This window comes from Streptacidiphilus jeojiensis, from assembly GCF_042510965.1.
GTDB classification, from domain to species: Bacteria; Actinomycetota; Actinomycetes; order Streptomycetales; family Streptomycetaceae; genus Streptacidiphilus; species Streptacidiphilus jeojiensis.
The window spans coordinates 1-57671 of sequence record NZ_JBEUKS010000024.1 but is presented as its reverse complement, the minus strand read 5'-3'; the positions used below and the strand labels follow the sequence as shown (position 1 = coordinate 57671).

44 protein-coding genes (1 of these 44 running past the window's edge) are annotated in these 57671 nt (G+C 71.3%); 17 read left to right on the top strand and 27 right to left on the bottom strand.

Features of this window, described 5'->3' with window-relative positions; translation table 11 throughout:
* Nucleotides 1-4968, top strand: the 3' portion of a protein-coding gene (gene pulA, locus ABUW04_RS39280; RefSeq protein WP_380569082.1) for a pullulanase-type alpha-1,6-glucosidase. 573 nt of this gene lie to the left of the window's left edge; the window shows 4968 of its 5541 coding nt (coding positions 574-5541); its start codon lies beyond the left edge, outside the window; it ends in the stop codon at nt 4966-4968.
* A gap of 79 nt (nt 4969-5047) precedes the next feature.
* Here pulA and ABUW04_RS39275 read toward each other — a convergent pair whose 3' ends face one another.
* The 4 genes from ABUW04_RS39275 to ABUW04_RS39260 form a co-directional block, all read right to left on the bottom strand.
* Nucleotides 5048-7291 carry an ArnT family glycosyltransferase gene (locus ABUW04_RS39275; protein WP_380569080.1) on the bottom strand — a complete coding sequence of 748 codons (2244 nt, stop codon included), beginning with the start codon at nt 7289-7291 and terminating at the stop codon, nt 5048-5050.
* Nucleotides 7288-8577, bottom strand: coding sequence for a glycosyltransferase (locus ABUW04_RS39270; protein WP_380569078.1), 1290 nt, complete (start codon nt 8575-8577; stop codon nt 7288-7290). The genes ABUW04_RS39275 and ABUW04_RS39270 overlap by 4 nt, the downstream gene beginning before the upstream one ends.
* Nucleotides 8578-8750: 173 nt before the next feature.
* Nucleotides 8751-10463: an MFS transporter gene (locus ABUW04_RS39265; protein WP_380569076.1), complete on the bottom strand. Its 1713-nt coding sequence runs from the start codon at nt 10461-10463 to the stop codon at nt 8751-8753.
* Nucleotides 10464-10683: 220 nt separating this feature from the next.
* The gene (locus tag ABUW04_RS39260; protein WP_030248622.1) at nt 10684-11313 is read right to left on the bottom strand and encodes an acetate uptake transporter; all 630 of its coding nucleotides are present in this window, start codon (nt 11311-11313) and stop codon (nt 10684-10686) included.
* A 181-nt stretch (nt 11314-11494) separates the two neighbouring features.
* Between ABUW04_RS39260 and ABUW04_RS39255 the strand changes: the two genes are divergently transcribed.
* Nucleotides 11495-12721, top strand: a complete 1227-nt coding sequence (locus ABUW04_RS39255; protein WP_380569074.1) for a cytochrome P450 — start codon at nt 11495-11497, stop codon at nt 12719-12721.
* A gap of 40 nt (nt 12722-12761) precedes the next feature.
* Here ABUW04_RS39255 and ABUW04_RS39250 read toward each other — a convergent pair whose 3' ends face one another.
* Nucleotides 12762-13571 (bottom strand): MBL fold metallo-hydrolase, encoded by an 810-nt coding sequence (locus tag ABUW04_RS39250; RefSeq protein WP_380569072.1) that lies wholly within the window; start codon nt 13569-13571, stop codon nt 12762-12764.
* Between the two features lie 128 nt (nt 13572-13699).
* Here ABUW04_RS39250 and ABUW04_RS39245 point away from each other — a divergent pair, with 128 nt between their 5' ends.
* Entirely contained in the window at nt 13700-14821 is a 1122-nt protein-coding gene (locus ABUW04_RS39245) for a tetratricopeptide repeat protein (protein WP_030248618.1), read from the top strand.
* 73 nt (nt 14822-14894) lie between these two features.
* Here the strand turns inward: ABUW04_RS39245 and ABUW04_RS39240 are convergent, their stop codons facing one another.
* Nucleotides 14895-15296 (bottom strand): hypothetical protein, encoded by a 402-nt coding sequence (locus ABUW04_RS39240; RefSeq protein WP_380569070.1) that lies wholly within the window; start codon nt 15294-15296, stop codon nt 14895-14897.
* A 146-nt stretch (nt 15297-15442) separates the two neighbouring features.
* Here ABUW04_RS39240 and ABUW04_RS39235 point away from each other — a divergent pair, with 146 nt between their 5' ends.
* Nucleotides 15443-16618, top strand: a complete 1176-nt coding sequence (locus ABUW04_RS39235; RefSeq protein ID WP_380569067.1) for a methyltransferase — start codon at nt 15443-15445, stop codon at nt 16616-16618.
* Nucleotides 16619-16631: 13 nt separating this feature from the next.
* Here the strand turns inward: ABUW04_RS39235 and ABUW04_RS39230 are convergent, their stop codons facing one another.
* On the bottom strand, nt 16632-17498 hold the full coding sequence (locus ABUW04_RS39230) for an Fpg/Nei family DNA glycosylase (protein ID WP_380569065.1): 867 nt from the start codon (nt 17496-17498) through the stop codon (nt 16632-16634).
* Between the two features lie 182 nt (nt 17499-17680).
* Here ABUW04_RS39230 and ABUW04_RS39225 point away from each other — a divergent pair, with 182 nt between their 5' ends.
* The gene (locus ABUW04_RS39225) at nt 17681-19738 is read left to right on the top strand and encodes a GTP-binding protein (RefSeq protein WP_380569062.1); all 2058 of its coding nucleotides are present in this window, start codon (nt 17681-17683) and stop codon (nt 19736-19738) included.
* 44 nt (nt 19739-19782) lie between these two features.
* Nucleotides 19783-20454, top strand: a complete 672-nt coding sequence (locus tag ABUW04_RS39220; RefSeq protein WP_380569060.1) for an enoyl-CoA hydratase-related protein — start codon at nt 19783-19785, stop codon at nt 20452-20454.
* A gap of 103 nt (nt 20455-20557) precedes the next feature.
* Here ABUW04_RS39220 and ABUW04_RS39215 read toward each other — a convergent pair whose 3' ends face one another.
* Nucleotides 20558-21418 (bottom strand): aldo/keto reductase, encoded by an 861-nt coding sequence (locus tag ABUW04_RS39215; RefSeq protein WP_380569058.1) that lies wholly within the window; start codon nt 21416-21418, stop codon nt 20558-20560.
* A gap of 126 nt (nt 21419-21544) precedes the next feature.
* Here ABUW04_RS39215 and ABUW04_RS39210 point away from each other — a divergent pair, with 126 nt between their 5' ends.
* Complete coding sequence (locus tag ABUW04_RS39210) at nt 21545-22432, top strand: LysR family transcriptional regulator (protein WP_380569055.1); 888 nt, start codon at nt 21545-21547, stop codon at nt 22430-22432.
* Between the two features lie 83 nt (nt 22433-22515).
* Here ABUW04_RS39210 and ABUW04_RS39205 read toward each other — a convergent pair whose 3' ends face one another.
* Nucleotides 22516-24009: an arabinofuranosidase catalytic domain-containing protein gene (locus tag ABUW04_RS39205; protein ID WP_380569053.1), complete on the bottom strand. Its 1494-nt coding sequence runs from the start codon at nt 24007-24009 to the stop codon at nt 22516-22518.
* 365 nt (nt 24010-24374) lie between these two features.
* Nucleotides 24375-26297 carry a carbohydrate binding domain-containing protein gene (locus tag ABUW04_RS39200; protein ID WP_380569051.1) on the bottom strand — a complete coding sequence of 641 codons (1923 nt, stop codon included), beginning with the start codon at nt 26295-26297 and terminating at the stop codon, nt 24375-24377.
* Between the two features lie 411 nt (nt 26298-26708).
* Between ABUW04_RS39200 and ABUW04_RS39195 the strand changes: the two genes are divergently transcribed.
* Nucleotides 26709-27089 carry a DUF7144 family membrane protein gene (locus ABUW04_RS39195; RefSeq protein ID WP_380569048.1) on the top strand — a complete coding sequence of 127 codons (381 nt, stop codon included), beginning with the start codon at nt 26709-26711 and terminating at the stop codon, nt 27087-27089.
* A 13-nt stretch (nt 27090-27102) separates the two neighbouring features.
* Here the strand turns inward: ABUW04_RS39195 and ABUW04_RS39190 are convergent, their stop codons facing one another.
* From ABUW04_RS39190 to ABUW04_RS39180, 3 genes are all read right to left on the bottom strand, one after another.
* Entirely contained in the window at nt 27103-27921 is an 819-nt protein-coding gene (locus ABUW04_RS39190) for a carbohydrate ABC transporter permease (protein ID WP_380569046.1), read from the bottom strand.
* The gene (locus ABUW04_RS39185) at nt 27918-28898 is read right to left on the bottom strand and encodes a carbohydrate ABC transporter permease (protein WP_380569044.1); all 981 of its coding nucleotides are present in this window, start codon (nt 28896-28898) and stop codon (nt 27918-27920) included. Before ABUW04_RS39185 ends, ABUW04_RS39190 begins: the two co-directional genes overlap by 4 nt.
* Before the next feature lie 64 nt (nt 28899-28962).
* Nucleotides 28963-30225 carry a sugar ABC transporter substrate-binding protein gene (locus tag ABUW04_RS39180; RefSeq protein WP_380569043.1) on the bottom strand — a complete coding sequence of 421 codons (1263 nt, stop codon included), beginning with the start codon at nt 30223-30225 and terminating at the stop codon, nt 28963-28965.
* A 271-nt stretch (nt 30226-30496) separates the two neighbouring features.
* Here ABUW04_RS39180 and ABUW04_RS39175 point away from each other — a divergent pair, with 271 nt between their 5' ends.
* The gene (locus tag ABUW04_RS39175) at nt 30497-32572 is read left to right on the top strand and encodes a glycoside hydrolase family 31 protein (RefSeq protein ID WP_380569042.1); all 2076 of its coding nucleotides are present in this window, start codon (nt 30497-30499) and stop codon (nt 32570-32572) included.
* Between the two features lie 48 nt (nt 32573-32620).
* Nucleotides 32621-33634 carry a LacI family DNA-binding transcriptional regulator gene (locus tag ABUW04_RS39170; RefSeq protein ID WP_380569041.1) on the top strand — a complete coding sequence of 338 codons (1014 nt, stop codon included), beginning with the start codon at nt 32621-32623 and terminating at the stop codon, nt 33632-33634.
* A 69-nt stretch (nt 33635-33703) separates the two neighbouring features.
* On the opposite strand, the gene ABUW04_RS39165 is transcribed toward ABUW04_RS39170, so the two are convergent.
* Nucleotides 33704-35923 carry a hypothetical protein gene (locus ABUW04_RS39165; protein ID WP_380569040.1) on the bottom strand — a complete coding sequence of 740 codons (2220 nt, stop codon included), beginning with the start codon at nt 35921-35923 and terminating at the stop codon, nt 33704-33706.
* A gap of 258 nt (nt 35924-36181) precedes the next feature.
* Here ABUW04_RS39165 and ABUW04_RS39160 point away from each other — a divergent pair, with 258 nt between their 5' ends.
* A complete protein-coding gene (locus ABUW04_RS39160; RefSeq protein ID WP_380569038.1) occupies nt 36182-37243 on the top strand; it encodes an ATP-dependent DNA ligase in 1062 nt (353 codons plus the stop codon).
* Between the two features lie 17 nt (nt 37244-37260).
* Here the strand turns inward: ABUW04_RS39160 and ligD are convergent, their stop codons facing one another.
* Both ligD and ABUW04_RS39150 read right to left on the bottom strand, forming a co-directional pair.
* Nucleotides 37261-38286 carry a non-homologous end-joining DNA ligase gene (ligD, locus tag ABUW04_RS39155; protein ID WP_380569037.1) on the bottom strand — a complete coding sequence of 342 codons (1026 nt, stop codon included), beginning with the start codon at nt 38284-38286 and terminating at the stop codon, nt 37261-37263.
* 135 nt (nt 38287-38421) lie between these two features.
* Nucleotides 38422-39036: a TetR/AcrR family transcriptional regulator gene (locus tag ABUW04_RS39150; protein WP_380569036.1), complete on the bottom strand. Its 615-nt coding sequence runs from the start codon at nt 39034-39036 to the stop codon at nt 38422-38424.
* A gap of 96 nt (nt 39037-39132) precedes the next feature.
* On the opposite strand from ABUW04_RS39150, the gene ABUW04_RS39145 reads away from it, so the two are divergent.
* Nucleotides 39133-40215, top strand: a complete 1083-nt coding sequence (locus ABUW04_RS39145; RefSeq protein ID WP_380569035.1) for an LLM class flavin-dependent oxidoreductase — start codon at nt 39133-39135, stop codon at nt 40213-40215.
* A gap of 163 nt (nt 40216-40378) precedes the next feature.
* Entirely contained in the window at nt 40379-41623 is a 1245-nt protein-coding gene (locus ABUW04_RS39140; protein WP_380569034.1) for an MFS transporter, read from the top strand.
* Nucleotides 41624-41690: 67 nt separating this feature from the next.
* On the opposite strand, the gene ABUW04_RS39135 is transcribed toward ABUW04_RS39140, so the two are convergent.
* The 3 genes from ABUW04_RS39135 to glnA form a co-directional block, all read right to left on the bottom strand.
* Nucleotides 41691-42515: an SDR family oxidoreductase gene (locus tag ABUW04_RS39135; protein WP_380569033.1), complete on the bottom strand. Its 825-nt coding sequence runs from the start codon at nt 42513-42515 to the stop codon at nt 41691-41693.
* Between the two features lie 149 nt (nt 42516-42664).
* Nucleotides 42665-43801: a Fic family protein gene (locus ABUW04_RS39130; protein WP_380569031.1), complete on the bottom strand. Its 1137-nt coding sequence runs from the start codon at nt 43799-43801 to the stop codon at nt 42665-42667.
* 195 nt (nt 43802-43996) lie between these two features.
* Nucleotides 43997-45412 (bottom strand): type I glutamate--ammonia ligase, encoded by a 1416-nt coding sequence (gene glnA, locus ABUW04_RS39125; protein ID WP_380569030.1) that lies wholly within the window; start codon nt 45410-45412, stop codon nt 43997-43999.
* Nucleotides 45413-45725: 313 nt separating this feature from the next.
* Here glnA and ABUW04_RS39120 point away from each other — a divergent pair, with 313 nt between their 5' ends.
* Nucleotides 45726-46196, top strand: coding sequence for an RDD family protein (locus tag ABUW04_RS39120; RefSeq protein ID WP_037593963.1), 471 nt, complete (start codon nt 45726-45728; stop codon nt 46194-46196).
* A 176-nt stretch (nt 46197-46372) separates the two neighbouring features.
* Here the strand turns inward: ABUW04_RS39120 and ABUW04_RS39115 are convergent, their stop codons facing one another.
* The 4 genes from ABUW04_RS39115 to lipB form a co-directional block, all read right to left on the bottom strand.
* Nucleotides 46373-47065, bottom strand: a complete 693-nt coding sequence (locus ABUW04_RS39115; RefSeq protein WP_380569029.1) for a DUF4191 domain-containing protein — start codon at nt 47063-47065, stop codon at nt 46373-46375.
* Between the two features lie 135 nt (nt 47066-47200).
* Nucleotides 47201-47434 (bottom strand): hypothetical protein, encoded by a 234-nt coding sequence (locus ABUW04_RS39110; RefSeq protein WP_051724756.1) that lies wholly within the window; start codon nt 47432-47434, stop codon nt 47201-47203.
* 218 nt (nt 47435-47652) lie between these two features.
* Nucleotides 47653-48603 carry a lipoyl synthase gene (gene lipA, locus ABUW04_RS39105; protein ID WP_030248576.1) on the bottom strand — a complete coding sequence of 317 codons (951 nt, stop codon included), beginning with the start codon at nt 48601-48603 and terminating at the stop codon, nt 47653-47655.
* 119 nt (nt 48604-48722) lie between these two features.
* Complete coding sequence (gene lipB, locus ABUW04_RS39100) at nt 48723-49535, bottom strand: lipoyl(octanoyl) transferase LipB (RefSeq protein WP_037593961.1); 813 nt, start codon at nt 49533-49535, stop codon at nt 48723-48725.
* Nucleotides 49536-49683: 148 nt separating this feature from the next.
* Here lipB and ABUW04_RS39095 point away from each other — a divergent pair, with 148 nt between their 5' ends.
* From ABUW04_RS39095 to ABUW04_RS39085, 3 genes are all read left to right on the top strand, one after another.
* Nucleotides 49684-50685, top strand: a complete 1002-nt coding sequence (locus tag ABUW04_RS39095) for an aldo/keto reductase (RefSeq protein WP_380569028.1) — start codon at nt 49684-49686, stop codon at nt 50683-50685.
* A gap of 16 nt (nt 50686-50701) precedes the next feature.
* The gene (locus ABUW04_RS39090; RefSeq protein WP_030248571.1) at nt 50702-51289 is read left to right on the top strand and encodes a TetR family transcriptional regulator; all 588 of its coding nucleotides are present in this window, start codon (nt 50702-50704) and stop codon (nt 51287-51289) included.
* 352 nt (nt 51290-51641) lie between these two features.
* Nucleotides 51642-53246: a regulator gene (locus ABUW04_RS39085; protein ID WP_232241973.1), complete on the top strand. Its 1605-nt coding sequence runs from the start codon at nt 51642-51644 to the stop codon at nt 53244-53246.
* Between the two features lie 102 nt (nt 53247-53348).
* On the opposite strand, the gene ABUW04_RS39080 is transcribed toward ABUW04_RS39085, so the two are convergent.
* The 4 genes from ABUW04_RS39080 to sucB all read right to left on the bottom strand — a co-directional run.
* Nucleotides 53349-54635, bottom strand: a complete 1287-nt coding sequence (locus ABUW04_RS39080; RefSeq protein ID WP_380569098.1) for an NAD(P)/FAD-dependent oxidoreductase — start codon at nt 54633-54635, stop codon at nt 53349-53351.
* Nucleotides 54636-54955: 320 nt separating this feature from the next.
* Nucleotides 54956-55873 (bottom strand): TIGR01777 family oxidoreductase, encoded by a 918-nt coding sequence (locus ABUW04_RS39075; RefSeq protein WP_030248566.1) that lies wholly within the window; start codon nt 55871-55873, stop codon nt 54956-54958.
* A gap of 155 nt (nt 55874-56028) precedes the next feature.
* Entirely contained in the window at nt 56029-56547 is a 519-nt protein-coding gene (locus ABUW04_RS39070; RefSeq protein WP_030248564.1) for a DUF4240 domain-containing protein, read from the bottom strand.
* Nucleotides 56548-56628: 81 nt separating this feature from the next.
* The coding region (sucB, locus tag ABUW04_RS39065) for a 2-oxoglutarate dehydrogenase, E2 component, dihydrolipoamide succinyltransferase (RefSeq protein WP_380569026.1) at nt 56629-57671 on the bottom strand (1043 nt) is incomplete at its 5' end.

The following is a 57671-nucleotide window of genomic DNA, read 5'->3' as shown; positions in this document are numbered from 1 at the left end:
GCGATGGGCATGAAGGTCTTCTTCGACGTCATCACCAACCACACCGCCGACGTCGTCGACTACGCGGAGAAGACCTACGACTACCGCTCCACCGGTGCCTACCCCACCCTGGACTCCAGCGGCCGTCCGGTCGACACCACGGCGCTGGCCGACGCCAACGCGCTGAACGGCACCTCGCTCTACCCCAAGCTCACCACCAGCGCCTTCCCGTACACCCCGATCTTCGACTCACCGGCCGACGCCAACGCCAAGTCGCCGTCCTGGCTGAACGACCCGACGCTCTACCACAACCGGGGCAACTCGACCTTCACCGGCGAGTCCGGTACCGAGGGTGACTTCTCCGGCCTCGACGACCTCGACACCCAGGACCCGAAGGTGGTCCAGGGCATGGAGAAGATCTACGAGGACTGGGTGAAGAACACCGGCGTCGACGGCTTCCGCATCGACACCGTCAAGAACGTCGACATGGCGTTCTGGCAGCAGTGGGCTCCGGCGCTGAAGAAGTACGCCGCCGCGCAGGGCGACAAGAACTTCTTCATGTTCGGCGAGGTCTACGACAGCGACACCTCCACCACCTCGTCCTACGTCACCCAGGGCAAGCTGCAGGCGACCCTGGACTTCCCGTTCCAGTCGGCCGCGCAGACCTACGTCGCCAACGGCGGCTCGGCCAAGGCGCTCTCCGCCGTCTACGGGAACGACTACAAGTACACGACGGCCGACACCAACGCCTACGAGCTGCCGACCTTCCTCGGCAACCACGACATGGGCCGGATCGGCTACTTCCTGCAGTCGGCCAACCCCGGCGACAGCAACGCCCAGCTGCTGAAGAAGGACCAGCTGGCCCAGCAGCTCCAGTTCCTGACCCGCGGCCAGCCGGTCGTCTACTACGGCGACGAGCAGGGCTTCACCGGCTCCGGGGGCGACAAGGCGGCCCGCCAGGACATGTTCGCCTCGCAGACCGCCTCCTACAACAGCGACACCGTCATCGGCGGCAGCTCCGGCTCGGCCGCCCGCTACAGCACCAGCACCCCGCTGTACTCGACCATCTCCACCCTCGCCGCGCTGCGCAAGGCCAACCCGGCGCTGGAGGACGGCGCCCAGGTCGAGCGCTACGCCGCGGACGGCCCCGGGGTCTACGCCTTCTCCAGGATCGACGAGAAGCAGCAGGTGGAGTACCTGGTCGCGGTGAACAACGCGACCACCGCGCAGAGCGTCAGCGTCCCCACCTACTCGGCCGGGATGACCTTCGACCCGATCTACGGCGGCTCCACCGGAGCCTCGCCGCTCGGCGCGGTCACCACCGGCAGCGACAGCAAGCTGGCCGTCACCGTCCCGGCCCAGTCCGCCGTCGTCTACAAGGCGACCAAGCGACTCGCCGCGCCGACCGCCGCCCCCGCGATCACCCTCACCGCCCCCGCTGCGGGCTCGACCGGCACCGTCACCGTCGCCGCGACCGTCCCCGGCAGCGGCTTCGACCGGGTCACCTTCGCGGCCGCCGTCGGCGACGGCAAGTGGCAGACCCTGGGCACCGCCGACCACGCTCCGTACCAGGTCACCGAGAACCTGGCGAACGTCGCCGACGGCACCACGGTCCGCTACAAGGCCGTGGTGGAGGACAGCGCCGGACACCTGGCCGACGCCACCGGGAGCACCACCGTGGGCACCGTCCCGCCGGTGACCAAGCCCAGCGCCACCTCGCGCACCTACGCGGTGGTCCACTACCACCGCGCCGACGGCGACTACAGCGGCTGGAACCTCTACGCCTGGGGGGACATCGCCGACGGCGAGGGGACCACCTGGCCGGCCGGGCACCCCTTCATCGGACGGGACGCCTTCGGCGCCTTCGCCTACGTCAAGCTGAAGGCCGGCGCCGCCAACGTCGGCTTCATCGTGGAGGACAACGGCACCAAGGACGGCGACGCCGACCGGTCGATCGACCTCTCGTCGACCGGAGAGGTCTGGGTCAATTCCGGCGACACCACCACCTACACCACCAACCCGGGTGCGACCTCGACCGTCCCGGCCGACACCGCGGTCATCCACTACCACCGCACCGACGGCAACTACACCGGCTGGGGCCTGCACGACTGGACCGGCGCGGCCACCCCCACCGACTGGACCAGCCCGCTCCAGCCCTCCAGCACGGATGCCTTCGGTGACGTCTTCACCGTGCCGCTGGCGTCGGGGGCGACCGTCCTCGACTACATCATCCACAACGGCGACACCAAGGACCTGCCGGACAACCAGGAGCTCAACTTCGCGGTGAACGGCCGCGAGGTGTGGATCACCGACTCCACTCCCGGCTACATCCTGCCGCAGTCCACGGCCTCGGCCGCGGACCTCGACCTGACCCAGTCCAAGGCGCAGTGGATCGACGGCACCACCGTCGCCGTCCCGGCGGCCTGGGGCTTCGGCCAGAACCTGGCGGCGGGCGCGTCGGCGGAGATGGTCTACTCACCCACCGGCGCCCTCGCGGTCAAGGACGGCGACCTGACCGACCCCGGCTACTGGCTCCGGCTGCTGCCCGTCAGCACCGGTCTGACGGCGGCCCAACTCGCCGCCCACCCCGAGCTCAAGGGCTACGCAGCCTTCACGGTCGACCCGCGCGACCGGAACCGGATCACCACCGCACTGCGCGGCCAGCTGATCATGACGGAGCGTGAGGCCAACGGCGCACTGCTGGCCGCCACCGGGGTGCAGATCCCGGGCGTCCTGGACGCCGTCTACGCGACCAAGGCGGTCAACGCCACCCTGGGCCCGGTGGTCTCGCACAACTCGGCCGAGCTGTCGGTCTGGGCCCCCACCGCGCAGTCGGTCAGCCTGGAGCTCTACGACGGCCCCGCCGGCGGCACCGCCCGCACCGTCGCCATGCACCGGGACGACTCCACCGGAGTGTGGTCGGTGACCGGGCCCGCCTCCTGGAAGGGGAAGTACTACCTCTACCAGGTGCAGGTCTGGGCGCCGAGCGTGCAGAAGGTGGTCACCAACCACGTCACCGACCCCTACTCGCTGGCCCTGTCCGCCGACTCCAAGCGCAGCGAGATCGTCGACCTGGACGACCCGTCGACCGCGCCCGAGGGCTGGAGCGGTGACCGGTCGCCCAAGGCGCTGACCTCCACCCAGCAGGAGATCCAGGAGCTGCACGTCAGCGACTTCTCCTCGGCCGACACCACCGTCCCGGCCGCCGACCGCGGCACCTACCTGGCCTTCAACGACCTGGACTCGGACGGCATGAAGCACCTCGCCGCCCTGGCCAAGTCCGGGGTCACCACCGTCCACCTGCTGCCGACCTTCGACTTCTCCTCCGTCCCGGAGACCAAGTCCGAGCAGACCACCCCGGCCTGCGACCTGGCCTCCTACGCCCCCGACTCGCAGTCCCAGCAGGCCTGCGTCAGCGCCTCGGCGGCCACCGACGACTACAACTGGGGCTACGACCCCTACCACTTCACCGTCCCCGAGGGCTCCTACGCCACCGACGCCGACGGCACCGCACGCACCGAGCAGTTCCGGCAGATGGTCGCCGCGCTGCACAGGATCGGCCTGCGGGTGGTCATGGACGTGGTCTACAACCACACCGCAGCCTCCGGCGAGGCGGCGGCCTCGGTCCTGGACCAGATCGTCCCGGGCTACTACCAGCGCCTGAGCGCCACCGGCGCGGTGACCACCGACAGCTGCTGCGCCGACACCGCGCCCGAGCACACCATGATGAACAAGCTGGTGGTGGACTCCACCCGGACCTGGGCCGCCGAGTACCACGTCGACGGCTTCCGCTTCGACCTGATGGGTCTGGACCCCAAGCAGACCATGCTGGACGTCCAGGCCTCGCTGAAGAAGACCGGGCGCTCCGAGTTCCTCTACGGCGAGGGCTGGAACTTCGGCGTCGTCGCCAACGACGCCCGCTTCGTCCAGGCCACCCAGACCAACATGGCCGGCACCGGCATCGCCACCTTCAACGACCGCCAGCGCGACGCGGTCCGCGGCGGCGGCCCGTTCGACACCGACCCGCGGATCCAGGGCTTCGCCTCCGGCCTCTACACCGATCCCAACGGCGCCGCCGTCAACGGCACGGCGGCTCAGCAGAAGGCGAACCTGCTGCACGCCATGGACCAGCTGAAAGTCGGCCTCACCGGCGACCTGGCCTCCTACTCCTTCACCGACAGCAGCGGAAAGACCGTCAAGGGCTCGGAGGTCGACTACAACGGCTCGCCGACCGGCTACACCGACGCCCCCGGGGAGGCCATCACCTATGTGGACGCCCACGACAACCTGGACCTCTACGACGCGCTGATCTACAAGCTGCCGACCGGCACCTCGATGGCGGACCGGGCCCGGATGCAGTCGCTCGCGCTCGCCACCACGGCCCTCTCCCAGGGTCCCGGATTCGCGGTGGCCGGCAGCGACCTGCTGCGCTCCAAGTCGCTCGACGCCAACTCCTACGACAGCGGTGACTGGTTCAACGCGATCCACTGGAACTGCACCCAGGGCAACGGCTTCGGCCACGGCCTGCCGCTGGCGGCGGCCAACCAGTCCTCCTGGACCTTCGCCCAGCCGCTGCTGGCCCGGACCGACCTGGTCCCCGGCTGCGCCGCCGAGCAGTCGGCCTCGGCCCAGTACCAGCAGTTCCTGCAGATCAAGAAGTCCACCCCGCTGTTCTCACTGACCACCGCCGCCGCCGTGCAGCAGCGCCTCAGCTACCCGCTCTCGGGCACCTCCGGCGAGACCCCGGGCGTGATCACGCTGCACCTCGACGGCACCGGCCTGAACACCTACAAGTCCGTCACGGTCGTCTTCAACGCGACCCCGACCAGCCAGCAGCAGACCGTCACCGGTCTGGCCGGCACCAGCCAGAAGCTCCACCCGGCCCAGGCCGGCGGCTCGGACCCGGTGGTCCGCAGCTCCGCCTTCGACCCCACCACGGGCACCTTCACGGTCCCCGCGCGGACCGTGGCGGTCTTCGTCCAGCAGTAGCAGCTCGGGCGCAGAGCCCGGACGCCCGGCCCCGGATCGCAGTGATCCGGGGCCGGGCGTCCGTCTGCTGCGACCGGCGTCAGCCGGAGGTGGTCGCCGCGGTCAGGTCGTAGACGGTGGTGCCGTCCACGGTGGTGGCCTTGTAGTGGGCCTTCACCCAGGCGGTGATCTGGGAGGCGGAGCCGGTGCTGCCGCCCTGGCCCCCGGTGGAGGCGGCGATGAAGTAGTGGATCTTCCCTTCCTTGACGTACTGCTCGAACTGGGCCAGCGTCGGCGAGTTGTCGGTGCCGTTGAAGCCGCCGATCGGCATCACCGACTGCTGGGTGGCCAGCTGGTAGCTGGCCGCGTTCTGGGAGCCGATGGTCGCGGCGACCCAGGTGTAGCTGGAGGCGTTCTTCTCCAGCAGGGTGGTCATCGCGGAGCTGACGGTGGCTCCGTTGAGCAGGCCGCTGGCGCCTCCGCCACCCATGGAGCCCTGCTCGGTGCCGGACGGTGCGGTACCGGTCCTACCGGTTCCGCCGGTCGTGCCGCCGGTGGTCCCACCCGGCATGCCGGCCTGCGAGCTGCTGCCGCCCGCGGCGCCCGCACCGGCCGCGGCACCCGCGCCGCCGCCGGCGCCGGTCGGGGGCGTTCCGCCGCCACCCGTGCCGCCGCCGAAGCCGCCGGTCTTGCCACCGGCGCCGCCGGGCATCCCGCCGCCCATGCCGCCCATTCCGGTGCTCGGACCGGCGGTCGGGATGGAACCGGTATGACCGGTGGACGCGGTGTCCGCCGCATAGGCGGCCTGGCCGGCCAGCATCGAGATCAGCGCGGCGACCCCGGCGGCCACCATCAGGCGCTTGATCCCGGAAGCGGCCGGGACGAAGGCGTTGGCCAGGAACAGCGCCGCCGCGGCCAGCCCCAGCAGCAGCACCAGCCAGCGCACCGCCGGGTAGAAGTCCGCGCTGCGGTTCAGCAGGACGAAGGCCCAGATCGCCGAGACGGCGATGGTGGCCGCGCCGACCGTGGCCACACCCGGACGCCTGCGCCCGCGCCAGACGGCCTCGGCGCCCATGCCGACCAGGGCGGCGATGGAGGGGGCCAGCGCCACGGTGTAGTAGGCGTGGAAGATGCCGCTCATGTAACTGAAGGTGAGCGCGGTGAAGAGGAACGAGCCGCCCCAGAGCAGGAAAGCCGCCCGCGCGGTGTCGGCCCGCTTGGCCCGACGGGTGACCCAGACGCCGAGGGCGAGCAGGATCACCGCCGCCGGGATCAGCCAGGAGATCTGACCGCCGATGTCCGAGCTGAACAGCCGGGTGATGCCGGTGGCACCCCACTGGCCGGTGGAGCCGGTACCGCCGCCGCCCACGCTGCCGGTCTCATCGCCCGTCAGCCGCCCGAAGCCGTTGTAGCCGAAGGTCAGCGACAGGAAGGAGTTGTCGGTGGAGCCGCCGATGTAGGGACGGTCGGCCGCCGGGACCAGCTGGACGATGGCGACCCACCAGCCGCCGGCGAGCAGCATCGCCAGGGTGCCCCAGGCCAGCTGGCCGACCCGCTTCCGCAGCCGGTGCGGGCCGAAGGCCAGGTAGACGGCGGCGAAGGCCGGCAGCACCAGGAAGGCCTGCAGGGTCTTGGTCAGGAAGGCGAAGCCGATCAGCGCTCCGGCCAGCACCACCCAGCGGGTGCGGCCGTCCTCGTGGGCCCGCAGCATCGCGTAGGTGGCCAGCGTGAGCAGCAGCGCCAGCAGCGCGTCCGGGTTGTTGAAGCGGAACATCAGCACCGCGACCGGGGTCAGCGCCAGTACCGCGCCGGCGATCAGCCCGGCGTGGGCGCTGAAGCGGCGGCGCACCGCCGCGTAGACGGTACCGACGGTGGCGACGCCCATCAGCGCCTGCGGGACCAGGATCGACCAGGAGCTGAGGCCGAAGACCCGCACCGACAGGCCCATCACCCACAGCGCCGCCGGGGGCTTGTCGACGGTGATGGAGTTGCCGGCGTCCGAGGAGCCGAAGAAGAACGCCTCCCAGTTCTTGGAGCCGGCCTGCGCCGCCGCCGAGTAGAAGGAGTTGGCGTAGCCGGAGGCGCTGAGGTTCCACAGGTAGAGCACGGCCGTGGCGAACAGCAGGCCGAGCAGGGCCGGGCGGACCCAGCGGGGGTCCTCGGGCCGGCCGCGCCAGACCCGGCCGGGGAGGGTGCGGACCCGCTCGCCGAGCGGCAGCCGGGGTTTCTGCGGCGGCGGATCCCAGGTCGGGAAGAGCGGCTCGGGCCTGGCCCGGCCGTGGGACCGGGGTGCGGGCGGCTGCTCGCTGAGCGGGGTGTCGGTCTCGGGGGCGTGGATGGTCATGCGGAGTTCCTCTGCTGGTGCCGGTGCTGGCTGCTGTGCTTGCGGAAGACCCAGGTGCGCAGCAGGACGAAGCGCACCAGGGTGGCGGCGAGGTTCGCCGCGACGAGTACGGCCAGCTCCGTCGCATGGCCCGGGTCGGGGGAGAGGGCGTGCAGCAGGGCGAGCGAGCCGCTGGTGAGCACCAGGCTCAGCAGGAACACGGCCAGGCCCTGGGCCTGGTGCCGTCCGGCGCCCGACCCCCGCACGCCGAAGGTGAGCCGGCGGTTGGCCGCGGTGTTGGCGATCGCGCTGAGCAACAGTGCTGTGGCGTTCGCCAGTTGAGTGCCCATCAGGGTGCCGGCGAGGCTGAACAGCACCAGGTAGAGCAGGGTGCTGGCGGCGCCGACCGCGCCGAAGCGCAGCAGCTGTCCGCCGAGACCGTGCGGGACGCCGGGGAGTTCCGGCTGCTCGGGCTCGGGCCGCCGGAGTTCGGCCAGCGAGATGCTGCCGGTGGCCAGGCCCCGGCCGACCCGCCAGCAGCCCTTGAGGTCGGCCTTGGCGGTGGCCACGATGTCCACGCTGCTGTTGGGGTCGTCGACCCAGTCGACCGGCACCTCGTGGATGCGCAGTCCGGCGCGTTCGGCCAGCACCAGCAGTTCGGTGTCGAAGAACCAGCCGGTGTCCTCGACCATCGGCAGCAGCCGTTCGGCGACGTCGGCCCGGATCGCCTTGAACCCGCACTGGGCGTCGCTGAAGCGCACCGACAGGGTCCGGCGCAGGATCTGGTTGTAGGCGCGGGAGATGAACTCGCGCTTGGGCCCGCGCACCACCTGCGAGCCGCGGGCCAGCCGGGAGCCGATGGCGATGTCGGAGTGGCCCGAGATCAGCGGGGCGACAAGCGGCAGCAGCGCGCTGAGGTCGGTGGAGAGGTCGACGTCCATGTAGGCGAGCACGGGTGCGTCGGAGGCGGCCCAGACGTTGTTCAGCGCCCGGCCGCGCCCCTTGAGCGGGAGCCTGCGGACGCACACCGCGGGCAGTTCGCGGGCCAGTTGCTCGGCCACCACCGGGGTGCCGTCGGTGCTGGCGTTGTCGGCGATGGTGATCCGGAAGCCGTACGGGAAGGCGCGGTCGAGGTAGGCGTGCAGGCGGTGCACGCTGGGGCCGAGGTCGTGCTCCTCGTTGTACACGGGGACCACGACGTCGAGCATGGGCGTTTCCAGCTCGGCGGGCAGCGGGTCACGGCGCGGCAGCGGCCGTACCGTGACCCCCTGGGCCGGCGTCGAGGGTGCTGCGATGGTTGTGGACATGGAGCAACCGTCGCGGCCGGGTCTGAGAGGCCGCTGAGCCGCCGTTGAGATCGGCCTTCAGATCACGGACCCGTAACGGCCCGAACATGAAGGGCCCTTCACCCGCGCCCCGAAAGGGGCGCGGGGAACTGCGCAACCCCGGCTGAGACGGCGGACCAGCCGGGCGCCGAGGCTCAGCCGCTCTCGCCGTCGCCTTCCTGGCCGCCGCCGGCCATCGCGGCCATCTCCAGGTCCACCAGCCGCTGGTGCTCCTCTGCGTCCTCGCGCGCCTTCTTCGGGCTCCAGCGCCCCGCCATCACGAACAGGAACGGCAGGAACAGCACCTGGCCGGCCAGGCAGACGAACCACCAGGTGCGCCAGTTGCCGGGGTTGTCCTTGGCGGCCTTCTGCACCGTGGTGCCGTACTGCTGCAGCACCGCGAGCTGGGGCTGGGCCTTCTGCACCGTCTGCAGGCCGGGCAGGCCCACCTGCTGCACCGCCTGGGCCTGCAGCGCGGGCGGGATCGCGGTCGGCGGGTACTTCTGCAGCTCGGCGAAGAGCTGCGGATGGGCGTTGACGATGGCCAGCGCCGGACCGGCCTGGGCCTCCGCGGTCGCCACCGCCGCGCCGTGCTCCACCAGCGGGGTCGCCGTGGTCACCACCACCGGGACGAACGCGGCGGACACCGCGACCACGATCCGGATGATCCAGCCCCACACCGCGAGGCCGGTCGCCGTGGCGGCCGGGTTGTGCTTCTCCACGGTCTCGGTGAAGCTCGCCATCCACGGCGCGTAGGTCAGCCCGCTGAGCACGCCGATGCCGATGAACATCCAGGCGAAGGTGTAGTAGCCGGTCTTGGCGTGGGTCGCGCTGAGCGCGAAGATCAGCGTCACCACGATGCTGCCGACGGCGCCCACCAGCATGAACGGCTTGCGCACCTTCAGCCGGTCCGAGGCCAGCCCGGCGACCACCAGGGCGATGGCGTTGGCTGCCCAGTACCAGTTGGCCAGGGCGTTGACCCGCTGCTCCGAGTAGCCGAATACGGTCGAGAAGTAGACCACGAAGTTGCCGACCGCGGCGAAGTACAGCAGCAGGAAGATGCTGATGGCGACGGCCGAGCCGACCACGTCCAGGCGCATCATCTGGCGCCAGTGGCTGCCGGACTCGACCTCGCCGAGGTCCATGCCCTTGGCCCGGGCCTCGACCAGGGCCCGGTCGCGCAGGGTCACCATGATCTGGTCGCGCAGCCGGGGGGACAGCTCGCGCAGCGCGACCAGCGACAGCAGGAACACGATCAGCGTGGAGATCCCGGCGTAGCGCAGCTCGTCCTGCCAGCTGGAGGAGTTCAGGGTGCTGCTGGTCACCGTGGTGACCACCAGGCTGCCCAGCACCGGGCCCATGGTCCAGTAGCCCATGGCCGTGGCCCGGCCCAGCTGTGGTGAGAAGTCCCTGATCAGGGCCGGTGTCGCCACCAGCACGATGCCTTCGACGAAGCCGACCAGGGCGAACAGGATCAGGTAGGACAGCTCGCCGGAGGCGTTCGGCAGGCCGAACAGCACCAGCAGTCCGGTGACCAGCAGCCCGTACACCACCATGTTGGCCCGGCCCCAGCGGTCGGCCAGGCCCGCGATCAGCGAGGCGAAGGCGCCGACGGCGTTGCCGACCACGGAGACCCAGATGAAGTAGCGGTAGGTCATGTGGAAGTGGGTGATGATCGAGGTCGCCACCGCGTACTGGATGTACAGGGCGTAGTACAGAACGATCGTGGTCAGCACCACGATGGCCAGGTAGGCGTAGCGGCGGCCGGTGTCCGGGTAGTGGGCCAGGTCGCGCTGCCAGAGCCGGGTGAGTGCGCCGGGCGCGGGTCTGGAGGCCGGCGCGTCTGCGTTGAAGGGAGTGGTGGTCATGCTGCTCCTCGGGGCACCGGTGCGTACGGGATGCGGACGGACGGGACGGCGCGCGATCGTGCCGGGACGCACGCCCGCAAGGGCACGGGCCTCGGCGGCGAGGGCGTGAACGGAGGTTAGTACCGACTGGTCGGTACGGACCAGATGCGTGCATGCACCAGTTGCGTGGAAGGCGGCCCCGGGGATCCCGGGGCCGCCTCCGGCGGTACCTGTCGGTGCGTCAGACGCTTCTGCTGGGAAGCGTCACCGGGAGCAGTTGGCGGTTGAAGGTGCTGCTGACCACCCCGGCGAAGGAGGTGTACCAGGCCAGCAGTCCGGTGATCAGGCCGAGCCAGCCGCCGGCCTTGGTGATGTTGCCGGTCCCGGAGAACTCGCCGACGGCCAGCACCACGAAGGTGAGGGTCAGCGCGACGAAGACGGCGAGCACGGCGTGGTTGACCCGGACCGCGGCCACGGTCATGTAGAGCGTGAAGATGCCCCAGACCAGCAGGAACAGGCCGAGGGCGTTGTGGAAGTCGACCGAACTGGCGATGGCCGGCGCGACGTCCTTGACCAGGGCGTAGTAGGCCAGCCAGAACGCCCCGAAGGAACTGAAGGCGGTGGCGCCGAAGGTGTTGCCACGGCGGAACTCCCACATGCCGGCCAGGAGTTGGCCGAGACCGCCGTAGAACAGGGCGAGCGGGAGCACCACGGCCTCTGCGGTGGCGTTGAAGAATCCGGCGTTGAAGCAGCTGAGGACCAGGGTGGTCATGGCGAACCCGGCCAGGCCCAGCGGGGCGGGGTCGGCGATCGCGGATGCGGTTGCGGGGAGCGGGGTTGCCCGTTCTGTCTGCGGCTCGACTTCGGACATGAGGATGTGCCCCTTCCGACAAGAAGCTGACGCTGTCCATTATGTGACGGCTCAGCAGATAGAGCGCCGGGCCGGAACGGGTAGAAAATGTCATGTCTGCGAAAAGACGGGAACGCCTCCGCTTCCCCGCGAGTTCTCCGGTCCAGGAGCAGTTCGGCAACCGGCAGGGGGAGGCCCGGACATGGACGCGGCAGAGATCATCGGCCAACTGGCCCGCGCGGAGGGCCGGGTGGACCCGTACCCGCTGTACGCGCAGGCCCACCGGCTGGGCCCGGTGACCAGTTTCGCCGAGGACTGGGTGCTGGCCTGCGGCTACGACTCGGTCAACCGGGTGCTGCGCAATCCGGCCTTCGGCGTCGACAGCGACGAGCTGCGCCGGGCCCGCTTCGGCGACGAGCCGATCCCGGACTCGCTGTCGCTGCTGGGCGCCTCCATGCTGCAGAGCAATCCGCCGGTGCACACCCGGATGCGCGCGCCCATCGCCTCGGTGTTCACGCCCCGGCGGGTCGCCGCGCTGGAACCCGCCGTGGTCGGCGTGGTGGAGCGGCTGCTGGACGGGCTGGGCGGCCGTGACTCCGGGGACGGCCGCGGTGTGGACTTCATGGAGGAGTTCGCCTACCAGCTGCCGGTCAGCGTGATCTCCGAGCTGCTGGGCGTCCCGGAGCAGGACCGGCGGCCGTTCCGGTCGCAGATCCACGACCTCAGCAGGGTCCTGGAGTTCATGTCCGACGACAGCGATCTGACCGCGGCGGACGCCGCCGCCCGCGAACTCGGCGGCTACTTCGCGACCCTGGCCGAGCTGCGCCGCGCCGAGCCGCGCGACGACCTGGTCACCGCGCTGGTCCAGCTGGTGGACGCCGAGGATGCCCGGCTCGACACCGCCGAACTGCTCGGGAACCTGGCGCTGCTGCTGCTCGCCGGCTTCGAGACCACCACCAATCTGCTCGGCAACGGCCTGGCGCTGCTCTTCGACCACACCTCGGTGCGCGCGGCCCTGCTCCAGGGCGCCCTGCCGGTCGGCGACTTCGTCGAGGAGGTGCTGCGCTTCGACTCGCCGGTCCAGCTCACCTCCAGGACCGCCCTGTTCCGCGGGCTCGACGTCGACGGCGTGCCGCTGCCCCAGTACGGCGAGGTGGTGCTGCTGATCGGCGCGGCCAACCGCGACCCGGCCCGCTTCCACGACCCGGACCGCTTCGACCCCTGGCGGGCCGACAACCAGCCGCTGAGCTTCGGCGCCGGTATGCACTACTGCCTGGGGGCGATGCTGGCCCGGCTGGAGGCACGGACCGCCTTCACCGCCCTGCTGCGGCGCTTCCCGGCGATCGCCCCGGCGCAGGGCGCGCAGCCGGTGCGGCGGGACCGGCTGCTGCTGCGGGGGTACGCGACCCTGCCGGTGGACCTGGGCTGACGCGGACCCCCTGCTGACCTGGACCCGGGCTGACGCCGGGCTACCCCAGCTGGGCGTAGCCGCAGGCCACGGCGGACTCCAACTCGCTCGCGGGGTACGGCCAGCCGTCCTCCGCCAGGGCGTCCCGGAGCGGCACCCCGGCCCGGTGCAGGGCCCTGATGCGCTCGGCGAGCAGGCCGAGGGCGTCGCGCTGGGCCCGGACGAAGGCCGGGTCCACCGGGGCGCCGTGGCCGGGGACGACGACGGTGTCCGGCGTGGTCCGGGTCAGCAGGGTGTCCAGGGTGCCGGCCCAGTCCAGCGGGTGGCTGTCCGGGCCGAGCGCGGGCGGGCCGGACTCCTCGACCAGGTCGCCGGCCAGCAGTACGTCCGCGTCGGGGACCAGCACCACCAGGTCGCCGTCGGTGTGGCCGCGGCCCGGGTGGAACAGCTCGACGGTGCGGTCGCCCAGGTCCAGGCTGCTGCTGCGGTCCACCAGCCGCTCCGGGACCACCCGGGGCGGCAGCCGGTACCCGGCCCGGGTCCAGTCCGCGTCGGTCTCCCCGGCGCCCAGCGCGGCGGCCATCGCCCGGTGGCCCCACAGCTCGGCCGGCGGCAGCTGCCGCGGCGCCACGAACTCGGCGTTGCCGCCGACGTGGTCGAAGTGCACATGGGTGTTGACCACCCAGCGCACCGGCGCGGGGGAGAGCTGCCGTAGGTGCTCCCGCAGCTCCGCGGCCTCGGCCAGGTCGGTGCGGGTGTCCACCACCGCCAGCCCGTCGGCGCCGGCGATCACCGCGACGGTGACGTCGTAGGGGTCGTAGCGGCGCTGGAAGACGCGGTCGGCGACCTCGCGCCAGCTGGAGTCGGGCATGCGGTGATCATGCCAGCCGCCGGCGCCCCCGCGCACGCCGTCCGGGCGACCCGCGTCCGGGCTGGTGAGCGGTCGGGCCCCGGGGACGGCGATACTGGTGCACGTCGGATCCGAGGAAGGAAGCCACCATGCCCGAAGAGGTTCTCGTGCAGCGCGCGGACCAGGAGGCGGCCCAGGGCCGCCACGCCGCCGCACTGGAGTTGTACGCGAGGGCGTGGGAGAGCCGGCACGACGAGACCGCCGACAAGCTGCTCGACCTGGTCGAGGACTGGGGCGACGTCGAGGCGTCCCTGGAGGTGCTGCGGAGCACCGCGGAGAGCGGGGTGTCCGGGGCCTACGAGGCGCTCGCCGCGCTGCTCATCGAGGTCGAGGAGCCGGAGGAGGCGCTGGAGGCGCTGGCCCTGGCGCATGCGGCCGGCCGCGAGGTCACCCTGTGGACCGCCGCGGTGTACGCGGACGAGCTGGGCGAGCGCGAGCGCGCCGAGGAGTGGTACCGCAAGGCCATCGGCGCGGAGGAGCCCGGGGCGCTCAACGACTTCGGCGTGTTCCTCAGCGACGACCAGGACCGGCTGGTCGAGGCCGAGGAGGTGCTGACGCTGGCGGTGGAGCGCGGCGACCCGATGGCGCTGGGGAACCTGGGCCGGATGCACCTGGAGGCCGAGCGGGTGGACCAGGCGCTGGAGTGGCTGGGCCGCGGCCTGGACGCCGGGGTGCGCTCGGTGCTGGTGCCGATGGCCGAGGCCGAGCAGCAGCTCGGCCGCTACGACGAGGCCAGGGCCCACCTCACCGCGGCGCTGGACGAGGAGATCGAGGGCGCCCAGCTGGCCTGGGCCAACTTCTGCGCCGAGCACGGCACCGCCGAGGAGAAGGCGTCCGCCGAGGGCGAGTACCTGACGGCGCTTCAGCAGCAGGAGTACGGGGCGCACTTCGACTACGCCATCTTCCTGGCCGAGCAGGACCGGATGGACGAGGCGGTCAAGCAGTACGAGGCCGCGGCCGCCGAGGGCGAGTCCAACGCCTGGCTCAACCTGGCCCTGATCTACGAGGACCGCAAGGACCGCCGCACCGCCGAGGACTGCTACCGCAGCGGCATCGAGGCCGGCGACCTCCAGGCCCTGCTCGCCTACGCGGAGTTCCTGCGCCAGTGGGGCCGCCAGAAGGACATCCCCGACCTCTACCCCACCGCCGAGGCCCTCGGCGCCGACGAATCCGAAACAGCCCAACTCCACACCCTGGCCGGCACCGCCTGACCGACCCGTGCGGACGCAGGACGGGCCGGCGCGGAACCCTCCGCGTCGGCCCGTCCCGTGTGTGCGGCCGGGATCAGGCCTGCGGCGTCACCGGGGCGCCCGTCCCGGCCGGCGCCGCCGCCTGCTCCTGCGCGGCCTGCGCCCGGGCCGCCAGGATCTGCTGGGCCTGCACCTGCTGGGCCCGCACCGCCGCCTCGGTGGCCTGGCGGCGCGCCGCGATCGACTTGATCCCATTGGCGATCAGCAGCACCGGCAGGATGAACGCCTTGAACATGATGAAGTAGGTGCCGCCCTCGAAGATGAAGGCGAGGTAGATCGCGTAGCCCAGGAAGGCGACGCCGACCAGGGCGTTGAACACCCGCATGCCGGTGCTGCCGGACCTGGCCGCGGCCAGGGCGACCATCGCGACACCGCTGACGGCGAGCAGCACGACGTACCAGGAGAACAGCGGCTGCGCGCTGAAGTCGAGATTCACAGGGATCCCCCGAGAGATAAAGATCAGATAAGGAACGCGCAGACGCTAGCTGATGCCAGCTACCGACGTCGCCTCAGATTCGCCGCCGAAACCACACCGTGACGCAAATCCCGCAGATGGCGGGCAGCGGCTAGGTTGGGGGGACGATGAATCGACTGATCGCCGCACAAGGCTCGTACGACCTCGCCCGTTTTCCGGCCGACCCGCGTGACACGCTCCGGGCGTGGGACGCCTCCGACGAGTACCTGCTGCGGCAGCTCGACGGGAGCGCCGCCCTGGACGGGACGAGCGCTCCGCCGGTCGACCTCTCCGGTGAGGTCGTGGTGCTGGGGGACCGCTGGGGGGCGCTGGCCACCGCGCTGGCCGGGCAGCGGCCGGTGCAGATCAGCGACTCCTACCTGGCCCAGCAGGCCACCCGGGCCAACCTGGCCCGCAACGGCATCGACGCGGGGGCCGTCCGGCTGCTGTCCACCCAGGACGAGCCGCCGGCCCGGATCGACGTGCTGCTGGTCCGCGTCCCCAAGAGTCTCGCCCTGCTGGAGGACCAGCTGCACCGGCTCGCCCCGGCCGTGCACGCGGACACGGTCGTCATCGGCACCGGGATGACCACCGAGATCCACACCTCGACGCTCAAGCTCTTCGAGCGGATCATCGGCCCGACCCGCACCTCGCTGGCCGTCCGCAAGGCCCGGCTGATCCACTGCACCCCGGACCCGGCGCTGAAGCCCACCCCCAGCCCCTGGCCGCACGGCTACGACCTGCCCGCGGACGTCGGCGCCGGAGCCGCCGGGCTGACCGTCACCAACCACGCCGGGGTCTTCTCGGCCGAACGGCTCGACATCGGCACCCGGCTGCTGCTGCAGCACCTCCCGCAGCTCTCGGGCCCGACCCGGGTGGTGGACCTGGGCTGCGGCAACGGCGTGGTCGGCACGGCGGTCGCGGCGCGGTCCGCCGAGGCCGCGATCGTCTTCGTGGACGAGTCGCACCAGGCCATCGCCTCCGCCCGGGCCACCTTCGCGGCCAACGCCGGTCCCGCCGCGGCGGCCGAGTTCCTGCTCGGCGACGGCCTGTCCGACGTCCCGCCGGGCTCGGTGGACCTGGTGCTCAACAACCCGCCGTTCCACTCGCACCAGGCCACCACCGACGCCGTCGCCCGCCGGATGTTCGCCGGCGCCCGCGCCGCGCTGCGCCCCGGCGGCGAGCTCCGCGTGGTGGGCAACCGCCACCTCGGCTACCACGTCACGCTGCGCCGGATCTTCGGCAACTGCACGACCGTGGCGAGCAACCCCAAGTTCGTGGTCCTGAGCGCGATCAGGCCCTAGGACCCGGGGCCGGCTACTTCAGCAGCCGGGACAGCCGGCGGTCGGCGAGGATCCGGCCGCCGGTCTGGCAGGTCGGGCAGTACTGCGTGGACCAGTCGCTGAAGGACACCTCGCGGACGGTGTCCCCGCAGACCGGACAGGTCTCGCCGGTGCGTCCGTGAACCTGCAGACCGCTCTTCTTCTCGGCCTTGAGGTCCTTGAGCGGCAGTCCCCGGGCCCGTTCGACGGCGTCGACCAGCGTCCTGACGACGGTGGCGTGCAGCAGGCCGGCCTCCTCCTCGGAGAGGTTCGCGGCCGGTCTGAACGGGGACATCCGGGCGGCGTGCAGGATCTCGTCCGAGTAGGCGTTGCCGATGCCGGCGATCACCGCCTGGTCCCGGAGCACGCCCTTGATCTGGCGCCGCTCGCCGGAGAGCAGCGCTGCGAGGACGGCCGGGGTGAACTCCGGCGACAGCGGGTCCGGACCCAGCCGCTGGATCCCCGGCACCTGCGACGGGTCGTGGACCAGGTACACCGCGAGCCGTTTCCGGGTGCCTGCCTCGGTCACGTCGAAGCCGGCCCCGTCCGGCCCGGCCAGCCGGACCCGCAGAGCCAGCGGCCCCTTGCCGGGCTTGGGCGGCAGCTCCGGCAGCCCCTCCTTCCAGCGCAGCCAGCCGGCCCGGGCCAGGTGGATCACCAGGTGCAGTCCGTCGGCGTCCAGGTCGAGGAACTTCCCGTGCCGGGTCGCCCCGGTGAAGGTCCGGCCCGCCAGCGCGTCGGGCGGCGGGTCGTAGGTCTTCAGGGCCGACACGGCGAGCGGATACACCCGCTCCACGGTGCGTCCGGCCAGGTGCTCGGCCAGGAACCGGGCAAGGGACTCGACCTCCGGCAGTTCGGGCATACGCCCAGTCTGCCCCGCCGGCCGTCAAATGCGGCGCTCCGTTTAATGCCGTGCTCCGCGCGCAGGGTTGCGGTAGCGTCCCTCCGCAACGTTCTCGGAAGCAGGGAGTACGAAGATGCGGCGTGGCCTCGGAGCAGTCGAGTTGCTGTGTGCCCCTTCCCTGACTTCTTCCGAGGACCGTTTTGACGACGCCCGACACCCTGAACCTGGGCATTCTCGCCCACATCGACGCCGGTAAGACCAGCCTCACCGAGCGGTTGCTGTTCGACAACGGGGCCGTCCCCGAACTCGGCAGCGTCGACGCCGGCAGCACCCGCACCGACTCCGGTGAGCTGGAACGCGAGCGCGGCATCACCATCCGCTCGGCCGTCGCCGCGTTCGCCCTCCGCGGCGACGACGACGCCGACGGCGCGCCGGACCTGCAGGTCAACCTGGTCGACACCCCGGGCCACCCCGACTTCATCGCCGAAGTGGAACGCGCGCTCTCGGTGCTGGACGGCGCGGTCGTGGTGCTGTCCGCGGTGGAGGGCGTCCAGGCGCAGACCCGGGTGCTGATGCGGTCGCTGCGGAAGCTGAAGCTGCCGACACTCATCTTCGTCAACAAGATCGACCGGATGGGCGCCCGCCCCGAGGGCCTGCTCGCGGACGTCCGCAGCCGCCTCGCTCCGCACATCGTCCCGATGGGCACGGTGACCGACCCCGGTACGGCTGCGGCCCGGGCAACGGCCCGGTCCTTCGCGGACCCGGAGGCGCGGGTCGCGGCCGCCGAGGTCCTCGCCGAGCAGGACGACGATCTGCTGGCCCGTCTGGTCGACGGATCCGTCCCGTCCGAGGCGGACCTCCGCGAGGTGCTGCTCCGGCAGACCGCGGCCGGCCAGGTGCACCCGGTGTACTTCGGTTCGGCGCTCACCGGCGAGGGGACCCGCGAACTCGCCGACGGCATCAGGACGCTGCTCCGACCGCCGGTCGCCGACCCGGGCGCACCGGCCGACGGCACGGTCTTCGCGGTGGAACGGACCCCGGCCGGGGAGAAGGTCGCCTACCTGCGCCTGTTCTCGGGCCGGGTGCACGAACGGGAGCAGGTCGTCCTGCGGCGGCACGGGCCCGGCGGGGCGGAGCACACCGTCGGCGGCAGGGTCACCGGCCTGCAGACTGTCCGTCCACCGGGGTCCGTCCCGGGCCGTTCTGACGATCGATCACTGACGGCCGGCAGCATCGCCAGGGTGCGCGGCCTGTCCGCCGTCCAGGTCGGCGACCGGATCGGCGACGGTACCGGTGCGGGGGACCGCAGCTCCGAGGGGTTCCACTTCGCCCCGCCCGGACTCGAGACCGTGGTCCGCCCCGAGCGGCCCGACCAGAAGGCCCTGCTGCACGCGGCACTGCTGAGCCTCGCCGACGAGGACCCGCTGATCAGGACCAGGCCCGCAGCCGGCGGGGCGACGTCCGTGCTGCTCTACGGCGCGGTGCAGCGCGAGGTGGTCGCCGAGCGCCTGCGCCGCGACTTCGGGGTCGCCCCGGTCTTCGAGCCGATCACCCCGGTCCACGTGGAGCGCCCGGTCGGCACGGGGGAGGCGCGGATCGGGATCGAGCGCGGCGGTGGCCATGACTTCTGGGCCACGGTCGCACTCCGGGTGGAACCGGCGCCGATCGGCTCCGGCGTCCGCTTCGTCGACGACACCGAATGGGGGGCTCTGCCGCAGGCGTTCCACCGCGCGGTGGACGAGGCCGTCCTGCGCTGCCTCGAACAGGGGCTGTACGGCTGGGAGGTGACCGACTGCACGGTCACTCTGACCGAGGTCGGCTACACCTCGCCGGTGAGCACGGCGGCGGACTTCCGCAACCTCACCCCGATGGTGCTGCTGCGTGCGCTCAGGGCGGCCGGGAGCAGAGTCTTCGAGCCGGGGCAGACGGTGGAGATCGAGGTGCCGCCGGACCTGCTCGGCGGCGTGGTGGGGCTGCTGGGCACCCTCGGCGCCGACATCGACCGGTCGGTGCAGCACGGCACGTCCTGGCTGATCGGCGCCGAACTGCCGGCGCAGGCGGTGCAGCAGCTGACGGCGGCGCTGCCCGGGCTGACCCGCGGCGAGGGTGCGCTCTGGTCCGGACCGGGCGCCGATCGGCCGGTGCATGGCGCGGCGCCGCTGCGTGAGCGGTTCGACGGCAATCCGCTGGACCGGATCGAGTACCTGCGATTCCTCGCCGACCGCTCGCTCGTCCGTACTATTGTTACTGGCCGGTAGTAGCCGATGCGGCTGCCACGGCCGGAGCGAGAGAAGGAACAGCCATGCCCACGCTGGACCGCCAGGACGATGTCTTCGTCCTCGACATCGGGGACAACGAGAACCGCTTCCACCCGGACTGGCTGGCGGCGGTCGGTGCGCTGCTGGACCAGGTGGAGCAGGCCGAGGGGCCGAAGGCCCTGGTGACCACCGCGACCGGGAAGTTCTTCTCCAACGGCCTGGACCTGGACTGGCTGTTCGCCCACGCCGACCAGGCCGGCGAGTACGTGGCCGGGGTGCAGGAGCTGTTCGCGCGGGTGCTCTCACTGCCCATGGTCACCGTGGCCGCGCTGCAGGGGCACACCTTCGCGGCGGGCGCCATGTTCTCGCTGGCGCACGACTTCCGGGTGATGCGCGCCGACCGCGGCTTCTGGTGCCTGCCCGAAGCCGAGATCAACATCCCTTTCAGCGTGGGGATGTCCGCGCTGATCCAGTCCCGGCTGAGCCCGCGGACGGCGCACGAGGCCATGGTCACCGCCCGCCGCTACGGCGGTCATGACGCCCTGGCCGCCGGCCTGGTGGACCGCACCGCGGACGAGGAGGCGGTCAGGGCGGCCGCGATCGAGATCGCCCGGCCGCAGGCGGCCAAGGCCGGCCCGACGGTGGGGACCATCAAGGCCCGGATATACGCCGGGGTCCTGGAGGCGCTGCGCGAGAAGGACATCCCGCTCGGCTGAGGGGGTCGGTTGACGGAAGGGCCCCCGGTGCTCGCCTCGAAAGGGGCACCGGGGGCCGGCCGGGTCCGCCCGTCCGGTCGCTGCGGTCGGACGGCCGGCTGTCTCAGGCCGCGTCGAGGCGGCTGAACTCGTCGGCGGACAGCTCCAGTTCCGCCGACGCGACGGAGTCGCGGATCGTCTCGGGGCGCGAGGAACCCGGGATCGGGATAACCACCGGCGCCTTGGCGAGCATCCAGGCCAGGCAGACCTGCTGCGGGCTCACCCCGTGGTCCTGCGCGACCTGCTGAAAGGCGGCGAACCGCGACCCCAGCCGGCCCGCGTTGCTGATGCCGCCGAGCGGGCTCCAGGGCAGGAAGGCGATCCCCAGCTCCGCGCACAGCTCCAACTCCGGTTCGCTGGAGCGGAACGCCGGCGAGAACTGGTTCTGCACGCTGACCAGGCGTCCGCCCAGGATCTCGTTGGCCAGCCGGATCTGCTCGGGGTTGGCGTTGGAGATCCCGGCGTAGCGGATCTTCCCTGCGTCCAGCAGGTCGCGGATCGCGCCCACCGAGTCGGCGTAGGGGACCGTCGGGTCGGGGCGGTGGAACTGGTAGAGGCCGATCGCCTCGACCCCGAGCCGCTTCAGCGAGGCGTCGCAGGCCCGCTTCAGGTACTCCGGCGAACCGTTCTGGGTCCAGGAGCCGTCGCCGGGGCGCAGATGTCCGCCCTTGGTCGCGATCAGCACCTCCGAGGTGTCGCCGCCGTAGCCGGCCACCGCGCGGGCGATCAGGGTCTCGTTGTGGCCGACGTCGATGGCGGTGAGGTGGTAGGCGTCGGCGGTGTCGATCAGGGTGACGCCGGCGTCGAGGGCGGCGTGGATCGTCGCCACCGAGCGCTCCTCGTCGGGCCGTCCCTCGATCGACATCGGCATCCCGCCGAGACCGATCGCGCCGACCCGGACGTCACCGATGCTGCGAGCCTGCATGGAGGAGCCTCCTGGGAGTCTTGCGCGTGCTACGGACTGTCTGCGCTTCTCCAACAGCCTGCGGCACTGCCATTAAGCTGTCCAACAGAAGTTGCTGATCCCTTTGAGCACTGCGGGTGATGAATCATGGAACTGCGGCAGCTGGAGTACTTCGTCGCCGTCGCCGAGGAGCGCCACTTCACCCGGGCGGCCAAGCGGCTGCAGGTGGCCCAGTCCGGGCTGTCGGCCTCGATCCGCACGCTGGAACGGGAGTTGGGCGCCGCACTGTTCCTCCGCAGCACCCGCTCGGTCGAGGTGACCCCGGCCGGGCAGGCCCTGCTGGTCGAGGCCCGGCGGGCGCTGTCGGCGAGCCATGCCGCCAAGGACGCGGTCGCGGCGGTCCAGGGCCTGCTCCGCGGCAGCCTCTCCATCGGCTCGCTGCAGTGCCTGCACGTGGTCCATCTGCCCGCGGTGCTCGCCAGGTTCTCCGCGGCGTACCCCGGACTGGAGATCCGGCTGCGCCAGGGCGGGTCCAACGAGCTGACCGAGGAGGTCCGCACCGGACGGCTGGACCTCGCCTTCGTCTCCCGCCCGGCCGGCAGTCCCGAGGGCGTACTGGTGGAACCGCTCGCCGACGAGCCGCTGGTACTGGCCTGCGGCCCCGATCACCCCCTGGCCGCGAGGTCCGCCGTCGAGCCGGCCGATCTGGGGCAGGAGCAGTTCGTCGACTTCCACCAGGACTGGGGCACCCGCGACCTGGCCGACCAGGTGCTCGGCGCGGCGGGGGTGGACCGCCGGGTCGCCCTGGAGGTGACCGATGTGCACTCGCTGCTGGACCTGGTGGCCTTCGGCCTGGGCGTGGCCCTGGTCCCGCAATCCTTCGCGGCCAAGACCGACCAGGTCCGCTTCCTCCCGCTGGCCGGGCCGACCGGACCGCTGCCGCCCTGGCAGACCGTCTCGGTCACCGGCGATCCGGTCAGCCCGGCCGCGGCGGCGCTGCTGCGCGAGGTCCGCCGCGGCCGCGGCGCCCGCTGAGACCCCTCAGCGGGCGCCGCGCACTGCGCTGTACCTACCGGTCATGGCGTGATGGTCAGGGCGCGAAGGTCAAGGCGCGAAGGTCAGGGCGCGATGGTCCACTGCTGGCAGGTGTTGTCGAGCTGGGCCCACTGCCGGACCACGACGCCGTTGGCGGTCCCGCAGTTCTTCACGTCCATCACCATGCCGTTGCCGACGTTGGAGATGGTGTAGTTGCTGCCGACCTTGGTGACGTTCCACTCCTGGCAGAGGTTGCTGAGCGAGGCCCAGAGGTCGAGTGAGGTCCCGTTGGAGGAACCGCAGTTGACCGAGTCCAGGACGGTGCCGCTGTTGACGTTGGTGATGGTGTAGCGGTTGCTGCCCAGGCTGGTGAACTTCCACTGCTGGCAGGTGTTCCCCAGCGACGCCCACTGGTCGATCGAGGTCCCGTTGGCGGTACCGCAGTTGACGGCGTCCAGCACCTTGCCGCTGTTGGTGTTGGTCAGCCGGTAGGCGGTCCCGGCGACCGGGAAGCTGCTGCTCGGGCTGGTGTAGCCGACCGAGACGATGTTGGCCTGGACGGCGTTGTCGGCCGCGTCGGTCGGGTAGCCGGTGGTCATCACGCCCTCGAAGAAGGAGCCGTCCGACCCGTTGCTGTCGTCGCCGCCGGTGCCCAGCACGATGGCGCCCTCCTGGCTCATCGGCGTGTAGCCGCCCAGGTCGGGCAGGGCGCCGTTGTACCAGGTGCTCAGCGATCCGGACTGGGCGTTGCCGCCCTTGATGGCGTAGGTGGTGGTGCCGTTGTTCTTCAGCAGCGCGGTGACGAAGGCGCTGGAGTTGCCCGCGTTGGCGGTGTTGGAGCCGTTGCCGCCGGCGAACAGGCCGTTCTCCAGGTCGGCCTGGACCCAGGGGCCGGAGCCGGTGCAGGGCGAGAACCAGCACTCGGTGCCGAAGTTGATGGCGTCCATGTGGCCGTTGCCGGTGTCGTCGCCCGAGGTCTCCGCGTTGCCGTAGTCGAAGCAGCAGCGGGCGTTCACATGCGTGCCGCTGGTGACCATATAGGCGCCCTGGGCGGTGCTGCCGGTGGGCACACCGCTGGTGCTGTTGTTGCGGTAGCCGACCCCGGCCGAGACGAAGACGCCGTAGACCGAGTGACCGCCGACGGTCACCGGCAGCGCGTTGGCGATCGCGCCGACATCGGCACCGCCGTTGCCGCCGGCTCCCTCGATGGTGAGGTTGTTGTGCTTGGAGGTCTGGTCGTAGATCTCGGTGATGGTGCAGGTCGTACTGGCGCAGAAGGTGTCCTGGGCGGCGGCGTTGGCGTAGCCGCCGGCGGTCAACGTGCCGATGTCGGTGGTCGTGCTGTCGGAAGCCCGCTTCACCTGGTAGAGCGAGCCGCTGTAGGCGGCGAAGAGCGCCCGCACGGTGCTGTGCGCGGCCACGCAGGGCGTGCCCGCGGCGGCGTAGATGTCACAAGGCAGGGAGGTGGCGGCCTGCGCCGTCCCCGCCGTGCTGATCGCGCCGGCCAGCAGGGCGAGCAGGAACGCCATTGCGGCGCCCGCTGCCAGCAGTGCTCTCCTCAGGTGCCGAACTCGCATCCGAACGTCCACGGTGGGCCACTCTCCGTTCCGGTGGGCCTTGCTGGGTGGGGTGGGCCGCGCCGACGAGCCGGACCGCCGAGGGCGGCCGGTGATGTTAGCGTTAACAATTTCTCCCGCAGGCAGGGGTGGTCGACTGGGGGATATGTAGTGCGCATGGCAGGCGGCGCGATGGCCATCACTATGGATCCGGCGTTTGGTTGCGTCAAGGTTTCCAACAGAACAAATGTGAGCGCTCACATTCGACCTGACATTGCGCCAGGTGAGGCCTCGACACAGCCGGATCCCAAGCTACGCACAGCAGTTGACGGCCCCTCCGGCGGACCGGGGTCCGGTGGAGGGGCCGTCAGATCAGAGCAGCGGGGTCAGGGCAGCGGGGTCGGTGCGGCCAGGTAGGACTGGGTGCGGGTGACCCAGTAGTCGTAGTCGCTGGGGGCGCTCTGGTAGCTGCCCACCATCTCCGGCACCCCGTAGGTGCCCGAGCCGGTGCCCGCCCCGAAGAGGATGGCCACCACGCCGTCCGCCGCCGCCTCCGGGAGGTGCGAGCCCCAGGTGACGGTGGACCCGCTGACGGTCACCTTGGGGTCGGCGCCCGGGTTGCTGCTGTAGAAGGCGAGGTTGTTGCCGCTGCTGGTGAACGAGTCCCCGTAGAAGAAGGTGGCCGCCGAGTCCTCGTCCCGGTTGGCCGAGACGTCGTCCAGGGCGGGGAACTTCCCGGAGGCGTTCCAGTAGGTCGGGCTGGCCGTGAGGGTCGAGTTGAGGTGGCCGGTCGGCAGCTGCCACAGCACGGCCGGCAGTCCGAGCGACTGGCGGATGGTCTTCACATAGAGCAGGTAGTTGGTCCAGTGCGCGTCGTTGAGGTAGCGGATGTCGCCCGCCGGGTTCGGGTCGTTCAGGATGCCGAAGTCCTGTCCCCACTGGTCGAACGCGGTGAAGTCGGCGTCGTAGTTGATGGCCGCCGTCTTCGCGAAGTCGGCCACCTGGGTGGCGGTGCTCACCACCGACTGCTGGCCTGCGGTCCAGCCCAGGGTGTCGGTGTCCTTGAGCGCGTCGCGGACGCCCCAGGTGTTGACCTGCCAGCCGACGAAGGCGGTCGGGTCGTACTTCTTGACGGCGTAGTTGATCGCCTGGACCAGGCCCTTGAGGTTGTTGCCGAAGGCCGGGTCGCTGCCGCTGGACAGCACGCCGGAGGAGTACGCGGCGTTGGTGGCGGCCGGGAACTGGGCGGCGTCGTTGTTGTACTGCGCCGCGTAGTTCTGCTGCAGGTAGCCGAGCATGTCCGGCTCGATCACCCAGCCGACCGGCTTGCCGGGAGCGGCGGCCTGCGCGGCCTGGGCCGCGGACTTGAGCGCCTGGAAGTAGGTGGTCAGCCAACTCGCGTTCTGCATGTTGGTGTAGTCGACGCTGGTGCCGTCGATGTTGCCGTTCATGCCGTAGTCGACCAGGACCGGGGTCATCCCGAACTGCTCGGAGTGGGTGACCATGGTGGTCGTGGTCGTGGCCCAGTTGGCGAAGTCGCCGCCGATCAGGTACTCGTACCCGTAGTCCGGCAGCTTGCCGTGCGACTTGAGCGTGGTGAAGAACGCGTCGACGGTGTTGCCGGGGGTGTAGACCGACCCGATCGACAGGTAGTTCGGGTGCCAGGCGGCCGTGCCGCCGGTGCCCCCGGTGGCGGTGGGAGTCGGGGTGGGGCTGCTGGTCGGGCTCGAACTCGCGGTGGGACTGGCGCTCGGCGTGGGGCTGGCCGACGCACTGGCCGACGCACTGGCGCTGGGCGTCGGGGTCGCCCCGCCGCCGGGGCCGGTGAGCACCACGTCGTCGGCCGTGTAGCCGCCCTGCCCGTACCAGCCGTGCAGGTAGACGGTGATCGAGGTGGTTGCCGCGCCGGTGGTGAACGTGGTGCTGAGCTGCTGCCAGCTGGTCGCGGACGGCGTCCAGGTGGAACTGGAGCCGTTGGCACCGAGGTAGACGTAGGGGCCCTCGACGTAGGCCGACAGCGTGTACGTCGAGTTGGGCAGCACCGCGACGGTCTGGGTGCACTGGGCGTCCGCGGACGACGTCGGCAGCCCGGACAGCGCATGGGTGCCCGAGTGCACCGGGGAGCCGACCACCGAGGCGGTGCCGCTGTCGCAGGTCCAGCCGGACAGCGTCCCGGTCTCGAAGCCGGCGTTGGTGAGCAGATTGGCGGCGGCGGCACTGGCACTGCGGCCCAGCAGGCCGAGGCCGAGCGGGACGAGAGCGACTGCCGTCAGCGCGGCGAGTGCCCGGTTTCTCCTGCGGTGATGCACTGTGCTGCCTCCTGGGGGCGACATGACGGTCGGCACGGCACCGCGCCGCCGGCGGGGGGACGGCAGCGGCTGTGCACCTGACAAAAGCAGGTATGTCCCGAACAATGGCCTAGACCTATTAGGCCGTCAAGGGTCTAGACCACGCCATGAGTTGTCGCTAGGACTCCCTTAAGCCGGGCGGCGGCAGGGGCCCCGGCAGGCACTCGGGTGGCAGCGGTGGCCGGGGCGGCCGACCATGGAAGTGCGCCGTCGGACCGTCGAGGCGATCGGAGCGGAGTACCGCGGTGCGGAGTCCAGCCCTCGCGCGAGGCCGAGCAGCGGAGATCTCTGATGACAGCCCAGCAGCCGTCGCACAACCAGACAGGCGCCAGTCCCGCTTCACGGGCACCCCGCGGAGGCGCTTCCGCTCCCGTGGGCGTTGTGTTCGCCGCGGTGGTCATGGCCGTCAGCGGGGTCCTCAGCATCCTGCAGGGCGCCGCCGCGATCGCCAAGAACGTTCCCTACGCCAATGTCCTGCACTACGCCTACCGGTTCAACGTCTCGGCGTGGGGCTGGATCCACCTGCTGTTCGGGGTGGCCCTGGTCGTCATCGCCGTGTGCCTGCTGGGCGGGATGGTGTGGGCCCGGTGGGCCGGGGTGCTCTTCGCCGCCACCACCATGGCCCTGCAGTTCATCTTCCTGCCCTACTACCCGGCCTGGGCGCTGATCGTGATCACCCTGGACGTGGTGATCCTCTGGGCGCTGCTGATGCACGCGAGCGAACCGGACTGGGGACCGCCGGACCGCCGCTGAGGACTGCTGCGGGCTACTTCACCGCGCCGCCGGTGATGCCGGAGGCGATGAAGCGCTGGGCCAGTACCAGCAGCACCGTGGACGGCAGGCAGGCCAGCACGGCGCTGGCCATCACCGGGCTCCACTGCTCGGTCTGGGCGCCGAGGTACTGGTAGATGCCCAGCGTGATCGGGGTGACCGTGCCCGACGAGGTCAGCGTCAGCGCGAACAGGAAGTCGCTCCAGGCGAACAGGAAGCTGAACAGGGCGGCGGTGACGATGCCGTTGCGGCAGATCGGCACCACCACCGACCAGAAGGTGCGCAGCCTCCCCGCCCCGTCGACGCGTGCGGCCTCGATGATCTCGCCGGGGACGTTGGCCATGAAGGAGCGCATCAGCAGGATCGAGAAGGGGATGCCCAGCGACGCGTCGGCCAGGATCAGGCCGGGCAGCGAGTTGAGCAGGTGCAGGGTGTTGTAGGTGCCGTAGAGGGCGTTGGCGATGACGATGCCCGGGATCATCTGGGTGACCAGGGTCGCCAGGACGATCCATCCGCGCCCCGGCAGCCGGAACTTCGCCAGCGCGTAGGCCGCGGGGGTGGCCACCGCGACGGCGACGGCCGTGGCGCCCAGTGCCAGCAGCAGGCTGACCAGCAGGTGCCCGCCCTGGTCCGCCAGTGCCTGGCGGTATCCGGACAGGCTCGGGTGCCAGGGGAACCAGGCGGTGGTGAACGAGGTCGCGTCGCTCTGCAGGGACGCGTTGACCATCCAGTACACCGGGAACAGCAGCACGGCGAGGATCAGCAGCGCCAGCACCGTGGAGAACCGGCTGCGCGTGGTCGACGGGGTCTTCATGACTCGCCCTCCGTGAGGATCGCCCGGCGGTTGAAGCGCAGGTAGACCAGCGCGAACAGCAGGGAGACCAGGATCAGCACATTGCCCATGGCCGCGCCCTGGCCGAACAGGAACGTCTTGAACGACAGCTGGTAGGACTGCACGGCCAGGGTCTGGCTGGAGTCGGCCGGCCCGCCGCCGGTGACCACCAGGATGATGTCGATGACCTTGACGGTGTAGATGAACCCGAGCACGACCACCACGGTGACCACCGGCCGCAGCAGTGGCCAGGTGATGTAGCGGAAGCGGCTCCACGGACCCACGCCGTCCAGCGCGGCCGCCTCGTACAGCTCGGGCGGGATCTCCTTGAGGCCGCTGTAGAGGATCGCCAGGTTGAAGGGGATGCCGACCCAGATGTTGACCAGGGTGACCGAGACCAGGGCGACGCTGACGCTGGACAGCCAGGGCACCCCGCCGGCCGGGGCCAGGTGCAGGCCCTCCAGGATCCGGTTGACGATGCCGGTGTCCTGCCCGAGCATCCACCGCCACACCGTGGCCGAGGCGACCATCGGCAGCAGCCAGGGCAGGAGCAGCAGCGCTCGGATCACGCCGTTCAGCGGGAAGCGGCGGTTGAAGAACAGTGCCAGCGCCATCCCGATCACGAACTGCCCCAGCATCGAGGCGACGGTGAACAGCGCGGTGTTGAGCACCAGTTTCGTGAACAGTCCGGAGGTGAAGACCGCCTGGTAGTTGGACCAGCCGGTGAAGGGGGCCCGTCCGGTGTAGAGGCTGGCGGTGCTGTAGTCCTGGAAGCCCATCACCACGTTCCTGGCGATCGGGTAGCCGAAGAACGCGAGCAGGTACAGCAGGGCGGGCGCCAGGAACAGCCACTGGGCCAGCCGCTCCTGCCGGCGGCGCCGTCGTGGGCCGCCGGCCGGTCCTCCGGCCCGCATGGACCCGGCCGCCCTGGCGCCGGGAATCGTCGAGACCTGGGTCATCCTGCTGTTCCTCCGCCGTAGTTCCGCCGTGGTGGGGTGCGCGAGCCGGGCCGGACGCGCCGGGTCAGCCCTTGGTCGCCGCGGACTGAGCGGTCGTCAGCGCCGCCTGCGGGCTGGCCGCGCCGGTCAGCGCCGACTGCATCGCGGTCTCCAGCGCGGTGGCGATGGCCGGGTACTTGGTGCCGACCACCGCGGTGCGGGACAGCGCGGTGGAGACCTCGGTGACGAACGGCGCCAGCGCCGGGGTGTCCTTGGCGACCTGGGCGGCGGCCGACTGCAGCGAGGGGACGTAGCCGGCCGCCTTGGCGAGCGCGACCTGGTTGGCGCCGGTGTTCATGCAGGCCAGCACCTTCGCGGCGGCCTTCTCCTTGGCCGAGGAGGTCACCGGTACGGTCCACACCTCGCCGCCCAGCGGCACCTTGACGGCGGCACCCGCCGTCGGGACCGGGATCGGGGCGACCCCGTAGTGCAGCCCCTTCGCGGCGTCCAGGGTCGGGAACTGCCACGGCCCGTTGATCATCATGGCCGCCTTGCCGGCGATGAACTGGTCGTTCACGTCGCTCTGCGCCCAGGTCACCACCGACTTGGACATCGAACCGCTCTTGACCAGGCCGCTGACCAGCTGCAGCGACTGGACCGAGGGCGCCGCGTCCAGGTGCTGCAGGTCCCCGCCGTTGGACCAGAAGAAGGGCAGGTACTGCCAGGCGCCCTCGCCGTCGTTGTCCGCCGACATCGCGAAGCCGTAGCGCTTGGGGGTGGTCAGCTTCGCCGCGTCCGCGGTCAGTTCGGCCCAGGTGGTGGGGGGCTTGATGCCCGCCGCGCTCAGCACGTCCTTGTTGTAGAACAGGGCGATCGAGTTCACCCCCGGGGCCAGTCCGTAGACCTTGCCCTGGTAGCTGCCCGCCGAGAGGATCGAGGGGTAGACGCCGGACAGGTCCACGCCCGCGGTGTCGAGCGGGACCAGCGCGCCGGTCTGGGCGATCTGCTGCAGGCTCGGGTTGTCCAGCATCAGCAGGTCCGGCAGCGTGTGCGAGGACAGCTGCTGGAGCACCTTGGGCATCAGCTGCGGATTGGCCACGCTGACATGGGTGACCTTCACGCCGGTGCTCGCCGCGCAGCTGGTCAGGATCGATCCCACCGCGCTGTGCATCGGCTCGGAGGTGTAGTAGTCCGTCGCGGTGAGCGTGAGCGGACCGGCGGGCGCGCTGCCGGTGGCCGCGCCGGAGCTGCAGGCGCCGGCGGTCAGGGCCACACCGGCGGCCATGGTCAGCGCCAGGCCTCGGCGCGGAGATCTGCTGGGACTCCCGATGTTCCTAGCTGCGTTCATGGCTGCCCCTCTCGCGGAAACGTTTCGACGTATCGAAGCGCGAGCGGGAGGGGTTGTCAATGGGAGGTTTCGTTTCCGTGGCTCGCCGGTAACCGCACTTCGCCCGAGTCTCCCTGGTGACGGGTGCACTTGACGTGATGACCGGCGATGGGGGAGGGTCCGGTGCTCGGGGACGATTGCCTCTAGCGATCATCGAATCAATTCGATTAACATCCGGCGGGCAGACCTGTGGCGTCTCGGTGCCCGGGTCCATGAACAGGGAGGACGGGGCATGAGCGTGTTCCGCGAAGTCGACGGCGGTCTCGAATGGCGCGACAGCGAGCAGTTCGTTCGGATCGAGCCCTGGGGTGTCGACAGCGTGCGGGTCCGCTCCGGGGTCGGCGTCCTGATGGAGGACCTGCCCGGGGCGCTGCTGGCCGCACCGCCGGGCTTGCACCCGGTCGTCGAGCTGCCGCCGCCCGGTTCGGTGACCCGTTCCGCCGAGGCCTCCATCGGCGCGGCCGTCGGGATCCAGGGGCCGCCCGCGGTGCTGCTCCACGGCGGGCTGCGGGTCGAGGTCACCCCGGCCGGGGTGGTCCGGTTCCTGGACGCGCAGGGCGAGGAACTCCTCGCCGAGCGGCCGGCCCACTTCTGGTGGCCCGGCCCGCGCAGCTTCAGCCCGCTGGGCGCCGGCCGCTACCGCATCGAGCAGCTGTTCGCGGCCTACGAGGACGAGCGGATCTACGGACTGGGACAGCACCAGCACGGGCTGCTCGACCAGAAGGGCGCCGTGATCGACCTGGTCCAGCGCAACACCGAGGTCAGCATCCCGTTCCTGCTCTCCAGCCGCGGCTACGGCCTGCTGTGGAACAACCCCGCCGTGGGCGCCGTCGAACTGGCCGCCGGCGGCACCCGCTGGATCGCGCACCAGGCCCGGCAGATCGACTACTGGTTCACCACCGCACCCACGCCGGCCGGGATCCTGGCCAACTACGCCGACGCGACCGGCCACAGCCCGGTCCTGCCCGAGTGGGCCACCGGTTTCTGGCAGTCCAAACTGCGCTACCGCACCCAGGAGGAACTGCTCGCGGTCGCCCGCGAGCACCGCAGCCGCGGCCTCCCGCTGTCGGTGATCGTGGCCGACTTCTACCACTGGCCCAGCCTCGGGGACTGGCGCTTCGACGAGGCGGACTGGCCCGACCCCAAGCAGATGGTCGCCGAACTCGACGCCATGGGCGTCAAGTTGATGGTCTCGGTGTGGCCCTCGGTGAACCCGGTCAGTGAGAACTGGCAGCAGCTCAGCGAGCAGGGGCTGCTCATCGGCACCGAGTCCGGGCTGCCCACCCACACCCGGTTCATCGACAAGCCGTCACCGGTCCCGACCCCGGTGGCCTTCTACGACGCCACCAACCCGCAGGCCCGTGCCTTCCTCTGGGACACGATCAGGCGCAACTACGCCGACCTGGGCATCAACGTCTTCTGGCTGGACGCCTGCGAACCGGAGATCGTGCCGCTGCACCACGCCAACCTGCGCTTCTGGGCCGGCAACGGCGCCGAGGTCGGCAATCTGTACCCGCGCGAGCACGCCCGTGCCTTCTGGGAGGGTCTGGCCGCAGGGGCGGCCGCGGGCTCGGGCTCGGGCCCGGGCCACGACGGGATGAGCTTCTCCCGCTCGGCCTGGGCCGGCAGCCAGCGCTACGGCGCCGCCCTGTGGTCCGGCGACATCGGCGTGGACTTCGCGACGCTGCGCCGGCAGATCGCCGCCGGACTCAACACCGCCCTGTCCGGACTGCCCTGGTGGTGCGCCGACATCGGCGGCTTCCACGGCGGCGACCCGGACGACCCCGGCTACCGGGAGGTGATGATCCGCTGGTTCCAGTTCGGCGCCTTCAGCCCGCTGTTCCGGATGCACGGCGACCGGGCCCCGCGCACCCCGCTGGGCCGCGACATCACCGGTGGGCCCAACGAGGTCTGGTCCTACGGCGAGCGCGCCTACGAGATCATGACCGGCTACCTCGCCCTGCGCGAACGGCTGCGCCCCTACCTGCGGCAGCAGATGGAGACCGCCGCCCGCGCCGGCCTGCCGCCGATGCGGGCGCTGTTCCTGGAGTTCCCCGAGGACGCCCGGGCCTGGGAGATCGCGGACCAGTTCCTGCTGGGCCCGGACCTGCTGGTCGCCCCGGTGCTGGAGGCGGGTGCCGAGAGCCGCGAGGTCTATCTGCCGGCGGGCGCCGACTGGACCTGCGCCTGGACCGGCCGGTCCTTCGCCGCCGGACGCACCCACCGCTGCCCGGCGCCGCTGGAGCGGATACCGCTGTTCCTGCGCGACGGCGCAAGCCTTCCGATCCTCGCCGCCGAGCTCGGCTAGACCGGGCGGACGGGTAAAGTCAATGGTCTCTCACCCGATGGAGGCGCAGTGCCGGTAAGGCTGGTCGATGTGGCGCGGCGGGCCGGGGTCTCGCCCAGCACGGTGTCCTACGTGCTCAGCGGCAACCGGCCGATCTCCGCCGAGACCCGGCGCCGGGTCGAGGAGAGCATCGCCGAACTCGGCTTCCGCCCGCACGCAGGCGCTCGCTCGATCCGGCGGCAGAGCACCAACGTGGTCGCCATGGTGCTGCCGATGTTCGCGGACGGTCAGAGCAGCGTCCAGATGCAGTTCGTCTTCGCCGTCCTGCACGCGGCGCGAGCGCAGGGGTACAACCTGCTGCTGCTGACCGCCGAGGACGGCGTCGCCGAGATCAACAACGTGGTCAACAGCGCCATGGTCGACGGCGTCATCGTGATGGAGATCCAGGTCAACGACCCCCGGGTGCCGGTGCTGCGGGCGCTGGACCGGCCCGCGGTGCTGATCGGCACGCCCGACGACGCCGAGAGCCTGGTCCACGTGGACTTCGACTTCGCCGCCGCCGGTGCCATGTGCGTCCAGCACCTGCACGACCTGGGCCACCGTCACATCGGCATGCTGGCCCAGCCCGCCGACACCTTCGCCCGCCAGGCCGGGTTCGCGCTGCGCGCCCGCGACGGCGTGCTGCAGGAACTGACCGACCGCGGGCTGAATCCGACCTGGATCCCGGCGCAGCCCAACCCGGCCGGGGTGGCCGAGGCCATCGAGGAGCTGTTCGGGCAGGACCCGGAGCTGTCGGCGCTGATCGTCTACAACGAGCTCGCGCTGCCCTTCGTCCTGGACCGGCTGCGGCAGCTCGGCCGGCGGGTGCCCGGCGACATGTCGGTCGTCGCGATCTGCCCCGACGACCAGGCCCAGCACCTGCTCCCGGCCGTCTCGGACGTCGCGCTGCCCGCCGCCGAGCTGGGGCGGTTGGCCTTCGAACGCCTGGTCGGACTCATCAGCGGCACCGAGCAGCCGGTGTCCACGCTGCTGGAACCGCACCTGAACCGGCGCGGCAGCGCGGGCCCGCCGCTGCGGCGCTAGCGGGGCGGGGCCGGGCTGGGGGGTGTGCGGATCGATCCGCGCACCCCCCACCCCGTTCAAGCGGGTCCTTCAGCCGGTGGTGACGTCGGCGCTGTCGACGGCGACGTTGAAGCCGCTGCTGCTGGGGTTGTGGTTCCCGGTCACCCTGATGTGCAGGGTGTGCGTGCCGGAGGCCAGCGTCGGGCTGGTCCAGACGACGCCGGAGGCGTTCCGGGTGGGGCTGTAGTCGTCGACGACCGTCTCGGCGCCGCCGTCCAGGGAGACCGCGATCATCTCCTGGTCGACGTCGCGCACGGCGTGCAGCGCGACCCTGGTCCCGCTGAAGGTGAAGGTCGCGGTGGAGCCGGCGGTCTGGCTCCAGTTGGCGGTGCCGTCGTACATGTCGGAGATGCCGTTGGCCAGGCCCCAGCCGGAGCTGTAGGAGAACTGGTCGACCCCGCTGCCGGTGGCGTTGCCGTCTACGGTCACCGTCGTGCCCGAGCTCTGCGTCTGCAGGACGTCGGCGCTGTCCAGCGCGATGGTGCTGCCGCTGCTGCTCGGGTTGCGGTTGCCGGTGGCGGTGACGGTCAGCGTGTGCGCGCCACTGGCCAGGACCAGGCTGGTCCAGACGATCCCGGAGGCGTTGCGGGTGGCCGCGTAGTCGTCCACGGTGACCGGGGCGGAGCCGTCCACCGAGACGGTCATGATGCCCTGGTCGGTGTCGCGGACCGCGTGCAGGGCGACCTGGCTGCCCTGGAACTGGAACTGCGCGGTGGAGCCGGCGGTCTGGGTCCAGTTGGCGGTGCCCGCGTACATGTCGCTGATGCCGTTGGCCACGCCCCAGCCGGAGCTGTAGGAGAACTGGTCGATGCCGGCGCCGGTGCTGTTGGCGTCGACGGTGGTGGTGGCGACCGGGGGAGGCGTCGGGGCGACCCCGTTGGGGGAGAGGGTGACGGTGTACGCGTCGGTCCCGGAGACCACGTTCACCGGGACGCTGATGCTGCCGTTGCTCGGGGTCATCGCCGTGTCGGTGACCGTGATCGGGGTGACCAGCTGGCTCTGGTCCGGGATGCGCTGCACCGTGACGTGCACGGTGCCGCCGGACAGCAGCCAGGGCGTGGCGGACAGCCCGTTGATGGTGACCGTGGTGGTGCCGGTCTGGCCCGAGTTGTTGCCGAGCAGGGCGGTGGCCCGGCCCCGGCTCTGGTCCTCGGTCGCGAAGACGGCCATGCCGCCGCTGTTGCTGCTCGCCGCCCGGACGCCGGTGAGCTGGGCATAGGCCTGGTAGACCCACCACTGCCCGGAGGGCTGCTGGCTGCTGCCGCTGCCGGTCAGCAGCGAGTCCAGGGTGCCGGCCCCGCAGCAGTCGCTCCAGATGGCATGGGCGGCGGCGGTGACCCCGGAGACCGCGAGGCGGTCCAGGAACCAGGCCGAGTAGGCGGAGTTCTGCTGCTGCGAGAAGAGGTACTCGTTGATGGTCATCGGTATCGCCGGGATGCCGTGCGCGGACATCAGGCTGCTCGCGTCCGCTGCGTCAGCGGCGGGGTCGGTACCGAAGTGCCAGTTGAGGACGTTGGGCAGGGTGCCGTCGGCCTTGGTCTGGCCGAGCCAGGAGTCCAGCCAGCTGTGGTTGTAGCCGCTGTAGGAGGGGCCCACGATCTGGGCGGACGGCACCAGGCGGCGGATCTCGCGCACCGCGGTGTCCCACATCTGGTAGTACTGCGCGCTGTTGACGCCGCGTTGCCAGAAGCCGGTGCCGTCCGGCTCGTTCCAGATGTCGTAGCTGACCCTGACGCCCGAGGCCTGGACGTCGGCGACGACCTGGTCGATGAAGGCGGTCCAGTTGGCGCAGTTCCCGTTGTCGCAGGGGTAGACGGTGTTGGTCGGCTGGGTGGTGTCCGCGCCGTACAGGTCCGACACCAGCAGGTGGTAGGTCCCGTTGTACGGCGCCGTCGTCACCCGCTTCGCCTGCGAGAGCGCGGAGTTGATGCGGACCCGGTAGCCGGCGCCGGCGGTGTAGCCGTCGCCGATCCACCCGCCGCCGGCGATCCGGGCACCGCCGCCGCGGAACAGGTCCGCCTGCAACGGCTGCAGCAGGGAGTCGGCCGGACCCGATCCGTCCTGGGTCAGCCCGTACAGGAATCCGGCCCCGGCGTGGGTGGGGGCCGCGCCGGGCTGGGACAGGTCCACGGAGACGGTGGTGTCCGCCGCGCTGGCGTGTGCGGGCGCCGGTGCGGCCAGGAAGGCGCAGGCCAGCGCGGAGGAGGCGAGCAGGGCGAGTACGGCGGAGCGCAGCCGTCCGGTGTTCATCAATTCCCTCCCAGGGGTGGGGTAGGCGGGAGACCATCGTAGAAACGTTTCGACGAATCAAAGCGCGGGCCCATACGACTGTCAATCGGGCAAGCTGACCCACTCTCGGCTGGTCGGTCATTCTTTGGTCATCGAATTGTCGAAAGGATTCGATGACCGTCGCCGACCTGGGGACATCACCGGTTCGGACGCCGGCAGGTGCCGGTGCGCGGCTGTGCGTGGTGTGCTGGTTCCCAGGACGACTAGCGAGGATGTGCGATGGCATTGCCGGTCAAGCCCCCGATCGAGCCGATGCTCGCCAAGGCCGCAGCGTCCGTGCCGACCGGCGGGTACCTGTACGAGCCCAAGTGGGACGGCTTCCGCTGCCTGGTGTTCCGCGACGGCGACGACATCGAGCTGGGCAGCCGCGGCGGCAAGCCGCTGACGCGGTACTTCCCGGAGCTGGTCGCCGCCCTGGCCGAGGCACTGCCGCCGCGCTGCGTGCTGGACGGGGAGATCGTGGTGGTCCAGGGCAGTCGGCTCGACTTCGACCGGCTCGCCGACCGGATCCATCCGGCCGAGTCGCGGATCCGGCTGCTGGCCGAGCAGACCCCGGCCACCTTCGTGGCCTTCGACGTGCTCGCGGTCGACGACGAGGACCTGATGGGTCGTCCGCTGGCCGAGCGGCACGAGGTGCTGGCGCGGCTGTTCGCGCCGCACCCGCAGGTGCGGGTGTCCCGCGCCACCCAGGACGTCGAGCTGGCCCGGACCTGGTTCCGGACTTTCGAGGGCGCCGGGCTCGACGGCGTGGTCGCCAAGCCGCTGGACGGCGCGTACCGACCCGGCGAGCGGGCGATGGTGAAGGTCAAGCACGAGCGCACGGCCGATGTGGTGGTGGCCGGGTACCGGCTGCACAAGAGCGGCCCGGTGGTCGGATCGCTGATGCTGGGTCTGTACCTGGAGCCGGGCGTGCTCAACTACGTCGGCGGCGCGAGCGCCTTCACCACGGTCCGGCGTGCCGAACTCGTCGACGAGCTGGCGCCGCTGGTGCTGGGCGAGGGGGAGGAACACCCCTGGCTCGGCGAGGACGACGGCGGGCACCGGCGCCCGGGCGCGCTCAACCGCTGGAACGCCGGTAAGGACCGGTCCTTCGTGGCGCTGCGTCCGGAACTGGTCTGCGAGGTGCGCTACGACCAGCTGCAGGCGGACCGGTTCCGGCACAATGCCCGGTTCCTGCGCTGGCGTCCGGACCGGCAGCCCGAGTCCTGCGGCTACGACCAGCTGGACCTGCCGGCCGCCTACGACCTCGCCGACGTGCTTGGCCCGGCCGCGTCGTCCTAGTCCGCTACCCCTATCCGCTACCCCTGGTCCGCGTCGTGGCGGGCCTTGGACGGCTGGACGCGCTTGGGTTCGCCGGGCATCTTCGGGAAGTCGGGCGGATAGGGCAGATCGCCGAGCCCGCGGTCGTGCTCGTCCCGCTCGGCCATCTCCAGCAGCGCGTCCAGGGTGGCCGGCGCCTCGTCGAGGGACTCGTGCGCGTCGCCGCGTTCGGCGAGCAGCGCGGGGACGGTGCGCACGGTGAAGTCCTCGGGGGCGACGTCGGCGAGCTCGGTCCAGCGCACCGGCATCGAGACCGTGGCCTCCGGGGTGGCGCGGGTGGAGTAGGCGGCGGCGAGCATCCGGTCCCGGGCCATCTGGTTGAAGTCGGCGAAGATCCGCTCGCCGCGCTCCTCCTTCCACCAGGAGGTGGTGAACAGCTCGGGGCGGCGGCGCTCCAGTTCACGGGCGAGGGCGATGACCGCGCGCCGGGTCTCGACGAAGGACCAGCGCGGTTCGATCCGGACCAGCACGTGCAGGCCGCGCCCGCCGGAGGTCTTCACGAAGGGCACCATGCCGAGCTCGGTGAGCAGCGCCTCGGCCTCGGTGGCGGCCTCGACCGCCTCGGCGAAGCCGGTGCCGGGCTGCGGGTCGAGGTCCAGCCGCAGCTCGTCGGGGTGGTCGGTGTCCTCGCGGCGCACCGGCCACGGATGCAGTTCCAGGGCGTTCATCTGCACCGCCCACAGCGCCGTCGCCGGCTCGGTCACGCAGACCTCACGGCCGGTACGGCCGCTCGGGAAGGTCACCTCGGCCGTCTGCACCCAGTCGGGAAGGCCCTTGGGCGCGTGTTTCGTGTAGAACGAGCTGCCGCCGTCGAGGCCGCCGGGGAAGCGGTGCAGCGCCATCGGCCGTCCCGCGAGCGAGCGCAACAGCCCTTCGGCGACGGCGACGTAGTACTCGGCGAGGTCGAGCTTGGTGACCCCGACGGCCGGATAGCAGACCCGCTCCGGCGAGGAGATGCGCACCTCACGCCCGGCGACGGTGACGAACGCCTCGCTGCTGCTCATGACCGTAGGCTAAGCGCCCGCAGTGGCCGCCGCATGCGGAGTGCCGGGCCGCAGTGTCGGCCCTGCCGGGCCTCTGCCGGGCCCCTGCCGGGCCTCTGCCGGATCTGGTCGGGGTCCGGTTCGGTCCCATGCCGGTCACGGCCGGCAGGCGCGGTGCACGAGGCTCTGCCACCCCTGCACGAGTCGGTTCTCCATCCGTGGCGCGTCCACGGCGAGGTCGTCGGCGGACAAGTGGAGCAGCAGCGGGCCGTCCAGGGCGGCGGTGAGCTGGACGGCCAGGATGTCGGGATCGACGGCGCCGAGCCGGATCTGCCCGAGCAGCATCCGGATGTGCATCCGGGACAGCGGCGTCTCGGTGCCGGCCGGGACGGCCTGGCTGCCGTCCAGGGCGGCCCGGGCGATGTCACGGTGCGCGAACAGGAAGCCGATCCGGGCCCGGCCGTAGGCCACCAGCCGGTCCAGGGCGTCGGCGTCGGGGCCCAACGGCGGCGGACCGGAGAGGACTTGTTGCTGGAACTGCTGCTCCTCGTCGTCCAGCAGGGCCTGGAAGATGCCGGCGCGGGTGCCGAACCGGCGGAACACCGTCCCCTTGCCCAGCCCGGCCCGTTCGGCCAGCCCGTCCATGGTGAGCCGGTCCGCGCCGTCCTCGGCGAGCATCTCGCGGGCGGTGGCCAACAGGTGCAGCCGGTTCCGTGCGGCGTCGGCGCGTTCGGCACGCGGCACGCCCAGGGGCAACAGGGGTCCGTCCACGGGCCTCACCCTACCCGGCCGGAATAGTAAGCGGGGTAAAGTCCGTTTATCCCCGCACAAGGCGGCGGCGACGCCGACACCGACCTGGAGGCAGTGATGGAGAAGACCCAGGAGATCGAATTCGGGCTGGACTCGTTCGGCGAGGTGAGTGCGGATTCCTCCGGACGGCTGCTGACCGATGCCGAGACCGTACGGCTGATGATCGACGAAGCGGTGCTCGCCGAGTCGGTCGGCGTCGCCTCGTACAACATCGGCGAGCACTACCGGGACCAGCACGTGGACTCGGCCGGCCCGGTCATCCTCGCGGCGATCGCCGGCCGGACCGAACGCATCCGGCTGGGCACGTCGGTGACCGTGCTGAGCACCCAGGACCCGGTGCGGCTGTACGCCGAGTTCGCGACCCTGGACGCGGCGTCGAAGGGCCGGGCGCAGCTCATCGTCGGGCGGGCCTCCTCGACGGAGTCGTTCCCGCTGTTCGGATTCGACCTCGCCGACTACGACACCCTGTTCGAGGAGAAGCTCGACCTGCTGCTGCACCTGCTCCGGGACCAGCCGGTCACCTGGTCCGGCACCGTCCGCTCCGCCCTGGTCGACCAGCGGGTGCACCCGGCCGTCGGTGCCGACGGCATCCCGGTCTGGGTCGGCGTGGGCGGCACGCCGGAGTCGGTGGTCCGGGCCGCCTACTTCGGCCTGCCGCTGATGATCGCCGTCATCGGCGGCAACCCGAGCCGGTTCGCAGGCCACGTCGACCTCTACCAGCGCGCACTCGACCAGTTCGAGCGTCCGCGGCTGCCGGTGGGGATGCATTCGCTCGGGCTGGTGGCCGGCACTGACGAGGAGGCCAGGTCCGCCTACTGGCCGCACTGGAAGGCGGTCATGGACGCGGCCTCCAAGGAGCGGGGCTTCGCGCCGCCCTCCCTCCGCCGCTACGAGGAGGAGATCGCGGAGGGAGCCCTGTTCGTGGGATCGCCGGAGACGGTCGCCCAGAAGATCGCCACCAGTGTCCGCGCACTGGGCCTGAGCCGCTTCGACCTCAAGTACGACATCGGACGACTCCCGCTGGAGCACCGCGCCGCCTCCATCGACCTCTACGGCCGCGAGGTGATCCCCAGGGTCCGCGACCTCCTCGCGGACCGCCCGGCCCCGGCCGACCCGCACCCGGCCGATCAGTTGGCGTAGGGATTCCCCGGGTTCCGGATCCGCGCCGAGTCACCTCGGTGGACAACGGATGGTTGTGGATCGGGGGCAGCGAGGTTGTTTGACCTGCGGCTGTGCCAGTCGGTTAGCTCTCACCGATCAACTTCGGTCTGTTTCGGGTGAGGCATCAGGAGGGGCGCTGACCATGCTGGGCAGGAGACCGTTGGGGCGGCAGTTCGGCTGGTTGTGGGCGGCGTACGCGGTCAGCGCCTATGGGTCGGGGCTGGGGTTCGGCGCGTTCCCGCTGATCGCCGTGCTGGTGCTGCACGCCGGCCCCGCCGAGGTGTCCGGACTGTCCGCGGTGGGGCCGGCGGTGGGTGCGCTGATCGCGGTGCCGCTCGCGCCGTGGGTGGAGTTCCGGCGCAAGCGCCCGGTCATGATCGCCATGGACCTGACCCGGTTCGCGGCCATGGCGACGATCCCGGTCGCCTATGCCTTCGGCCGGCTCGGGTTCGTCCAGTTGCTGGTGGTCTCGGCCGTGATCGCCGCGGCCAAGATCGCCTTCAACGCGGCCAGCGGCAGCTACCTCAAGTCCCTGGTCCGGCCGGACGACCTGCTGGTCGCCAACGCCCGGTTCGAGTCCACGAACTGGAGCTCCATCGCGGGCGGGCCGCCGCTGGGCGGGGCGGCGATCGGCCTGTTCGGACCGGTCACCACGGTGGTTGCCGACGCGCTCAGCTACCTGCTCTCCGCGCTGGGCGTCACCGCGATCCGCGGCCGGGAGGAAGCACCGCAACCTGCGGGCAACGGCCCGACCCGGGCGGGCGCCCTGCTCGACGGCTGGCGACACATCCTGGGCCATCCCGGTCTGCGGGCGCTCTACCTCAACAACCTGCTCGTCGGCGGGCTGATCATGGCCACCGAGCCGCTGCTGTCCGTGCTCCTGCTGCGCCAACTCGGCTTCCCGCCCTGGCAGTACGGCCTCGCCTTCGCCGTCCCCTGCCTCGGCGGACTCATCGGCTCCCGGCTGGCCCGCCGCGTCGTGGCCCGCTACGGTCGGCAGGCGGTCTTCCGGACCGTCGGCACCCTGCGCGCTATCTGGCTGATCGGCCTGGTCTTCGTCCGTCCCGGTATCGTCGGCCTGCTCACCGTGATAGCGGTCGAACTGGCGATCATCATCAACATGAGCCTGTACACCCCGGTCCTCGCCACCTACCGGCTCGAACACACCCCCAAGCACCTGGTCGCCCGCACCCTGTCGGCCTGGTCCATCGGCCAACAGGCGTCCATCGCCGTCCTCACCGCACTCGCCGGGCTGCTCGCCGACGCCACCGGCCCGCGCACCGGCCTCGCGGTGGCAGGACTGCTCATCCTGACCACCCCGCTCCTCCTTCCCCGCCGCGAGCCCGCACCCCAGCCGCAGCCGGAACTGGTCCCCAGCGACTCGTGACCAGCGACTCGTGACGGCGCCGAGGAACGTCCGTGTGGACGACCAGCTGACCTGCGGTGTCCCCGGCTCAGCCCTGCGCCAGCTCTGCCACCGGCTGCCATGCCTCCCACGTCGCGAGACGCTGCTCGTAGTCGGCCTTGGCGATGCCCAGCGGCGCCGTACCGAGGAAGCAGCGCAGTGGCGGCTCGTCGGCATCGACGATCTTCAGCACGGCTGCGGCCGACGCGGTCGGATCGCCCGGCGTGCCGACGCGCTTGCGGCGCTGCTCCTGCACCTCCTTGTGGAAGTCGGCGTACGCGGGCAACGGCTGGGACGTGCTCGACGAGGACCCCGCCCAGTCGGTGGCGAACCCACCCGGCTCGATCAGCGTGACCTTGACGCCGAACGGCGCCACCTCCTGCGCCAGCGCCTGGCTCATGCCTTCGAGTGCCCACTTGGACGCGTGGTAGATCCCGACCAGGGGGAAGGCGCTGATGCCGCCGATGGAGGAGACCTGGAGAATGTGGCCGCTGCCCTGCTCACGCAGGAACGGCAGCGCCGCCTGCGTGACCCACAGGGCGCCGAACAGGTTGGTCTCCAGTTGCGCCCGTGCTTCGGCCTCGGTGAGTTCCTCGACCAGGCCGAAGTGGCCGTAACCGGCGTTGTTGACCACCACGTCCAGGCGGCCGAACCGCTCGTGCGCCTGCTGCACGGCGGCGAAGTCGGCGTCACGGTCCGTCACGTCGAGACGGAGCGGCAGAAGCCGATCGCCGTACTTCTCGCGGAGGTCGTCCAGCGCGGAGAGGTCACGCGCGGTCGCGGCCACCGAATCGCCGCGTTCGAGCGCGGCGATCGCCCACTCCCTGCCGAAGCCGCGGGAGGCACCGGTGATGAACCAGATCTTCTGCGCCATGCTGTGCTCCTCGGGAAACTCGTCATCCGCGCGGTCGACACGTCGCGGTACTCGTCCCACCAGTCAACACCTGAGAGTGGACTCGAACGCAACCGCAACGGCTGCCTGCCCACTCGACAACGGCCCTGACCAGGAGTACCGAATACCGATCAGTTGGGGTAGGGGTTCCTCAGGGTCATCGGGGTGCGTGCGATGTCCAGGGCGGGCTGGGGGAAGCGGGGGCCTGCGGTGTAGTAGCGGGCACGGGTCCGGCCGACCGGTTCGAGGATCTGTGCGGTGACGAGGTCGCGGAGGTCACGTTGCGCCTGTTGCAGGCTCAGGCCTTCGGCGTGCTCGTAGCGTGAGCGGCGGACGCGGCCGGCCATGGCCACGTCGTGCAGGGCGGTCACGGTGCGCTCGTCCAAGCTCATGTTCTCGGCGAACTCGGACAACGATCCCCAGGCCCGCCCGGAGCGGTCGAATCGGCCTTGGACGGTCTGGGCCTGCTGGTGGTAGGCAGTCAGATTGAAGCGGATCCAGCTGGAGACGTCCTGGTCAGGGACGTACTCCGGTCCTCGATCGGCGAGCTCGCGGTAGTACTCCCAGGTGTTCCCGGGGCGGCCCAGCCAGGCCTCGATGGACGAGAACTCCGGGGCCAGGACGCCTTCGCGGGCGATCATGAGCGTCTGTAGCGAACGGGACATCCTGCCGTTCCCGTCGGCCCAGGGGTGGATGGAGACGAGGTGCAGGTGCGCCATGGCGGCCCGCACCAGGAGGTGGGTTCCGTCATCGACGTTGAGCCAGTCGACAAGTTCCTGCACCAGCGCGGGAACGCCTTCGGCGTTCGGAGCCGTGTACGCCGCGATGCTGGGGTCGCGGGCGTCGGTGACGTACACCGGGCCGCGACGCCACTGACCTGCCGGCTTTCGCGCAGCATGGCGATGGCCCTGCAGTATCCAGTGCAGTGCGTTGAGCAGGCCCTTGCTGTAGCTGAAGTCTCCGGCGTCGTGGAGTGTCTGGATGTACGTCATCATCCGTTGGTAGGCGAGGGTCTCCTCGCGGTTCTCCTCGGAGACCTCGACATCGCGCTCACCGTCCATCAGATCCTCGACATCGACCGTGGACACCTTGAACCCCTCGATGGAGTTCGAGGCAGCAACGGCGTCGGCCGTCAGAAACTTCCTGAGCCCAGCAGTCCACTTTGACGGCGTAGCGCGCACCTGGTGCCGCAGAGCATTCCGCATACGGTCGATCTCGCTGAGCACCTGTTCATCGACGGCGCCGAGAGCGGGGGTCGGGTAGAGCATGCGAGGATAATATGTTGACGCAGTCATCACGTCAAACGCAATTCGGAGTGTTGCCGCCGCCTCCGTCTCGACCTCGCCTCCGAGGTCGCACGGCGTCTGCTTCCGCTAGGTCCGGCGCTGAGAGCCCCTGTCGCCCTCGATTGAGAGTGACAGGGGCTCGGGTGCTACTGGTGAGGGCCGGGTTGCCGCAGCCGCTCAGATGTCGAAGTAGAGCTCGAACTCGTGCGGGTGGGGGCGGAGGGAGACCGGGAGGATTTCGTTGGTGCGCTTGTAGTCGATCCAGGTCTCGATCAGGTCCGGGGTGAAGACGCCGCCGGCGAGGAGGTAGTCGTGGTCGGCCTCCAGGGCGTTCAGGACGGCCGGGAGGGTGGCGGGGACCTGGGGGACCGAGGCGTGCTCGTCGGGGGCGAGCTCGTAGAGGTCCTTGTCGACCGGCTCCAGCGGCTCGACCTTGTTCTTGATGCCGTCCAGGCCCGCCATCAGCATCGCCGAGAAGGCGAGGTAGGGGTTGGAGGACGGGTCGGGCGCGCGGAACTCGATGCGCTTGGCCTTGGCGTTGGCGCCGGTGATCGGGATGCGGATCGCCGCGGAGCGGTTGCGCTGCGAGTAGACCAGGTTGACCGGGGCCTCGAAGCCGGGGACCAGGCGGTGGTAGGAGTTCACCGTCGGGTTGGTGAAGGCCAGCAGCGACGGGGCGTGCTTGAGCAGGCCGCCGATGTAGTAGCGGGCCATGTCGGAGAGGCCGGCGTAGCCCTGCTCGTCGTAGAAGAGCGGGGAGCCGTCGCTCCACAGCGACTGGTGGCAGTGCATGCCGGAGCCGTTGTCGCCGAAGATCGGCTTGGGCATGAAGGTCGCGGTCTTGCCGTTCCGCCAGGCGACGTTCTTGATGATGTACTTGAACAGCATCAGGTCGTCGGCGGCGGCCAGCAGGGTGTTGAACTTGTAGTTGATCTCGGCCTGGCCGGCCGTGCCGACCTCGTGGTGCTGGCGCTCCACGGTCAGCCCGGAGGCCTCCAGCTCCAGCGACATCTCGGCGCGCAGGTCGGCGAAGTGGTCCACCGGCGGGGCCGGGAAGTAGCCGCCCTTGTAGCGGACCTTGTAGCCGCGGTTGCCGCCCTCCTCGACGCGACCGGTGTTCCAGGCGCCGGCCACGGAGTCGATCTCGTAGAAGGACTTGTTCTGCTTGGTCTCGAAGCGGACGTCGTCGAAGACGTAGAACTCGGCCTCGGGACCGAAGTAGGCGGTGTCGGCGATGCCGGAGGAGGCCAGGTAGGCCTCGGCCTTCTTGGCCACGTTGCGCGGGTCGCGGCTGTACTGCTCGCCGGTGATCGGGTCGTGGATGAAGAAGTTGATGTTGAGGGTGGAGTCCTTGCGGAAGGCGTCGAGCTGGGCCGTGCTCAGGTCCGGGATCAGGGCCATGTCGGACTCGTGGATCGCCTGGAAGCCGCGGATCGACGAGCCGTCGAACATCAGCGTCTCGGCGGGGTCGAAGGACCCGGCCGGAACGGTGAAGTGCTGCATCACGCCCGGGAGATCGCAGAACCTGACGTCGACGAACTTGACGTCGTTCTCCGAGATGTAGCGGGACACCTCGTCGGCGTTGTTGAACATCCATCCTCCTCGGGCCCGGCAAGCGCCAGGGTTGCAGCTCGGTTGGCGTCACGGCCGGCCGCCGGTCCCGCCGGCGGTACCGGTGTGGCCACGATAGGAACAGGCCGTTTCTCGCTTGTGACTCGTATGTTTCGTGGATGTTAACCGCAGCAGGTCAAGGAGGAGAAAAGCCTTGTGGTTCCTGGGTTCGGCCGGAACGGCGCCGAGAGCAGGGGTTCACTCGTTGGGGAGTGGACTAGACCACTGGACCGGCTCATCGGGAAACCGGCACCCGGGCGCAATTCGGTAGAGCTCGGGCGGATACTGTGGCGTTGTGGAAGACAGCAGAAAAGTCATCGGATCGTGGATCGAAGGCCCTCAGGTCGGCGGCTCGCCGGTGGACGGCGCGGGGGCGTACCGGGGCCAGCGGTTGGGGCTGCCCGAGCAGGGCAGCGGATCGCTCGCCTCGACCGGGCGCCGCCTCGCCGCGGTCGTCATCGACTGGTGGCTGTGCGCGCTCATCTCCTACGGGCTGGTCGCGCACGGCAACACGGTGCTCGCCAACTACTGGGCGATGTTCGTGTTCTTCGTACTGAGCCTGCTCACCGTCGGCACCATCGGCAGCAGCCCCGGCAAGCGGCTGCTCGGCCTGCGAGTGGTCCGGCTGGACGGTGGCCGGGCCTCGCTGGGCCAGGTGGCGCTGCGCACCTTCCTGCTGCTGCTGGCCATCCCCGCGGTGGTCTGGGACCGGGACGGCCGCGGGATGCACGACCGGGCCGTGGGCACGGTCGAGGTGCGGATGTAGCAGGTCGGGCCTGGACGCAGCAGGTCGGACCCGGCCGGGTCGGTCGGGCAGGCGGGCCACCTGCAGAGCGTGAAGGCGTGAAGGACGACGGCCCCGGCCGCGCCCCCTCCGAGTGGGGGCGCGGCCGGGGCCGTTCTACGTATCTGTGGGTGCTGCTGCGGTTCCCGGTCGGGCGCTCAGCGCGGCCGGCCGCCCTTGGGCATCCGTGCGCCCTTGGGCAGCGGACCCTTGGGGATCGGGGCGTTGGTCATCAGGTCGCCCATCGCCCGCAGCCGGTCGTTGATCTGGGTGACCTGCGACGCGGGGAGGGTCCGGGACATCCGGGTCAGGTGCAGCTGGAGCTTCTTCAGCGGGATCTGGCCCTCTTCGTCGCCGACGATGATGTCGATCACCGGCACCTCGCCGACGACCCGGCTCATCTTCCGCTTCTCGGCGGCCATCATCGGACGCAGCCGGTTGATGTTGCCCTCGCCGACCAGCACGATGCCCGGGCGGCCCACGGCGCGGTGCACCGCGTCCTGCTGGCGCGTCGCCGCGACCACCGGGGTGATCGTCCAGCCGCGCTTGATGTTGTTCAGGACGGCGGCGGCCGCACCGGGCTGCCCGTCCATCTGCCCGAAGGCAGCCTTCTCGGCCCTGCGGCCGAAGACCACGACAGCGGCCAGCAGCCCCGCGAAGAGGCCCAGCACGCCCAGGTAGATCGGGTGTCCGATCAACAGGCCGATAACCAGGAGCACCGCGAAGGTGCCGAGCCCGATACCGGCGATGATGAGACCGATCTTCGGGTCGACCCGCTTGGTCATGGTGTACGCCAGACGGATCTGCTTCAGCCGTCCGGGGTTTTCGTCGGTGGTTTCCTGCCTCGCCATGCCGCCATCGTACGGTGCGACTGATCCGGTTACCCAAGCCCGGGGGTCGGAAACCGTATCGGGTTGATCTCGTTGCGGCAGTCGGCCGACCGGAGCGCCGGGGGCGCGGCTGCGGGAGGGTCGGCCGACGGGGCGTCAGCGGGCCGCGCGGACCAGTACCCGGCGGACGTCCTCACGGTCCTGGGCGTGCCGGCGGTTCTCGCAGACCGCGTCCCAGGCGTTGCGCCGGGCCGTCTGCTGTCCGCCGCGGAGCAGGACCGACTCCGCCATCCGCAGGGCGCCTTCGAGCAGGCCGCCGCTCAGACTCGTGCTGATGTGGCCGGTGACGGGCTGCTCCGCACCGGGTCGTACGTGTTTCGTCGACTGCATCCTGAACCACTCCCCTCGTGGTCGTGCTGTCCGGAACGTGTACTCCGACGTGCGCTGCCGCGCTTCCGCACTGCTGCGCAGTCCGGTCCGGGGTGCCGCCGCGGTCGGACAACCCTGTTCGGCGGCGGCCACCCCCATCGTCACCACACCGTGTTACCGCGCGGTGACCCCCGGGTCAAACATGCATGAAGCCCTGTGGCGGCTTTCACACGTCTTGTTCAGACGGTGGCGCCGCGGCGTTCCAGGGCCTGGCGGTAGAGCCGTCCGGCGCGGTACGAGGAGCGGACCAGCGGTCCCGACATGACGCCGGCGAAGCCGATCTCCTCGGCCTCCTGCTGCAGCTCCACGAACTCCTGCGGCTTGACCCAGCGCTCCACCGGGTGGTGCCTGGGGGAGGGGCGCAGGTACTGGGTGATGGTGATCAGCTCGCAGCCGGCCTCGTGCAGGTCGCGCAGGGCCTCGCTGACCTCCTCACGGGTCTCGCCCATGCCCAGGATCAGGTTGGACTTGGTGACCAGGCCGACCGCCCGGGCCTCGGTGATGACCTTCAGTGAGCGCTCGTAGCGGAAGCCGGGGCGGATCCGCTTGAAGATCCGGGGCACCGTCTCGACGTTGTGCGCCAGCACCTGCGGACGGGACGAGAAGACCTCGGCCAGCTGCTCGGGGACGGCGTTGAAGTCGGGGATCAGCAGCTCGACGCCGGTGGTACCGGTGGGCCGGTCGGCGGTCACTGCGTGGATCTGACGCACCGTCTCGGCGTAGAGCCAGGCGCCGCCGTCCTCCAGGTCGTCGCGGGCGACGCCGGTGATGGTGGCGTAGTTGAGGTCCATGGTGAGCACGGACTCGGCGACCCGGCGCGGCTCGTCACGGTCGAAGGCGGCCGGCTTGCCGGTGTCGATCTGGCAGAAGTCGCAGCGCCGGGTGCACTGGTCGCCGCCGATGAGGAAGGTGGCCTCGCGGTCCTCCCAGCACTCGAAGATGTTGGGACAGCCGGCCTCCTGGCAGACCGTGTGCAGCCCCTCCTTCTTCACCAGCGACTGGAGGGCCGTGTACTCGGGCCCCATCTTCGCCCGGGTCTTGATCCACTCCGGCTTCCGCTCGATCGGGGTCTCGCTGTTGCGGACCTCCAGACGCAGCATCTTCCGACCGTCAGGTGCGACAGCGGACACGTAGCGGCTCCCTCAATGTTGATGTGGTGCGAGCGTTGGTGGTGCGGGCTCTGACTTCCAGGCGGTCCCCCCAGGGTACGCCTGTGATTCCATGGGCCGGTCGGCCCCCGGGCCGACCTTCAGACGGCAACAGCGTCGGACGGCAGCTGATTCCCGGCCGGATCCCCGAGCACCTCCTGGAGGTGCCGCCGTACCGCGGGCAGCGCCTCGGAGACGGTGACGTCCCGGCCCAGCTCGGTGCTGAGCGAGCCCACCCCGGCGTCACGGATGCCGCAGGGGATGATCTGGTCGAACCAGGTCATGTCGGGGTCGCAGTTGAGGGCGAAGCCGTGCATGGTCACGCCCCGGGCGACGCGGACGCCGATGGCCGTCAGCTTGCGGTCGTCGCCGCGCTGGCCGGCGTTGGAGGCGGCGTACTCGGGGCCGGCGAGCCGCGGGTCCAGGCCGAGCTTGGCGCCCATCCGCAGGGTCAGCGCGCCGAAGTCGACCACCTTGTCCTGGTCCACCACCGCGCCCGGCAGCTCCTCGCCCAGCACCCACACGCCGCTGCGGCCCTCGATCCGGGTGGTCGCCACGCCGAAGTCGGCGCAGGCTCGGATCAGTGCCTCCTCCAGGCGGCGCACATAGGCGACCACGTCCATCGGCTCGGGCAGCTTCACGATCGGGTAGCCGATCAGCTGGCCCGGCCCGTGCCAGGTGATCTCGCCGCCCCGGGTCACCTCGACCACCGGGGTGCCGTCCAGCGGGTAGTCCTCGCGGCGGGTGCGGCGGCCCGCGGTGTAGACGGGCTGGTGCTCCAGCAGCAGGACGGTGTCGGGGATCTCGTCGGCGACCCGCAGGGCGTGCAGCCGCTGCTGTTCGGCCAGGGCCTCCTGGTAGGGGACCGCCCGTTCGCCGATGCCCAGCTCTACAAAGCGCAGACTCTCGCCCACCGCAACCGACCCTCTTCCGTCCGTCCTCTGCTCCTGGCCACTCTACGACTGCCGGACGGCGTGGATGGGATGACAGATATTGAAATCTGTCATCCCATAGTGCATGGTTGTCAGTGGCAGGTTGAAGACCCCGAAAGGACCTCCCCTCATGGACCTCCGTCAGCTCGGCAGCACCGGCCCCCGCGTCTCCGCCATCGGCCTCGGCGCCATGGGCATGTCCGGAATGTACGGTCCCGCCGACGAGACCGAGTCGATCGCCACCGTCCACGCGGCGATGGACGCCGGCGTCACGCTCATCGACACCGGCGACTTCTACGGCATGGGCCACAACGAACTCCTGATCCGCGACGCGCTGCGCAGCAGTGGCCGCAACCGCGACGAGGTGCAGATCAGTGTGAAGTTCGGCGCCCTGCGCGACGCCGACGGCGGCTGGTGGGGCAACGACGCCCGCCCGCAGGCCGTCAAGAACTTCCTCGCCTACTCGCTGGGCCGGCTGGGCACCGACCACATCGACGTCTACCGCCCGGCCCGGCTGGACCCCGCCGTCCCGATCGAGGAGACCGTCGGCGCCATCGCCGAGCAGATCCAGGCCGGGCACGTGCGCCACATCGGCCTCTCCGAGGTGGGCGCCGAGACGCTGCGCCGCGCCCACGCCGTGCACCCGATCGCCGACCTGCAGATCGAGTACTCGCTGATCTCCCGCGGCATCGAGGCCGAGATCCTGCCCACCGCCCGTGAGCTGGGCATCGGCATCACCGCCTACGGTGTGCTCTCCCGCGGTCTGATCAGCGGCCACTGGCGCGCCGACCAGGCCGTGGCGCCGGGCGACTTCCGCGGCATCAGCCCCCGCTTCGCGGCCGGCAACGTGGACACCAACCTCCGGCTGGTCGAGGCCCTGCGGGCGGTCGCCGAGGCCAAGGGCGCCACCGTCGCCCAGACCGCCATCGCCTGGGTGCTGGCCCAGGGCGAGGACATCGTGCCGCTGGTCGGCGCCCGTCGCCGGGAGCGGCTGAGCGAGGCGCTGGGGGCGCTGGACCTCAAGCTCGAAGCCGACGACCTGGCCGCGATCGAGGCCGCGGTCCCGGTCGGCGCCGCCGCGGGCGACAGGTATGTTGCTGCTCAGATGGCACACCTGGACAGCGAGAAGTAGGGCCGGACGACACGCGATGGCGGAAACAGCGCTCACCACCGAGCAGATCATCGAGGCGGCGGAGGACGTGCTGCGCCGCTTCGGGCCGGCCAAGGCCACGGTGGTCGACGTGGCCCGGGCGCTCGGGGTGAGCCACGGCACGGTCTACCGCCACTTCCCCAGCAAGGCGGCGCTGCGGGCGGCGGTGACCCGGCGCTGGCTGGACCGTGCGCACGCGGCGCTGCCGGCGATCGCCACCGGGTCGCAGTCGCCGGACCGGCGGCTCCGGCTCTGGCTGGAGGCCCTGTACGGGGCCAAGAAGCGCAAGGCCCTGGACGACCCGGAGCTGTTCGCCACCTACTCGGTGCTGGCCGCCGAGAGCGGCAGCGTGCTCGACGAGCACCTCACGACGCTGGAGTCGCAGCTCGCCGTGATCATCGCGGAGGGCCAGGACGACGGGATATTCGCCCGTGACGGTGATCCGCTGACCCTGGCTCAGATCGTGTTCCAGGCCACCGCCCGCTTCCACGACCCGGTCTACGCACCGCTCTGGTCCGCCCCGGCCGCGGACCGCGACTTCGCCGCCCTGGTCGGCCTGGTGCTGCGGGGGCTCGCGGCGCGCTGACATCCGTTCGTCCCCCACCGGCACCGGGTCGGTGGGGGACGTTGTCACGGTCGTCACCCTTGTCGCCTCAACGAGGGGCTGTTGTCACTCGATCGGACGAACGTGGAGACGTATTCGGCCATACGGGTCAAATGCTCGCTACATTCACGCCGTTCCCGTAGGGAGCTCGCGGGGCGTTCCGGGGAGCGCACCCCGGTGCCGCCGAGAGCCCCCGGAAGGTGAGTGTCCTATGCCCCAACGGCCAGTAACCGAGCGGCCGTCGACCGAGCCGCGTCCGGACCGCAACCCGGTCCAGGACCACCCTCGGTCGGTCGACCACCGGATCAGCCCGCCCCGGGCTTTGGAGCCACCCATGAGCCCCGGTCCGACCCGTCCCGTCCCGCACCAGCCCGCGCAGCCGGAGGTCCGCTCCCAGGCCGACCGGTCGCAGAACGCGCGGCTGGCCGCGCTGATCGAGGAGGCCGGCTTCTCCCACGCCGGCCTCGCCCGCAGGGTGGACCAGCTCGGCCTGGAGCACGGCCTGGACCTGCGCTACGACAAGACCTCGGTCACCCGCTGGCTGCGCGGACAGCAGCCCCGGGGGGCCACCCCCGCGCTGATCGCCGAGGTGTTCACCCGCCGCCTCGGCCGCCGGCTGAGCGCCCAGGACCTCGGCCTGGACGCCTGTGCGCCGGTGTACGCGGGGCTCGAGTTCGCCGAGACCCCCGCCGAGGCGGTGGACATCGTCAGCAGCATGTGGCGCAAGGACACCGGAGCCCACTCCGAGCTGCGGCGGATCGCCTTCACCCCGGCCGGCCTGGTGGTCCCGAGCCGGGACTGGCTGATCGGCCGCACCGACGACCGGGTGGCCAGGGAGACCCCGCAGGAGCTGGGCATCGCCGCACCGCCGCTCCGTCCGGGGCTGCGCCCCGGACTGCCCGGCATCCCCGCGCAGTCGCGTCGCCCGCTCACCCCCGGAGCGCTGGGGGTCCAGCCCGCGGGCTCGGGCGGGATCGGCCACGGCGAGGCGCTGCCCGCGCCGGCCCCGGCCCACGCGCCGCGCGGCCTGCAGCGGGTCGGCCGCGGTGACGTCGCGGCGGTCCGCGCGGTCGGCGACCTGTTCCGCTCGCTGGACAACGCCTACGGCGGCGGCCACGCCCGGCAGGCGCTGATCCGCTACCTGGAGAGCGAGGCCGAGCCCATGCTGCGCGGCCGCTACAGCGAGCCCATCGGCCGCTCACTGTTCGGCGCCGTCGCCGACCTGACCCGGCTGGCCGGGTGGACCTCCTACGACATCGGCGCGCACGGACTGGCCCAGCGCTACTTCGTCCAGTCGCTGCGGCTGGCCCAGGCGGCCAACGATCGGCTGTACGGCGCGTACATCCTGGTCACCATGAGCCGTCAGGCGGTGTACCTGGGGCACGGCCGGGAGGCGGTCCAGCTGGCCAGGGTGGCCCAGCAGGGGATCGGCAGCGCGGCGCCCAGCCCGGTGCAGGCGCTGATGCACGCCGCGGAGGCGCGCGGGCACGGGGTGATCGGCGACGCCAGGTCCTGCACCACCTCGCTGGTCAGGGCCGAGCGGGCGCTGCAGACCGCGCGCCCGGGCGACGACCTGCCGCCGTGGGCCCGGTTCTTCGACGAGGCCCAGCTGGCCGACGAGTTCGGCCACTGCTACCGCGATCTGCAGCAGTGGCGCCCCTGCGCCCAGCATGCGGAGCGGTCGCTCCGGCTCCGTGCGGTGGGGTACGCCCGCAGCCGGGTGTTCTGCCGCATCGTGCTGGCCACGGCGCGGCTGGGCATGGGCGAGGTCGACGAGGCCTGCACCGGTGCGACGGAGGCGCTACGGGGGGCGGCGGAGATGCGATCGCTCCGGGCGGTCGAGTACGTCCGCGAGTTCAGCCGGAGGCTCGGGCCTTATCGGGGGACCACGGCCGTCCGCAGCTTCGAGGAGGCGGCACATGCGGCGGGTGTGATCTGACGGTTGGTGCATGGTTGGCAGCGCGCGCAGTTGATTGAGCAGAGCCCCGCGCCCCTACAGGGGCGCGGGGAACTGCGCGAGCATCCATCAACGGTCCGCACCTCAGGCAGCCTGCTCGGCCCCCGCGGCGAAGGGCACTCCCAGGTCGCGGAGGACCGCACCCGCCGCCCGACGGCCCGACAGCAGGGCGCCCTGGACGGTGCTGGTGTCGCGGTGGTCGCCGCACACGTAGAGGCCGTGCAGCACCCGCACCGGGCGGCGGAAGTGGTGCGGTGGCACCATCGCCGGGAGGGCGTCCGGGACGTGCCGTACCGTCAGGAACTCCCAGCGGGACGGGTCCACCCCGTACAGCCGGCCCAGCCGCCGCCGCACCTGCGGCTCCAGCGCTGCCGGGCCGTCAGGCCCGAAGTGCGGACGGCCCAGGACGGTCGAGCAGATCAGCGCGCCGCCGCCGGGCGCGTAGGAGCGGTCCACCTCGCTGAGCACCAGGGTGTGCGCGACCAGCGAACCGCCCCGGTCCGCGTCCAGCAGCAGCTGCGGCGCGGCCAGCGGGGAGACTCCGGCGACGTGGTAATAGGTCGTCACTGGGTGGTGTCCGGGCTGGTGCAGGCCGGGCAGCAGCTCGCCGGCCGAGCGGGCGTCGGCGGCCACCACCACCGCGCGGCAGGGCATCCGGCCGTGCCGTTCGGTGTCGACGCCGTCCGCCGAGACCGAGGTGACCCGGACGCCCAGCCGTACCGTCCCGGCCGGCAGCGCCTCGGCGAGTTGGGCCGGGACGGCGCCGATGCCCCCGGCCGGGAGGCTGAGGCCGCCGCGGGCGTAGCCGCGCAGCACCAGGTCCGCCACCCGGCTGCTGCTGGCCAGGTGCGGGTCGCTGAGCAGCGCCGCCAGCAGCGGGCGCAGGAAGCTGTCGATGGTCCTGGCCGGAATACCGCGCAGGGCCAGCGCCTCGGCGGCGGTCCGTTCGGGCCGGCCAAGCAACTGCTCGACCGGGGTGGCGGCGAGGCGGGACAGGGCCGCGCCCAGGCGGGCCTTGTCCCAGGGGGCGCCGATGGGGGCGCGAACGGCGGTGAGTGCGCTGCGGGCATGGGCAGCCACCCCGATCCGGTGGCGCCGTCCGTGCTGGTGCACCAGTACCTCGGGGCTGAGCGGGCGCAGTTCGAGCCGTTCCAGGTCGAGGCTGTGGTCGAGCTCGGGGAACGAGGGGTTGAGCACATGCGAACCGTGGTCGAGCCGGAAGCCGTCGTGGTGGTCCCCGGCGGCCCTGCCGCCGATGCGGTCCGTGGACTCCAGGACGGTCACCGCCATTCCGGCGGTGGTGAGCTGCCGCGCGGCGGCCAGCCCGGCGAGTCCGGCTCCCACGACGACCACGTCGACCGGACGGGACATTCTGTGCAGCAGGGGTGTTGCGGGCACGGTGCGGCTCCCTCCGTGTGCCTCGATCGGCTGACGCCGATCGGTCCCCACCTCAATGCCCAGTCGAACGGCTGATCAGACCGCTGGTTTCGGCCGGAATGAACGGAGGGCGACAATCCGGCGACGGCGGGTGACGGAGAAGGTGGCGAGGGGCGCAGGCGAGCGCAGAGGGTTACGGGGGCTACGGCGTGCGCCCCCAGCGTGCGCCCGTACGCCGTCCACGCGGACGAGGCGTCAGACGCGGTTCGGAGCGCCGTTCGGAGCGCCGATCAGGGTGTGGTGCAGAGCGCCATTCAGAGTGCGGCTTCGATGGCCTGGTCCACGGTCGGGTGCTGGAAGCGGAACCCGGCGTCGAGCAGCCTGGCCGGCACCGTGCGGTGGCTGCCCACCACCTCCACCGCCATCTCGCCCAGGACCAGCTTCAGCGCGAACTCGGGGACGGCGGCCAGGGTCGGACGGTGCATCAGCCGTCCCATCGCCTCGGTGACCTCGCGGTTGGTGACCGGCGCCGGAGCGCTCAGGTTGAAGGGTCCGCTCAGCGAGTCGGTGTCGACCAGGAAGCGCAGCGCGGCCACCTCGTCGTGCAGGGAGATGAAGCTCCAGTACTGCCGGCCGTTGCCCAGCCGGCCGCCGAGGCCGAACCTGAACAGCGGGAACAGCTTCCCCCAGGCGCCCCCGTCACCGGCCACGACCAGGCCGGTCCTGGCGTGCGCCACCCGGATGCCAGCCGCCTCGGCGGGGGCGGTGGCCTGCTCCCACTCCACGCAGACCCGGGCCAGGTAGTCGCCGCCGGCGGGCGCGGTCTCATCGATGACCTGGTCGCCGGTCTGCCCGTAGTAGCCCACCGCCGATCCGCTGACCAGTACCTTCGGCGGCTGCTCCAGTCCGGCCACGGCCTCGGCGATGGTCCCGGTGCCGAGCAGCCGGCTCTCGTGGATCTGCCGCTTGTAGGCGGCGGTCCAGCGGTGGTCGGCGATGCCGGCCCCGGCCAGGTGCACCACCGCGTCCAGCGGCGCCCCGTCGGTGCCCTTCGCCAGGGCGGCGCGGTCGATCTCGCGCAGCCCCGGGTTCCAGCGGACCTCGGTGCTGCCGTCCGGCCGCGGCGCGGGTGGGCGGCGCACCAGCCGGACGACCTGGTGCCCGTCCGCGAGCAGCGAGCGGACGAGTGCGGACCCGATAAGGCCGGTCGAGCCGGTGACAGCGATGCGCATGGGGCCATCCTGGCAGGTCGCCGCAGTGGCGCTTCGCGGGGGCGGGGACGTGTCGGGTTTTCGGCTGCGGCGTGTGCATGGTCTGTCGCGCAGTTCCCCGCGCCCCCAGGGGTCTGCAACTGGCTCAGCCGCAGCCGAGAACCCGTCAGAAACGGCTACCCGCCGAACCTGTCCCAGAGGCGGGGGAAACGTTCCTCCATGATGCGGGCGTTGTCGAAGTCGAAGGACCTGCCGGTGGGCTTCCCGGGCTTGGGCCTGATGCCGAGGTCGGGCAGCGGGAGCCCGGTGAGCTGCTCGTGGGCCCGGTCGGCGGCGTCGCCCAGCTCCTCGGCGTCGCCGTCCTCCTCGTCGTCGAAGTCCGGCACCAGGTCGGCCAGCTCGTCCGGATCCGCGAGCGCGCCCTCGAAGACCTCGCGGCCCTGGCCGATCAGCCAGCAGCAGAAGTACTCGAAGGCGTCGTCGCCCGCCCCTCCCAGCAGCAGATCGGCCGCTCCCCACAGGTCCCAGCGCCAGGCCCGCACCATGCGGGCCTCGAACAGCCTGGCGAAGTCGATCACCTCGTCCGGCGTCCGTTCCACCAGCCGCTCGACCAGCAGGTCGGCATGCTCCACCGGGTCGCCCTGAGCTCCCTCACGGGTCTCGTCGATCAACTGCCAGAAGTCCGTCTCGTCCATAGCCCTGATCCTCGCAGGTCTCCGGAGACGCCGCTGCCCCCGTCCGCCGAAGCGGGGACGGGGGCAGCGGCGTCGAAGGGGTCAGAGCCCGAGGTCGCCCTCGAACGCGCCTTCCTCCAGGCGGGCCTTGACGGTGCCCAGGAAGCGGGCGGCGTCGGCGCCGTCGACCACGCGGTGGTCGTAGGACAGGGCCAGGTAGACCATGTCGCGGACGGCGATGGTCTCGCCGAGCTCCGGCGTGGTGACCACCACGGCACGCTTGACCGTCGCGCCGATGCCGAGGATCGCGACCTGCGGCGGCGTGAAGATCGGGGTGTCGAACAGCGCGCCGCGCGAACCGGTGTTGGTGACGGTGAAGGTGCCGCCGGACAGCTCGTCCGGCTTGACCTTGTTGTCCCGGGTGCGGGCGGCCAGGTCGGCGGTCTTCTTGGCGATGCCGGCGATGTTGAGGTCGCCCGCGTCGTGGATGACCGGGACCATCAGGCCGCGCTCGGTGTCCACCGCGATGCCCACGTGCTCGGCGGCGTGGTAGGTGATCGTGCCCTCGGCGTCGTTGACGGTCGAGTTGACGATCGGGTTGGACTTGAGCGCCTCGGCGGCGGCCTTCACGAAGAAGGGCATCGGCGAGAGCTTGACGCCCTCACGGGCCGCGAAGGCGTTCTTGGCCTGCGCGCGAAGCCGCATCACCTTGGTGACGTCGACCTCGACGACCGTGGTGAGCTGCGCGGTGGTCTGGATCGCCTTCAGCATGTTGTCGGCGATGACCTTGCGCATCCGGGTCATCTTGACGGTCTGACCGCGCAGCGGGGAGGCCTCGGTGATGGTCGCCGGGGCCTTGGCGGCAGCCGCAGCCGGGGCGGCGGACGCGGCCGAGGCGGCCCGGGCGGCCTCCGCAGCGGCGAGCACGTCCTGCTTGCGGATCCGGCCGCCGACGCCGGTGCCCTGGACCGCGCTGAGGCTGATGCCCTGCTCGGAGGCCAGCTTGCGGACCAGCGGGGTGACGTAGGCGTCGCCCGCGTCGGCCGGGGCCGCGACGGGAGCGGCCGGGGCGACCGGTGCAGCCACCGGGGCCGGAGCCGGGGCGGCGGGGGCCGGCGCGGCAGCGACCGGGGCCGGGGCGGCGA

Bases quoted from the DNA above. Each gene is read 5' to 3' on its own strand.
- ABUW04_RS39265 (WP_380569076.1), bottom strand. From the start codon at position 10,463: ATGACCACCACTCCCTTCAACGCAGACGCGCCGGCCTCCAGACCCGCG.
- ABUW04_RS39160 (WP_380569038.1), top strand. From the start codon at position 36,182: ATGGCATTGCCGGTCAAGCCCCCGATCGAGCCGATGCTCGCCAAGGCC.
- ABUW04_RS39255 (WP_380569074.1), top strand. From the start codon at position 11,495: ATGGACGCGGCAGAGATCATCGGCCAACTGGCCCGCGCGGAGGGCCGG.
- glnA (WP_380569030.1), bottom strand. From the start codon at position 45,412: ATGTTCAACAACGCCGACGAGGTGTCCCGCTACATCTCGGAGAACGAC.
- ABUW04_RS39075 (WP_030248566.1), bottom strand. From the start codon at position 55,873: ATGCGCATCGCTGTCACCGGCTCGACCGGCCTTATCGGGTCCGCACTC.
- ABUW04_RS39080 (WP_380569098.1), bottom strand. From the start codon at position 54,635: ATGTCCCGTCCGGTCGACGTGGTCGTCGTGGGAGCCGGACTCGCCGGG.
- ABUW04_RS39250 (WP_380569072.1), bottom strand. From the start codon at position 13,571: ATGCCCGACTCCAGCTGGCGCGAGGTCGCCGACCGCGTCTTCCAGCGC.
- ABUW04_RS39210 (WP_380569055.1), top strand. From the start codon at position 21,545: ATGGAACTGCGGCAGCTGGAGTACTTCGTCGCCGTCGCCGAGGAGCGC.
- ABUW04_RS39245 (WP_030248618.1), top strand. From the start codon at position 13,700: ATGCCCGAAGAGGTTCTCGTGCAGCGCGCGGACCAGGAGGCGGCCCAG.
- ABUW04_RS39175 (WP_380569042.1), top strand. From the start codon at position 30,497: ATGAGCGTGTTCCGCGAAGTCGACGGCGGTCTCGAATGGCGCGACAGC.
- ABUW04_RS39205 (WP_380569053.1), bottom strand. From the start codon at position 24,009: ATGCGAGTTCGGCACCTGAGGAGAGCACTGCTGGCAGCGGGCGCCGCA.
- ABUW04_RS39275 (WP_380569080.1), bottom strand. From the start codon at position 7,291: ATGACCATCCACGCCCCCGAGACCGACACCCCGCTCAGCGAGCAGCCG.
- ABUW04_RS39070 (WP_030248564.1), bottom strand. From the start codon at position 56,547: ATGGACGAGACGGACTTCTGGCAGTTGATCGACGAGACCCGTGAGGGA.
- ABUW04_RS39090 (WP_030248571.1), top strand. From the start codon at position 50,702: ATGGCGGAAACAGCGCTCACCACCGAGCAGATCATCGAGGCGGCGGAG.
- ABUW04_RS39130 (WP_380569031.1), bottom strand. From the start codon at position 43,801: ATGCTCTACCCGACCCCCGCTCTCGGCGCCGTCGATGAACAGGTGCTC.
- ABUW04_RS39140 (WP_380569034.1), top strand. From the start codon at position 40,379: ATGCTGGGCAGGAGACCGTTGGGGCGGCAGTTCGGCTGGTTGTGGGCG.
- ABUW04_RS39085 (WP_232241973.1), top strand. From the start codon at position 51,642: ATGAGCCCCGGTCCGACCCGTCCCGTCCCGCACCAGCCCGCGCAGCCG.
- ABUW04_RS39230 (WP_380569065.1), bottom strand. From the start codon at position 17,498: ATGCCCGAACTGCCGGAGGTCGAGTCCCTTGCCCGGTTCCTGGCCGAG.
- ABUW04_RS39135 (WP_380569033.1), bottom strand. From the start codon at position 42,515: ATGGCGCAGAAGATCTGGTTCATCACCGGTGCCTCCCGCGGCTTCGGC.
- ABUW04_RS39110 (WP_051724756.1), bottom strand. From the start codon at position 47,434: ATGCAGTCGACGAAACACGTACGACCCGGTGCGGAGCAGCCCGTCACC.
- ABUW04_RS39180 (WP_380569043.1), bottom strand. From the start codon at position 30,225: ATGAACGCAGCTAGGAACATCGGGAGTCCCAGCAGATCTCCGCGCCGA.
- ABUW04_RS39185 (WP_380569044.1), bottom strand. From the start codon at position 28,898: ATGACCCAGGTCTCGACGATTCCCGGCGCCAGGGCGGCCGGGTCCATG.
- ABUW04_RS39190 (WP_380569046.1), bottom strand. From the start codon at position 27,921: ATGAAGACCCCGTCGACCACGCGCAGCCGGTTCTCCACGGTGCTGGCG.
- ABUW04_RS39215 (WP_380569058.1), bottom strand. From the start codon at position 21,418: ATGCAGGCTCGCAGCATCGGTGACGTCCGGGTCGGCGCGATCGGTCTC.
- ligD (WP_380569037.1), bottom strand. From the start codon at position 38,286: ATGAGCAGCAGCGAGGCGTTCGTCACCGTCGCCGGGCGTGAGGTGCGC.
- ABUW04_RS39145 (WP_380569035.1), top strand. From the start codon at position 39,133: ATGGAGAAGACCCAGGAGATCGAATTCGGGCTGGACTCGTTCGGCGAG.
- ABUW04_RS39115 (WP_380569029.1), bottom strand. From the start codon at position 47,065: ATGGCGAGGCAGGAAACCACCGACGAAAACCCCGGACGGCTGAAGCAG.
- ABUW04_RS39095 (WP_380569028.1), top strand. From the start codon at position 49,684: ATGGACCTCCGTCAGCTCGGCAGCACCGGCCCCCGCGTCTCCGCCATC.
- ABUW04_RS39220 (WP_380569060.1), top strand. From the start codon at position 19,783: ATGCCCACGCTGGACCGCCAGGACGATGTCTTCGTCCTCGACATCGGG.
- ABUW04_RS39260 (WP_030248622.1), bottom strand. From the start codon at position 11,313: ATGTCCGAAGTCGAGCCGCAGACAGAACGGGCAACCCCGCTCCCCGCA.
- ABUW04_RS39235 (WP_380569067.1), top strand. From the start codon at position 15,443: ATGAATCGACTGATCGCCGCACAAGGCTCGTACGACCTCGCCCGTTTT.
- ABUW04_RS39270 (WP_380569078.1), bottom strand. From the start codon at position 8,577: ATGTCCACAACCATCGCAGCACCCTCGACGCCGGCCCAGGGGGTCACG.
- ABUW04_RS39165 (WP_380569040.1), bottom strand. From the start codon at position 35,923: ATGAACACCGGACGGCTGCGCTCCGCCGTACTCGCCCTGCTCGCCTCC.